Annotated in this window: 55 protein-coding genes, 1 tRNA gene and 1 pseudogene (1 of these 57 running past the window's edge); 25 read left to right on the plus strand and 32 right to left on the minus strand. The window is 68.7% G+C overall.

Features of this window, described 5'->3' with window-relative positions; genetic code table 11:
- The 4 genes from ACHZD8_RS16590 to ACHZD8_RS16605 all read right to left on the minus strand — a co-directional run.
- On the minus strand, nucleotides 1-635 hold a 635-nt coding region (locus ACHZD8_RS16590; protein WP_394771534.1), incomplete at its 3' end, for an SDR family NAD(P)-dependent oxidoreductase.
- Nucleotides 636-646: 11 nt separating this feature from the next.
- Nucleotides 647-2,008: an aldehyde dehydrogenase family protein gene (locus ACHZD8_RS16595; protein WP_394771535.1), complete on the minus strand. Its 1,362-nt coding sequence runs from the start codon at nucleotides 2,006-2,008 to the stop codon at nucleotides 647-649.
- Nucleotides 2,005-2,733: a gamma-glutamyl-gamma-aminobutyrate hydrolase family protein gene (locus tag ACHZD8_RS16600; RefSeq protein ID WP_394771536.1), complete on the minus strand. Its 729-nt coding sequence runs from the start codon at nucleotides 2,731-2,733 to the stop codon at nucleotides 2,005-2,007. The genes ACHZD8_RS16595 and ACHZD8_RS16600 overlap by 4 nt, the downstream gene beginning before the upstream one ends.
- Nucleotides 2,720-4,087 (minus strand): glutamine synthetase family protein, encoded by a 1,368-nt coding sequence (locus ACHZD8_RS16605; protein WP_394771537.1) that lies wholly within the window; start codon nucleotides 4,085-4,087, stop codon nucleotides 2,720-2,722. Before ACHZD8_RS16605 ends, ACHZD8_RS16600 begins: the two co-directional genes overlap by 14 nt.
- A 214-nt stretch (nucleotides 4,088-4,301) precedes the next feature.
- Between ACHZD8_RS16605 and ACHZD8_RS16610 the strand changes: the two genes are divergently transcribed.
- Together ACHZD8_RS16610 and ACHZD8_RS16615 are read left to right on the plus strand one after the other, a co-directional pair.
- Nucleotides 4,302-5,822, plus strand: a complete 1,521-nt coding sequence (locus ACHZD8_RS16610; protein ID WP_394771538.1) for an amino acid permease — start codon at nucleotides 4,302-4,304, stop codon at nucleotides 5,820-5,822.
- Nucleotides 5,823-5,959: 137 nt separating this feature from the next.
- Nucleotides 5,960-6,484, plus strand: a complete 525-nt coding sequence (locus ACHZD8_RS16615; RefSeq protein WP_394771539.1) for a hypothetical protein — start codon at nucleotides 5,960-5,962, stop codon at nucleotides 6,482-6,484.
- Nucleotides 6,485-6,803: 319 nt separating this feature from the next.
- Here ACHZD8_RS16615 and ACHZD8_RS16620 read toward each other — a convergent pair whose 3' ends face one another.
- Both ACHZD8_RS16620 and ppsA read right to left on the minus strand, forming a co-directional pair.
- Nucleotides 6,804-7,715: a class II fructose-bisphosphate aldolase gene (locus tag ACHZD8_RS16620; RefSeq protein WP_394771540.1), complete on the minus strand. Its 912-nt coding sequence runs from the start codon at nucleotides 7,713-7,715 to the stop codon at nucleotides 6,804-6,806.
- Between the two features lie 44 nt (nucleotides 7,716-7,759).
- Nucleotides 7,760-10,174: a phosphoenolpyruvate synthase gene (gene ppsA / locus ACHZD8_RS16625; RefSeq protein ID WP_394771541.1), complete on the minus strand. Its 2,415-nt coding sequence runs from the start codon at nucleotides 10,172-10,174 to the stop codon at nucleotides 7,760-7,762.
- A gap of 161 nt (nucleotides 10,175-10,335) precedes the next feature.
- On the opposite strand from ppsA, the gene ACHZD8_RS16630 reads away from it, so the two are divergent.
- The 6 genes from ACHZD8_RS16630 to ACHZD8_RS16655 all read left to right on the plus strand — a co-directional run bounded on the left by ACHZD8_RS16630 (nucleotide 10,336) and on the right by ACHZD8_RS16655 (nucleotide 15,366).
- Nucleotides 10,336-10,713, plus strand: coding sequence for a hypothetical protein (locus ACHZD8_RS16630; protein WP_394771542.1), 378 nt, complete (start codon nucleotides 10,336-10,338; stop codon nucleotides 10,711-10,713).
- 103 nt (nucleotides 10,714-10,816) lie between these two features.
- Nucleotides 10,817-11,833: a hypothetical protein gene (locus ACHZD8_RS16635; protein ID WP_394771543.1), complete on the plus strand. Its 1,017-nt coding sequence runs from the start codon at nucleotides 10,817-10,819 to the stop codon at nucleotides 11,831-11,833.
- A gap of 45 nt (nucleotides 11,834-11,878) precedes the next feature.
- Nucleotides 11,879-12,811: an ABC transporter ATP-binding protein gene (locus ACHZD8_RS16640; protein ID WP_394771544.1), complete on the plus strand. Its 933-nt coding sequence runs from the start codon at nucleotides 11,879-11,881 to the stop codon at nucleotides 12,809-12,811.
- 1 nt (nucleotide 12,812) lies between these two features.
- Entirely contained in the window at nucleotides 12,813-13,556 is a 744-nt protein-coding gene (locus ACHZD8_RS16645) for an ABC transporter permease (RefSeq protein WP_394771545.1), read from the plus strand.
- Nucleotides 13,557-13,586: 30 nt separating this feature from the next.
- Nucleotides 13,587-14,753, plus strand: coding sequence for a sensor histidine kinase (locus ACHZD8_RS16650; protein WP_394771546.1), 1,167 nt, complete (start codon nucleotides 13,587-13,589; stop codon nucleotides 14,751-14,753).
- Nucleotides 14,746-15,366, plus strand: coding sequence for a response regulator (locus ACHZD8_RS16655; protein ID WP_394771547.1), 621 nt, complete (start codon nucleotides 14,746-14,748; stop codon nucleotides 15,364-15,366). The genes ACHZD8_RS16650 and ACHZD8_RS16655 overlap by 8 nt, the downstream gene beginning before the upstream one ends.
- A 16-nt stretch (nucleotides 15,367-15,382) precedes the next feature.
- On the opposite strand, the gene ACHZD8_RS16660 is transcribed toward ACHZD8_RS16655, so the two are convergent.
- On the minus strand, nucleotides 15,383-16,588 hold the full coding sequence (locus ACHZD8_RS16660; protein ID WP_394771548.1) for an FAD-dependent oxidoreductase: 1,206 nt from the start codon (nucleotides 16,586-16,588) through the stop codon (nucleotides 15,383-15,385).
- Between the two features lie 86 nt (nucleotides 16,589-16,674).
- Between ACHZD8_RS16660 and ACHZD8_RS16665 the strand changes: the two genes are divergently transcribed.
- Nucleotides 16,675-17,169, plus strand: coding sequence for a MarR family winged helix-turn-helix transcriptional regulator (locus tag ACHZD8_RS16665; protein WP_394771549.1), 495 nt, complete (start codon nucleotides 16,675-16,677; stop codon nucleotides 17,167-17,169).
- Here ACHZD8_RS16665 and ACHZD8_RS16670 read toward each other — a convergent pair.
- Nucleotides 17,166-18,185, minus strand: coding sequence for an LLM class flavin-dependent oxidoreductase (locus ACHZD8_RS16670; RefSeq protein ID WP_394771550.1), 1,020 nt, complete (start codon nucleotides 18,183-18,185; stop codon nucleotides 17,166-17,168). The two genes, ACHZD8_RS16665 and ACHZD8_RS16670, sit on opposite strands and share 4 nt — an antisense overlap.
- Before the next feature lie 167 nt (nucleotides 18,186-18,352).
- Between ACHZD8_RS16670 and ACHZD8_RS16675 the strand changes: the two genes are divergently transcribed.
- Nucleotides 18,353-18,649, plus strand: coding sequence for a hypothetical protein (locus ACHZD8_RS16675; RefSeq protein ID WP_394771551.1), 297 nt, complete (start codon nucleotides 18,353-18,355; stop codon nucleotides 18,647-18,649).
- Between the two features lie 140 nt (nucleotides 18,650-18,789).
- Here the strand turns inward: ACHZD8_RS16675 and ACHZD8_RS16680 are convergent, their stop codons facing one another.
- A complete protein-coding gene (locus ACHZD8_RS16680) occupies nucleotides 18,790-20,598 on the minus strand; it encodes an acyl-CoA dehydrogenase (RefSeq protein ID WP_394771552.1) in 1,809 nt (602 codons plus the stop codon).
- Nucleotides 20,599-20,789: 191 nt separating this feature from the next.
- Between ACHZD8_RS16680 and ACHZD8_RS16685 the strand changes: the two genes are divergently transcribed.
- From ACHZD8_RS16685 to ACHZD8_RS16695, 3 genes are read left to right on the plus strand one after another with little or no spacing between them, the layout of a single operon-like run.
- Complete coding sequence (locus tag ACHZD8_RS16685; protein WP_394771553.1) at nucleotides 20,790-21,560, plus strand: electron transfer flavoprotein subunit beta/FixA family protein; 771 nt, start codon at nucleotides 20,790-20,792, stop codon at nucleotides 21,558-21,560.
- Nucleotides 21,561-21,572: 12 nt separating this feature from the next.
- Nucleotides 21,573-22,550, plus strand: coding sequence for an electron transfer flavoprotein subunit alpha/FixB family protein (locus ACHZD8_RS16690; RefSeq protein ID WP_394771554.1), 978 nt, complete (start codon nucleotides 21,573-21,575; stop codon nucleotides 22,548-22,550).
- On the plus strand, nucleotides 22,547-23,476 hold the full coding sequence (locus ACHZD8_RS16695; protein WP_394771555.1) for a cytochrome b/b6 domain-containing protein: 930 nt from the start codon (nucleotides 22,547-22,549) through the stop codon (nucleotides 23,474-23,476). The genes ACHZD8_RS16690 and ACHZD8_RS16695 overlap by 4 nt, the downstream gene beginning before the upstream one ends.
- Before the next feature lie 9 nt (nucleotides 23,477-23,485).
- Here the strand turns inward: ACHZD8_RS16695 and ACHZD8_RS16700 are convergent, their stop codons facing one another.
- The 5 genes from ACHZD8_RS16700 to ACHZD8_RS16720 form a co-directional block, all read right to left on the minus strand.
- Nucleotides 23,486-24,262 (minus strand): enoyl-CoA hydratase, encoded by a 777-nt coding sequence (locus ACHZD8_RS16700; protein ID WP_394771556.1) that lies wholly within the window; start codon nucleotides 24,260-24,262, stop codon nucleotides 23,486-23,488.
- The gene (mmsB, locus tag ACHZD8_RS16705) at nucleotides 24,259-25,176 is read right to left on the minus strand and encodes a 3-hydroxyisobutyrate dehydrogenase (RefSeq protein ID WP_394771557.1); all 918 of its coding nucleotides are present in this window, start codon (nucleotides 25,174-25,176) and stop codon (nucleotides 24,259-24,261) included. Before mmsB ends, ACHZD8_RS16700 begins: the two co-directional genes overlap by 4 nt.
- Nucleotides 25,173-26,291, minus strand: coding sequence for an enoyl-CoA hydratase/isomerase family protein (locus tag ACHZD8_RS16710; protein ID WP_394771558.1), 1,119 nt, complete (start codon nucleotides 26,289-26,291; stop codon nucleotides 25,173-25,175). Before ACHZD8_RS16710 ends, mmsB begins: the two co-directional genes overlap by 4 nt.
- On the minus strand, nucleotides 26,288-27,430 hold the full coding sequence (locus ACHZD8_RS16715; RefSeq protein WP_394771560.1) for an acyl-CoA dehydrogenase family protein: 1,143 nt from the start codon (nucleotides 27,428-27,430) through the stop codon (nucleotides 26,288-26,290). The genes ACHZD8_RS16710 and ACHZD8_RS16715 overlap by 4 nt, the downstream gene beginning before the upstream one ends.
- A 102-nt stretch (nucleotides 27,431-27,532) precedes the next feature.
- On the minus strand, nucleotides 27,533-28,339 hold the full coding sequence (locus tag ACHZD8_RS16720) for an aminoglycoside phosphotransferase family protein (RefSeq protein WP_394771561.1): 807 nt from the start codon (nucleotides 28,337-28,339) through the stop codon (nucleotides 27,533-27,535).
- A gap of 47 nt (nucleotides 28,340-28,386) precedes the next feature.
- Here ACHZD8_RS16720 and ACHZD8_RS16725 point away from each other — a divergent pair, with 47 nt between their 5' ends.
- Nucleotides 28,387-28,797 (plus strand): DUF1801 domain-containing protein, encoded by a 411-nt coding sequence (locus ACHZD8_RS16725; protein ID WP_394771562.1) that lies wholly within the window; start codon nucleotides 28,387-28,389, stop codon nucleotides 28,795-28,797.
- 14 nt (nucleotides 28,798-28,811) lie between these two features.
- On the opposite strand, the gene ACHZD8_RS16730 is transcribed toward ACHZD8_RS16725, so the two are convergent.
- From ACHZD8_RS16730 to ACHZD8_RS16755, 6 genes are read right to left on the minus strand one after another with little or no spacing between them, the layout of a single operon-like run.
- Complete coding sequence (locus ACHZD8_RS16730; RefSeq protein ID WP_394771563.1) at nucleotides 28,812-29,312, minus strand: GNAT family N-acetyltransferase; 501 nt, start codon at nucleotides 29,310-29,312, stop codon at nucleotides 28,812-28,814.
- A 25-nt stretch (nucleotides 29,313-29,337) separates the two neighbouring features.
- Nucleotides 29,338-30,705, minus strand: coding sequence for an NtaA/DmoA family FMN-dependent monooxygenase (locus tag ACHZD8_RS16735; protein WP_394771564.1), 1,368 nt, complete (start codon nucleotides 30,703-30,705; stop codon nucleotides 29,338-29,340).
- 28 nt (nucleotides 30,706-30,733) lie between these two features.
- Nucleotides 30,734-32,428, minus strand: a complete 1,695-nt coding sequence (locus ACHZD8_RS16740; RefSeq protein WP_394771565.1) for a dipeptide ABC transporter ATP-binding protein — start codon at nucleotides 32,426-32,428, stop codon at nucleotides 30,734-30,736.
- Nucleotides 32,425-33,279: an ABC transporter permease gene (locus ACHZD8_RS16745; RefSeq protein ID WP_394771566.1), complete on the minus strand. Its 855-nt coding sequence runs from the start codon at nucleotides 33,277-33,279 to the stop codon at nucleotides 32,425-32,427. Before ACHZD8_RS16745 ends, ACHZD8_RS16740 begins: the two co-directional genes overlap by 4 nt.
- Nucleotides 33,276-34,256: an ABC transporter permease gene (locus ACHZD8_RS16750; protein ID WP_394771567.1), complete on the minus strand. Its 981-nt coding sequence runs from the start codon at nucleotides 34,254-34,256 to the stop codon at nucleotides 33,276-33,278. The genes ACHZD8_RS16745 and ACHZD8_RS16750 overlap by 4 nt, the downstream gene beginning before the upstream one ends.
- Complete coding sequence (locus ACHZD8_RS16755; protein WP_394771568.1) at nucleotides 34,234-35,880, minus strand: ABC transporter substrate-binding protein; 1,647 nt, start codon at nucleotides 35,878-35,880, stop codon at nucleotides 34,234-34,236. The genes ACHZD8_RS16750 and ACHZD8_RS16755 overlap by 23 nt, the downstream gene beginning before the upstream one ends.
- A 173-nt stretch (nucleotides 35,881-36,053) precedes the next feature.
- Here ACHZD8_RS16755 and ACHZD8_RS16760 point away from each other — a divergent pair, with 173 nt between their 5' ends.
- Nucleotides 36,054-37,421: an NtaA/DmoA family FMN-dependent monooxygenase gene (locus tag ACHZD8_RS16760; RefSeq protein WP_394771569.1), complete on the plus strand. Its 1,368-nt coding sequence runs from the start codon at nucleotides 36,054-36,056 to the stop codon at nucleotides 37,419-37,421.
- Nucleotides 37,422-37,460: 39 nt separating this feature from the next.
- On the opposite strand, the gene ACHZD8_RS16765 is transcribed toward ACHZD8_RS16760, so the two are convergent.
- Nucleotides 37,461-37,895, minus strand: a complete 435-nt coding sequence (locus ACHZD8_RS16765) for a GNAT family N-acetyltransferase (RefSeq protein WP_394771571.1) — start codon at nucleotides 37,893-37,895, stop codon at nucleotides 37,461-37,463.
- Nucleotides 37,783-38,850 (minus strand): LacI family DNA-binding transcriptional regulator, encoded by a 1,068-nt coding sequence (locus ACHZD8_RS16770; RefSeq protein WP_394771572.1) that lies wholly within the window; start codon nucleotides 38,848-38,850, stop codon nucleotides 37,783-37,785. Before ACHZD8_RS16770 ends, ACHZD8_RS16765 begins: the two co-directional genes overlap by 113 nt.
- Nucleotides 38,851-38,881: 31 nt before the next feature.
- On the opposite strand from ACHZD8_RS16770, the gene ACHZD8_RS16775 reads away from it, so the two are divergent.
- A complete protein-coding gene (locus ACHZD8_RS16775) occupies nucleotides 38,882-40,084 on the plus strand; it encodes an MFS transporter (RefSeq protein ID WP_394771573.1) in 1,203 nt (400 codons plus the stop codon).
- 57 nt (nucleotides 40,085-40,141) lie between these two features.
- Here the strand turns inward: ACHZD8_RS16775 and ACHZD8_RS16780 are convergent, their stop codons facing one another.
- Nucleotides 40,142-41,479, minus strand: a complete 1,338-nt coding sequence (locus ACHZD8_RS16780) for an alpha/beta hydrolase (RefSeq protein WP_394771574.1) — start codon at nucleotides 41,477-41,479, stop codon at nucleotides 40,142-40,144.
- A 61-nt stretch (nucleotides 41,480-41,540) separates the two neighbouring features.
- Here ACHZD8_RS16780 and ACHZD8_RS16785 point away from each other — a divergent pair, with 61 nt between their 5' ends.
- From ACHZD8_RS16785 to ACHZD8_RS16795, 3 genes are read left to right on the plus strand one after another with little or no spacing between them, the layout of a single operon-like run.
- Nucleotides 41,541-42,125 (plus strand): TetR/AcrR family transcriptional regulator, encoded by a 585-nt coding sequence (locus ACHZD8_RS16785; protein ID WP_394771575.1) that lies wholly within the window; start codon nucleotides 41,541-41,543, stop codon nucleotides 42,123-42,125.
- 46 nt (nucleotides 42,126-42,171) lie between these two features.
- Entirely contained in the window at nucleotides 42,172-42,858 is a 687-nt protein-coding gene (locus tag ACHZD8_RS16790) for a HEAT repeat domain-containing protein (RefSeq protein WP_394771576.1), read from the plus strand.
- Entirely contained in the window at nucleotides 42,839-43,849 is a 1,011-nt protein-coding gene (locus tag ACHZD8_RS16795; protein WP_394771577.1) for a MerR family transcriptional regulator, read from the plus strand. Before ACHZD8_RS16790 ends, ACHZD8_RS16795 begins: the two co-directional genes overlap by 20 nt.
- Nucleotides 43,850-43,922: 73 nt before the next feature.
- Here the strand turns inward: ACHZD8_RS16795 and ACHZD8_RS16800 are convergent, their stop codons facing one another.
- From ACHZD8_RS16800 to ACHZD8_RS16820, 5 genes and pseudogenes are all read right to left on the minus strand, one after another.
- Nucleotides 43,923-44,702, minus strand: a complete 780-nt coding sequence (locus ACHZD8_RS16800; RefSeq protein ID WP_394771579.1) for an ABC transporter permease — start codon at nucleotides 44,700-44,702, stop codon at nucleotides 43,923-43,925.
- On the minus strand, nucleotides 44,699-45,694 hold the full coding sequence (locus ACHZD8_RS16805) for an ATP-binding cassette domain-containing protein (protein WP_394771580.1): 996 nt from the start codon (nucleotides 45,692-45,694) through the stop codon (nucleotides 44,699-44,701). The genes ACHZD8_RS16800 and ACHZD8_RS16805 overlap by 4 nt, the downstream gene beginning before the upstream one ends.
- Before the next feature lie 184 nt (nucleotides 45,695-45,878).
- Nucleotides 45,879-46,550: a PadR family transcriptional regulator gene (locus ACHZD8_RS16810; protein ID WP_394771591.1), complete on the minus strand. Its 672-nt coding sequence runs from the start codon at nucleotides 46,548-46,550 to the stop codon at nucleotides 45,879-45,881.
- Nucleotides 46,551-46,638: 88 nt separating this feature from the next.
- Nucleotides 46,639-47,498: pseudogene (locus ACHZD8_RS16815) on the minus strand (multicopper oxidase family protein).
- Nucleotides 47,464-47,539, minus strand: a tRNA-Lys gene (locus tag ACHZD8_RS16820). The pseudogene ACHZD8_RS16815 and the gene ACHZD8_RS16820 overlap by 35 nt, the downstream one beginning before the upstream one ends.
- A 167-nt stretch (nucleotides 47,540-47,706) precedes the next feature.
- Here ACHZD8_RS16820 and bcp point away from each other — a divergent pair.
- Entirely contained in the window at nucleotides 47,707-48,183 is a 477-nt protein-coding gene (gene bcp, locus ACHZD8_RS16825) for a thioredoxin-dependent thiol peroxidase (RefSeq protein ID WP_394771581.1), read from the plus strand.
- Here the strand turns inward: bcp and ACHZD8_RS16830 are convergent.
- Nucleotides 48,180-48,590, minus strand: a complete 411-nt coding sequence (locus tag ACHZD8_RS16830) for a hypothetical protein (RefSeq protein WP_394771582.1) — start codon at nucleotides 48,588-48,590, stop codon at nucleotides 48,180-48,182. The two genes, bcp and ACHZD8_RS16830, sit on opposite strands and share 4 nt — an antisense overlap.
- Before the next feature lie 186 nt (nucleotides 48,591-48,776).
- Between ACHZD8_RS16830 and ACHZD8_RS16835 the strand changes: the two genes are divergently transcribed.
- Entirely contained in the window at nucleotides 48,777-49,025 is a 249-nt protein-coding gene (locus ACHZD8_RS16835; protein WP_147784762.1) for a WhiB family transcriptional regulator, read from the plus strand.
- Nucleotides 49,026-49,094: 69 nt separating this feature from the next.
- Here ACHZD8_RS16835 and ACHZD8_RS16840 read toward each other — a convergent pair whose 3' ends face one another.
- Nucleotides 49,095-50,588: a sensor histidine kinase gene (locus tag ACHZD8_RS16840; RefSeq protein ID WP_394771583.1), complete on the minus strand. Its 1,494-nt coding sequence runs from the start codon at nucleotides 50,586-50,588 to the stop codon at nucleotides 49,095-49,097.
- A gap of 86 nt (nucleotides 50,589-50,674) precedes the next feature.
- Between ACHZD8_RS16840 and ACHZD8_RS16845 the strand changes: the two genes are divergently transcribed.
- From ACHZD8_RS16845 to ACHZD8_RS16855, 3 genes are all read left to right on the plus strand, one after another.
- Nucleotides 50,675-51,139: a hypothetical protein gene (locus ACHZD8_RS16845; RefSeq protein WP_394771584.1), complete on the plus strand. Its 465-nt coding sequence runs from the start codon at nucleotides 50,675-50,677 to the stop codon at nucleotides 51,137-51,139.
- Complete coding sequence (locus ACHZD8_RS16850; RefSeq protein ID WP_394771585.1) at nucleotides 51,136-52,761, plus strand: DUF5671 domain-containing protein; 1,626 nt, start codon at nucleotides 51,136-51,138, stop codon at nucleotides 52,759-52,761. The genes ACHZD8_RS16845 and ACHZD8_RS16850 overlap by 4 nt, the downstream gene beginning before the upstream one ends.
- Nucleotides 52,762-52,879: 118 nt before the next feature.
- Nucleotides 52,880-53,422 carry a hypothetical protein gene (locus ACHZD8_RS16855; protein WP_394771586.1) on the plus strand — a complete coding sequence of 181 codons (543 nt, stop codon included), beginning with the start codon at nucleotides 52,880-52,882 and terminating at the stop codon, nucleotides 53,420-53,422.
- Nucleotides 53,423-53,431: 9 nt separating this feature from the next.
- Here ACHZD8_RS16855 and ACHZD8_RS16860 read toward each other — a convergent pair whose 3' ends face one another.
- Both ACHZD8_RS16860 and ACHZD8_RS16865 read right to left on the minus strand, forming a co-directional pair.
- The gene (locus tag ACHZD8_RS16860; protein ID WP_394771587.1) at nucleotides 53,432-54,667 is read right to left on the minus strand and encodes a CpaE family protein; all 1,236 of its coding nucleotides are present in this window, start codon (nucleotides 54,665-54,667) and stop codon (nucleotides 53,432-53,434) included.
- Nucleotides 54,668-54,670: 3 nt separating this feature from the next.
- On the minus strand, nucleotides 54,671-55,318 hold the full coding sequence (locus tag ACHZD8_RS16865) for a hypothetical protein (protein ID WP_394771588.1): 648 nt from the start codon (nucleotides 55,316-55,318) through the stop codon (nucleotides 54,671-54,673).
- A gap of 120 nt (nucleotides 55,319-55,438) precedes the next feature.
- On the opposite strand from ACHZD8_RS16865, the gene ACHZD8_RS16870 reads away from it, so the two are divergent.
- Nucleotides 55,439-55,589 carry the 5' end (the start) of a helix-turn-helix domain-containing protein gene (locus ACHZD8_RS16870; protein WP_394771589.1) on the plus strand. 164 nt of this gene lie beyond the right edge of the window, so only the first 151 of its 315 coding nucleotides appear in the window; the start codon lies at nucleotides 55,439-55,441; its stop codon lies beyond the right edge, outside the window.

Consider the following 55,589-nt stretch of genomic DNA (forward strand, 5'->3'; position numbering starts at 1 on the left):
CGGGCCGCGCGCTCCGGGTCCTTCGCGAACAGCTCGCGCAGCAGCGGGGTGTTGACCGGGCCGGGCGAGAGGGCGTTGACGCGGATGCCCTCGCGGGCGAACTGCACGCCGAGCTCGCGGCTCATCGCGAGCACGCCGCCCTTCGAGGCGGTGTACGAGATCTGGCTCGTCGCCGAGCCGAGCACCGCGACGAAGGACGCGGTATTGATGATGGAGCCGGACTGCTGGGCCACCATGTAGCGCAGCGCCGCCCGGCAGCACAGGTAGACCGACTTGAGGTTGACGTCCTGCACACGCTGCCAGGCCGGGAGCTCCGTGGTCTCGATCGAGTCGTCGTCCGGCGGCGAGATGCCGGCGTTGTTGAACGCGATATCGACCGAGCCGTAGGTCTCGTTGGCGAGGGCGAACAGGCGGTCGACCTGCTGCTCGTCCGTCACATCCACCTGCACGAAGAGGCCATCCACCTCGGCCGCCGCGGCGGCCCCCGTCTCCGGATTGAAGTCGCCGATCACGACCGTCGCCCCCTCGGCCGCGAATCGGCGTGCGGTCGCGAGGCCGATGCCGCTCGCTCCGCCCGTGACGACGGCGACCTTGCCCGCGAGCCGCTGGGTGAGGTCGATCTTCGGTACTGCCATGGCGATTTCTCCTAGTCGGTGCTGATGAAGACGTTCTTGGTCTCGGTGAACGCCGCCGCGGCATCCGGCCCGAGCTCGCGCCCGAGACCGCTCTGCTTGAAGCCGCCGAACGGGGTCGAGTAGCGCACCGAGGAGTGCGAGTTGACCGAGAGGTTGCCGCTCTCGATGCCTCGGGACACCCGGAGGGCCCGGCCCACATCGCGGGTCCAGATCGAGCCGGAGAGACCGTACTCGCTCGCGTTGGCCAGGGCGATGGCGTCGGCCTCGCCGTCGAAGGGCAGCACGGTGACGACGGGTCCGAAAATCTCCTCGGTCACGGCCCGGTCGGTGCGGGATCCCGGCAGCAGCACCGTGGGCGGGAACCAGAAGCCTGCGCCCTCCGGCGCGCTCCCGCGGAAGGCGACACGGGACTCGTCTGTCACGTACGACCGCACCTTCTCCCGGTGGGCGGCCGAGACGAGCGGCCCCATTTCAGTGGCCTCGTCGGTCGGCGAGCCGACCAGTACCCCCTTCACCGCCGGCTCGAGCAGCTCCAGGAAGCGATCGAGCACGCTGCGCTCCACGAGGATGCGGCTGCGGGCGCAGCAGTCCTGGCCGGCGTTCTCGAAGACCGCGTACGGCGCGGTGGCCGCCGCCCGCTCGAGGTCGGAATCCGCGAAGATCACGTTCGCCGACTTGCCGCCCAGCTCGAGAGTCACGGCCTTGACCTGGTCGGCGCAGCCGGCCATCACCCACTTTCCGATGGCGGTCGACCCGGTGAAGACCACCTTGCGCACGTCCGGGTGGGTCACGAAGCGGTCGCCGACCACGTCCCCGCGGCCCGGCAGAACCTGGAAGAGGGCGGGCGGGAGGCCGGCCTGGACCGCAAGTTCGCCGAGCCGGATGGCGGTGAGCGGGGTCCACTCGGCCGGCTTCAGCACGACCGCGTTCCCGGCGGCGAGCGCGGGGGCGAAGCCCCAGCTCGCGATGGTCATCGGAAAGTTCCACGGCACTATTACGCCGACGACACCGAGGGGTTCGAGGAAGGTCATGTCGATGCCGCCGGCCACCGGGATGGTCTTGCCGATCATCCGTTCCGGCGCCGCGGCGTAGTAGTCGAGCACGTCGCGCACGTGGCCAGCCTCCCAGCGCGCCTGGGAGATCGGATGCCCGGAGTTCGCGACCTCGAGACCGGCCAGGGTCTCGATATCGTCGCCGACCGCGGCGGCGAAGCGTCGCAGCGCCCCGGCCCGCTCGGCCGGGGCGAGGGCCGCCCAGAGTCGCTGGGCGGCGACCGCGTGGGCGATCGCCTCATCCACGCGGTCGAGCGTGGAGTGCTCGACGGTCCGCAGCACCCGCTCGTCCGCCGGGTTGATGATGCTGGTGACGGTCACTTCTTCGCCTCCCGCGCGGCATCCACGAGCCCGGCGAAGAGCCGCAGGTCGTCCTGGTTCTGCTCAGGATGCCACTGCACGGCCACCCCGAACGGCATCCCGCTCACCTCCACGGCCTGCACCACGCCGTCATCGCTTCGCGCGGTGACGACCAGGCCGTCGCCGAGCCGGTCGATCGCCTGGTGGTGGTAGACCTCCACGTGCAGGGGCTCCGCCCCGATGAGGGTCGCCACCGCGCTGCCCGGCTCAGCCTCGATCGGCACCCGGTTGAAGGTGCCGCCGCCGAGCTGGTACCTGGAGCTGCCGATCACCTCGGGCAGGTGCTGGTGCAGGGTGCCGCCGAGCGCCACGTTGAGCATCTGCGCGCCGCGGCAGATGCCGAGGAAGGGAAGTCCACGCTCGATTGCCGCGGTGAGCAGCGCATCCTCCCAGGCGTCGCGGTCGGTGCGGGGCTCGTCGGTCGCCTCGTGCCGATCCTGGCCGTAGCGACCGGGATCCACGTCCTTACCGCCCGTGACGATGAGCCCGTCCAGGGAGTCGAGAACCCGGTTGGCGATCTCCTTGCTCACCGGCTGCGGCGGCAGCAGCACCGCGATGCCGCCGGCACGCGTGACCGAGTCGAAGTACACCTTGGGCAGGAAGGCCGCCGGCACGTCCCAGACGCCGGTCTGCGCCTGCTCGAGGTAGGTGGTGAGGCCGATCACCACTGGGTCAGAACCGCTCAAAGCCGCGCACCCTCTCCCAGTCGGTGACCGCGGCGTCGTAGGCCGCGATCTCGATGCGCGCGTTGTTGAGGTAGTGCTCGACGACGTCGTCGCCGAAGGCGGCCCGCGCGATCTCCGAGCTGCCGAACAGCTCGGCCGCCTCGCGAAGCGTCGCGGGCACCCGCGGGGCGTCGCTGCCGTACGCGTTGCCCTCGAACATCGGCTCGAGCTCCAGCTCGTTCTCGATGCCGTACAGTCCGCCGGCGATGAGGGCCGAGACCGCGAGGTACTGGTTGACGTCGCCGCCCGGCACCCGGTTCTCCACGCGCAGCCCGAGCCCGTGCCCCACGACCCGCAGGCTGCAGGTGCGGTTGTCGAGTCCCCAGGCCACCGCGGTCGGCGCGAAGCTGCCGTCGACGTAGCGCTTGTACGAGTTGATGTTGGGGGCGAAGAAGAGGGTGAGTTCACGCATGGTCTTCAGCTGGCCGGCCAGGAAGTGCCGGAACATCTTCGACATCCCGAGCTCGTCGTCCTTGTCGGCGAACACGGGGTCGCCGTCGACGCCGCGGAAGGAGATGTGGATGTGGCAGCTGTTGCCCTCGCGCTCGTTGAACTTGGCCATGAAGGTGATCGCCTTGCCGTGCTTGTCCGCGATCTCCTTCGACCCGTTCTTGTAGATCGAGTGGTTGTCGCAGGTGGTGAGGGCGTCTTCGTAGCGGAAGGCGATCTCCTGCTGGCCGAGGTTGCACTCGCCCTTCACTCCCTCGCAGTACATGCCGGCCCCCTCCATCGACACGCGGATGTCGCGCAGCAGCGGCTCCATCCGCGTCGAGGCGAGCAGCGCGTAGTCGATGTTGTAGTCGCTCGCCGGCGTCAGGTCCCGGTAGCCCTTGGCCCAGGCGTCGCGGTAGCTGTCGTCGAAGACGATGAACTCCAGCTCGGTGCCCACGTACGGCACGAGCCCCTTCTCGGCGAGGCGCGCCATCTGGCGCTTGAGGATCTCCCGCGGCGCCGGGGCGACCGGGGTCTCGTCGAGCCAGGTGAGGTCGGCCATCGCGAGGGCGGTGCCCGGCAGCCAGGGCACCAGCCGAAGCGTGGAGAGATCCGGGATCATGGCCATGTCGCCGTACCCCTTCTCCCACGAGGAGATGCGGTACCCGTCGACGGTGTTCATCTCCACGTCGACGGCGAGGAGGTAGTTGCAGCACTCGGCACCGTGCTGGCTGACCTCCTCCTTGAAGAGCCTGGCGGAGGTGCGTTTGCCGACCAGCCGCCCCTGCATGTCGGTGAACGCGACGATCACGGTGTCGATCTCCTGCCGGTCGATGAGTCCGTTGAGCTCGTTGGTGGTGAGCATTCCGGAGCGTTTTGTCATGCGCGTTCTCCTCGGTCGGTGAGAGTCCTGCCGACCATTACACCACGCGATTTCGTCGCACGGGTGAGCAATCGTGTGAGCAGACGTAACAAGATATTTACACCCAAAGGTAGACATGGGGTACCAATACGCCAGTACGCTCGGAGCACTCTGATCCACCTCGCGCGCAATGGAGCGCGCGAACAACTCGTTCGACCCATGGGAGAGAAAACGAATGACAGATCACGGCAACACGAGCGTTTCCGGGGTGACGTACACGAGGGCGGAGGATGGCTACTTCGAGAAGCGCACTCTCAAGCGGTCGGCGGGCGTCTGGGGGCTATGGGGTCTCGGCATCGCCGCGGTCATCTCCGGTGACTTCTCCGGCTGGAATCTCGGGCTGGCCACGTCGGGCTGGGGCGGCATGGTGATCGCCTTCATCATCGTCGTCATCATGTACTTCGCGATGCTGTTCAGCATCGGCGAGATGTCGGCGGCGATGCCGCACACCGGTGGGGCGTATTCGTTCGCCCGGGCCGCGATGGGCCCGTGGGGAGGCTTCGTCACCGGACTGGCCGAGACTATCGAATACGTCGCGACGACGGCCGTGATCGTCTACTTCTCGGCCGGCTACGCGAACGGCATCACCGCCACGTTCGGCCTCGAGCTGCCGACCTGGGTGTGGTGGATCATCCTCTACATCGTCTTCATCGCCCTGAACACGGCGGGCGCGTCGATCTCCTTCAAGTTCGCCGTCGTGGTCTCGATCCTCTCGATCGCGATCCTCGCCGTGTTCGCGGTGGCCGCGCTCGTGTCCGGCGCCTTCAGCGTTGAGCACCTCTTCGACGTGAAGCCGGATGCCGGCCAGAGCGCGTTCCTCCCCCACGGGGCCTTCCCCATCCTTCTGGTGTTGCCGTTCGCGATGTGGTTCTTCCTGGGTATCGAAGAGCTGCCTCTGGCGGCGGAGGAGGCGCACAATCCGGCCAAGGACATCCCGAAGGCCGGCATCGTGGGCATGATCACCCTGGTGATCTGCGGTGCGGTGGTGCTGCTGCTCAACCCGGGGGTCAACGGGTCGGCGAAGCTCTCCGCGTCCGGCGAGCCGCTGCTCGACGGCTTCCGCGCGATCCTCCCCGACGGCCTGGCGGCGATCCTGTCGGCCTTCGCCCTCATCGGCCTGCTCGCCTCGCTGCAGGGGATCATGTTCGCCTACGGTCGAAACATGTACTCGCTCTCCCGTGCGGGCTACTACCCGAAGGTGCTGTCCCTCACCGGCAAGCGCCAGACGCCGTGGCTCGCGCTCATCGTCGGCGCGGTCATCGGCTTCATCGCCATGATCATCGTGGACCTCACCGGCGGGGCAACGGGATCCGGCGGAGCGATCGTGCTCAACATCGCGGTCTGGGGCGCCGTGCTCTCCTACCTCCTGCAGATGATCTCGTTCGTGGTGCTGCGCCGCAAGTTCCCCATGGCGCACCGGCCATACCGGAGCCCGGTCGGCGTGGCAGGGGCCGTGGTCGCCGGCGTGATCGCCGCGGCGACCTTCATCGGCTTCCTGCTCAACCCACCGTTCCTCCCGGCCATCGCGGCCATCGCGGTCGTCTACGTCGTGATGCTCGCCCTCTTCGCGCTCTTCGGGCGCAAGCAGCTCGTGCTCTCGCCGGAGGAGGAGTACGCGTTGAGCGGCGGCCTGCACGGTGACCCGCAGGAGGAGGGCTACGACGCCATGGAGACCGAGGTCTTCGGTACAAAGTAGGCCAACACCACCACGGCGGGGCTCGGATCAGTTTCGAGCCCCGCCGTTGTTTGTCTGGCGTGTCATCAGGGGCGCGGGTGCGACGGTCGGCGATAATGAGCACACCATCGTCCCTCGTGGTGGAAGGTTCGAGAAGCATGCCCAAGACAGTCAGGCCCAACAGCAGCGTGAGTCCCGCCGATTACGAAGAGCTCCAGGAGCTCGTCTTCGAGCTCGTGCGCGAGCGCGTGCTCGCGGCCGTCGGCGTGGGCGGAATGTGGAGCATCGACTTTCGCAAGGCCGGTGACACGGACGCGTTCTTCGGCGTGACGGTCGCCGAACGCATCGCCAGGGACGTCGCCGCCCAGATCGCCCCGCAGTCGGCCGAGGCCGCCGAGAGCGCTCCTGTCCTCGGCTCCTACTACGTGGCCCCCGCGGTCTCGCCGTCCGTCGCCTCCACCGTCTCTGCCGCAACCGAGCAGAGCACCAGCGAGGTCGCACTCTCGAACGACGAGCCAGCCCCCGTCACCGGGAGCGTCGAGCGTGTCGTCTGGGTCGCCGAACCGTCCCAGGTGGCCTGGGTTGCCGAGTTCGCCGAGGCACGCACGAACGATAGAGAGGCCGCCGCGACCGCCGAGACGGAAGCCGCAGCCGAACGCGCTCACCGCAGGCTCGTCGCGTAGTTCCCCGGCCACAGCCGCACCAGGCCGCCGTACCGGTCATCGTCGCGGCTTGCGCTTAACCGTAGATCGCCGCCGCTCCGATGGAGCGGCGGCGATCGAGTCGGTCTCTATTTTCCCGAATTGAGACACGCCTGGACCGCCGTGCGACACAACGCCCCCGCGTTTCCGCTTGGCGACCAGGAGAAGATGAGGTAATCCCCGTCATCTGTTTAGAAAATTACCAGACGTTACTGAGCAATTCTTGCCCCACTACGGGGTTAGACGGGTGGTACCAGTGTTACTGGAGTGACGAGTGTGGTGCGAGTTCAACGCGCACGGCTCAGCGAACGGCCTTGCCCGCACTTCCGAGGGCCACGATCTTCTCCTCCACCACCGCCTGAACGGCCTCGCAGACGGCCGGCATGAGCCTCGGCACCGAGTACTCGGAGGGGTTCTCGGCGAGCACCCGCTCGAGTGTCGTTCGAAAGGCGAACCGCAGGTCGCTGTTCACATTGACCTTGCTCACCCCGATGCGCGCCGCCTCCTCGAAGTAGTGCAACGGTGTGCCGCTGCCGCCGTGCAGGCTGATCTGGCAGTCGATGGCCGAGCGGATACTGGCGAGAAGGTCGAGGTCGAGGATCTTCGGCGCGGGGTACCGTCCATGGAGGTTACCGACCGCGGCGGCGAAGGTGTCGATGCCGGTCGCGTCGACGAACGAACGCGCCGCCTGCGGCGTGCTGAAGGTCTTCTTGATCTCCTCATAGTCGAAGTCCTCGGCGTGCACGGTGCTCGAGCCGGCGAAGTAGTGCGGTTCGCTCTCGACCTGGGCGCCGGTGAACAGCGCGTAGGCCACGACCTCCCTCGTGCCCGCGATTATCTCCTCGAGCGAGGCGTCGTGGTCGGCCTGCGAGATGTCCAGGTGAATGAACTCGTAGCCCGCGTCGATCGCCCGCGTGCAGCCGGCCACCGTCGGGCAGTGGTCCAGGTTGAGATACATCTCGATGCCGAACTCGTCCCGGTAGTTGTCCACGAGATCGCGGATGTTCGCCAGCCCCATCGAGGCCACCTCGCCGTCGCTCGCCTCCACCAGAACCGGCGCGGTGAGCTTCTGCGCGGCGTGTGCCACGGCGATGAGCGTCTCCTGGTTGTCGATGTTGAACGCGCCGACCGCGAAGTGTTCCCGGCGGCTTCGCGCCATGAGCGCGCGCGCCCGGGCGTTGTTCTCGCGCATCCGACCGATCGTCTGCTCCATCGTCACTCCACGGCTCTCACGACGGCACGCTCACCGCGACGCGATCACACCCGCGCCGGCACGACGGGCCGCACGACCTCGAGTCGCCTCTCGGCCTCCGCGATGCGACCGACGGTCTTGAGAAAACTGTCCGGATTCAGCGAGATCGAGTCGATTCCCTCGCTCACCAGAAAGGCGGCGAAGTCCGGGTAGTTGCTGGGGGCCTGTCCGCAAATGCCGATCTTGATCCCGGCCGCGTGCGCCTTGTGGATCGCCTCGCTGATCATCCGCTCGACGGCCTCATCGCGCTCGTCGAAGAGCGCGGCGAGTTCCTCGGAGTCGCGATCGACGCCGAGCACGAGCTGGGTGAGGTCGTTCGACCCGATCGAGAAGCCGTCGAACTTGGCGGCGAACACCTCGCCGAGGATCACGTTGGAGGGGATCTCGCACATCATGTACACCTGCAGCCCGTTCTCACCGCGCACCAGGCCGTTCTCGGCCATCACCGCGAGCACCCGGTCCGCCTCGGCGGGGGTTCGGCAGAACGGAACCATCACGATCACGTTGGTGAACCCGATGTGCTCCCGCACCCTCTTGAGCGCCCGGCACTCGAGGGCGAAACCCTCTCGGTAGCGCTCGTCGTAGTAGCGCGAGGCGCCACGGAATCCGAGCATGGGGTTCTCCTCCAGGTGCTCGAACGCCGAACCGCCGACGAGGTGCGCGTACTCGTTGGTCTTGAAGTCGCTGAGGCGCACGATCACCGGGTTCGGGTAGTACGGCGCGGTCAGCTTGGCGATGCCGAGGGCGAGGGACTGAACGAAGTACTCCTTCGGGTCGCGGTATCCCCGGGTGAGCTCGGCGATCCTGCGCCGGTCGCCCTCGTCGGTCACCCGCTCGGGATGAACGAGCGCCATCGGGTGCACGGCGATCAGGTTGTTGATGATGAACTCCATGCGGGCGAGGCCGACCCCGTCGGCGGGCAGGCGCCACCACTGGAAGGCCGCCGCCGGGCTCGCGATGTTCACCATCACGGCAGTACGGGTCTTCGGCAATGACCCGAGGTCCACCTCTTCGGCCTCGAAGGCGAGCGTTCCGTCGTAGACGTGGCCTTGGTCGCCCTCCGCGCAGGAGAGCGTGATGGTCTGCCCGTCCCTGATCGCGTCGGTGGCGTTTCCGGTGCCGACGACGGCGGGCACTCCGAGCTCCCGGCTGATGATGGCGGCGTGGCTCGTGGGTCCACCGTGGTCGGTGACGATCCCGGCGGCCCGCATCATGATGGGCACCCAGTCTGGATCGGTCATCTCGGTGACGAGGATCGCGCCATCCTGGAAGCTCTCGATGTCGGCGGGGTTGCGGATGACACACGCGGGCGCCGAGGCGATCGAATCGCCGATCGCGGCGCCGGACACGATCACGGTGCCCGTCTCGGTGAGGCGGTGGATGGTGAACCGGGTGCCGCTCCGGCGGGACTGCACGGTCTCCGGGCGGGCCTGCACCATGAAGAGCTCCCCGGTGACACCGTCCTTGGCCCACTCCATGTCCATGGGGTGCCCGTAGTGCGCCTCGACGAGGGCCGCCCAGCGGCCGAGTCGCACGATCTCCTCGTCCTTCAGCACGAAGGACTGCCGTTCGCGTGCCTTCGTGTCCACCATGCGAGTGCGTGCGCTGCCTCCCTCGGCGTAGATCATCTTGCGTTCCTTGGGCCCCATGGTCTTCTCGATGATCGGCGAGCATGCCGGGTCGTCGAGGAGCGGCTTGAAGACGAGGTATTTGTCGGGGTTGACCGTCCCCTGCACCACGGTCTCGCCGAGTCCCCAGGTGGCGCTGATCACGGCGGCCTCCGGGAATCCCGTCTCGGTATCGATCGAGAACATCACGCCGGAACCGCCGACATCCGAGCGCACCATGCGCTGGATGCCGATCGACAGCGCCACCTCGAGGTGGTCGAACTCCTTGACCTCGCGGTAGCTGATAGCCCGGTCGGTGAAGAGTGAGGCGTAGCAGCGCCGGCACGCATCCAGAAGCTCCCGTTCGCCGGTCACGTTGAGAAAGGTCTCCTGCTGCCCGGCGAAGCTCGCGTCAGGCAGGTCTTCGGCGGTGGCGCTGCTGCGCACGGCCACCGAGAGCGGGCCGCGGCCGGCGCCCTTCGAGAGCGCGGCATAGAAGGTACGGATGGTCGCGGCGATCTGATCGGGGAACTCGCCGGCCAGGAAGAGCTCGCGAATCGCCTCGCCGGTGACCCGCAGGGTCGCCTCCCCGGAGTGGTAGCGGTCGAGGGCGGCGCGGATGGCCGGCTCGAGTCCGTTCGACGTCACGAACGCCCGATACGCGGCCGACGTCGTCGCGAATCCGTCCGGCACCCGTACTCCCTTGCTCCCCAGGCTGCGTACCATCTCCCCCAGGGAGGCATTCTTGCCTCCGACCTGGGGAATGTCCGCCATTCCGATCTCGTCGAACCGCACCACGTAACGCTCGTCCATGCTCTTCTCCAGGCTCGTTGGGCACCTCGTTGGGCGCCACGCTACTCCGCGCCCGCCGCCCTGCCTTGGGGCTTTCGGCTCTATTGGGCGAGCGCCGCCTGGCCTTCTATTGAGGGGTCGGCCCGACCGATCCCGGCCGGCGATCGAGAGCGAGGATTACCGTGACCACGAGCGAGAAGTCGAGTCAGCTGCTCATCACCGAGGCGCTTCTGGCGGCCGCCAGCGACGTCGCCGATTCCGTGGCGCAGATCCCGCGGCCCTCGGACTCCTACGCCATCCTGGGCGATCTGGCCCGGGTGCAGGAGTCGCTCACTCTGGCCTACGAACGGCTCGCGGACTGGCACGGGCAGGTGGTCGAGGGGGTGCATCACGCCGGTGATGGCGGCGATGATCCGGACAACCCGGGGTGGGTCGACGCCGAACGCTCGCTCCGACGGGCCGCCGACAGCAGCACGGCCGCCGCCGATGCCCTCCGCCACGCACACAGCGCGAACGGCGTCGCCCGCTGGTTCGACGAGATCAGGGCCGACGAGCCCTGACATTTGTCACGACGATGTCGTGACGGGGATCGTGGTCGGCCGAGGTCGCCGAGGGGCAGCCTCGAGGTGGGCAATTCGCTCACCGACCCATCGGAATGATTCCATGCGCAGACTCCTGCCACCCCTCGCCCTCGTGTTGATCGCCCCCCTGGTGGCCGAACTGCTCGCCGGTTCGACCCCGCTCGCCCAGCCGGTCGTGCTCGGCACCCTGCTGGCCGTGTACCTCCCGCTCTACGGCGCGGGTGCGCTGCTCATCCGCGAACTCGTGGTGCGTTCGGGCCGGGGATGGCCGAGCGTGCTCCTGCTCGGCGTTGCCTACGGCCTCGTGGAAGAGGGCTTCGCCTCACAGAGCCTGTTCAATCCCGTCCTCTACAACGCGGCGGACTGGGGCGTCCGCCTGCTGGGGGTGAACGGGGTCTTCACGGAGTCCGTGCTGCTGGTGCACGCGATCTGGAGCGCGGCGGTGCCGATCGCCCTCGTGAACGTGCTGTTCCCCTCCCGCCGGTCCACTCCGTACCTCGGGCGGGTCGGCCTCGCCGTCACTGCGGCGTTCTATCTGCTCGGTGTCGCCATGCTCGTCTTCGTCGCCCGTACCTATTTCTCCGCCGGCTACGTGGCCCCGCCGGCGCTCCCCCTTATCGCGCTCCTCGCGGCCGCCATTCTCGGCGTGGTCGCACTCCGGCTGGTGCCGCGCTCGCGGCCGCTCACCGTCGATCCACGCCCGGCGCCGCACCCGGTCGTCGTGTTCCTCCTCGTGGCCGGGTGCACGTTCGCGTGGCAGCTCACCCAGTTCCTCTGGGCCATCGCGCCAGCCTTCGGCGAATGGCCGCTCTCGGCGACGCCGCTGGTGGCCGCCATCGCCTTCGGCGGCGTTGTCGGCTGGCTCCTGTCCCGCTGGTCGCGCTCCGCGGGCTGGGGCGACCGCCACCTCCTCGCCGCTGCCGGCGCGGCGATCGTGGCCCACACCGTGATCGGAGTGCTCGTCGCCCCCGAGCAGCCGGATCGGATCGCACTGGTCGCGCTGGGGATCGCCGTCGCTGCCGCCCTGGCCTGGCTCGGCCGGGGCGTCGCCACGCGCAGTCGACAGTCCGCCATGACAGATGTCACGGTCACACCGTGATCGCCGTCAGGGGCGCCCGGCGCTCCCCTCGCGCAGACTGAGCCCGTGCCCGCTCCCGCCGTCGAACTCTCCGGCCTCCACAAGTCCTTCGGCTCCGTCTCCGCCGTCGCCGGGGTCGACCTGACGATCCCGGTGGGCGAGGTGCTGGCGCTGCTGGGCCCGAATGGCGCCGGCAAGTCCACCACCATCGATCTCACCCTCGGACTCTCCCGCCCGACCTCGGGTTCGGTGAGCGTCTTCGGCGAGGCCCCGCGTGGCGCGATCGTCGACGGCCGGGTGGGCGCCATGCTGCAGGGCGCCGCCCTCCTCCCCACGATGACCGTCGCACAGAGCGTGGCCCTCATCGCGAGTGTGCATCGCGACCCGCTCTCGCTCGAGGATGCCCTCGCCCGCGCCGGCGTCAGCGACATCGGCGGGCAGCGCGTCAACAAGCTCTCCGGCGGACAGCTGCAGCGGGCGCGGTTCGCTGTTGCCATCGTCTCGAACCCGTCGCTGCTCATCCTCGACGAGCCGACCGCCGCGATGGATGTGGAGGGCCGCCGCGACTTCTGGCAGTCGATGCGCGAGTTCACCGATCACGGCCGCACGGTGATCTTCGCCACCCACTACCTCGACGAGGCGGACACCTACGCCGACCGCATAGTGATCCTCAAGACCGGCCGCGTGGTCGCCGACGGCACCCCCGCCGAGGTGAAGGCCGTCGTGTCTGGCCGCACCATCCGGTTCGCGCTCGACGACTCCGCGGCGAGCGAGGCCCTGGCCGCCGTTCGGCTAATGCCGGGCGTGCGCACCGCCGAGAGGCGAGGCCTGCGGTTCACCGTCGTGAGCGGCGACCCGGATGCCACCCTGCGCCGCATCCTCGTCGCCCTTCCGTCGGCGCGGGGCATCGAGGTTGTCTCCCACACCATGGACGACGCCTTCCTCGAGCTCACCTCGGATGCCCGCGAGCTCGCCGTGCCCACCCCCACAGGAGCCTGATATGCCCTTTCGCTATGTAGCGCTCGAGTCCCTTCGCCAGCTGCGCAACCTGCCCTCCCTCGTGTTCACCTTCGCGATTCCAGTCGTGATGCTGCTCATCTTCGGCTCGGCCTACGGCTCCTCCGGCCAGAGGGACCCGTCGACGGGTCTCCCCTGGCTCGTGGTGACGACCGTGCAGATGGCGGCCTATGGCGGAATGATGGCCGCCCTGTCCCAGGCGTTCTCGATCACCACCGAGCGCTCGACCGGCTGGAATCGCCAGTTGCGCATCACGCCGCTGTCCGGTGCCGGCTATGTCGCTTCGAAGGTGCTCGCCGCGCTCCTGATGGCCCTCACGACCATCGTGCTGCTCTTCGCCGTGTCGGCCATCGTGTTCGGGGCGCGGCTCGACCTCGCACACTCGGCCACGGCGATCGTGGGAATCTGGGTCGGCGTGCTCCCCTTCACGCTCATTGCGCTGGCAATCGGCCAGTTCGCGAAACCGGAGTTCGCCCAGCCGCTGTTCACCTTCGTGTTCCTTGCCATGGCCGTTCTCGGCGGACTCTGGATACCGCTGCAGGTCATGCCGGAATGGGTGGCGACCGTGGCGCAGGCCGTGCCGTCGTTCTGGCTCAACCGACTCGGCCAGATGGGAGCGAAGGGCGGGGGCGACATCCTCTCCCCCGTTCTCGTGCTCGCCGACTGGACCGTCGTTCTGGCCGTCGCGATCGCCTGGCGGTACAAGCGGGATGCCGCCCGGGCCTGATCCGGTCGCCTGATGATTACAGTGGACAGGGTGGCCAACGATCTGATCGAGCGCGCGGGGTCCGAAGCGCCGGCGTCGAGCCCCGCACCGGGACTGCGCAGCCGGCTCACCTCTCGCGGCGCGTGCATCTGGCACATCGGCGGCGGCACCGGCCTGCTCTGGCAGGGCATCCTCGTCGTCACCGTGATCCTCGAGCCGACTCCGCCGCAGCAGAAGGCGTTCGGGCTGGGCATCATGGCGGTGCTCTACCTGGCCTTCCTGCTGCTCGGGCCGCTCATCGCGCCCGAGAGCGTGCGGGTGAAGGTGCTCGCCGTGCTCGGATTCTGGGCCGCCTCCGCCACGCTGTTTCCCCTCATCGGTCCGGACGCCGAATGGGTCTGGATGCTCGTGGTCGCGCTGGCTGCATACAGCGCGATCCCGCTGCGCTTCACCCTGCCGATCACCGGTGCGGTGATCCTCGCCCAGCTCGCCATCGGCCTCTCGACCGGGTTCAGCGGGGGCGGCTCGTTCGCCCCGCTCATCACCTCGGTCGTCGCCGCGACGATGATCGCCGGAGGCATTCTCACCAGGTCCAACCGCAACCTCCACCTCGCCAACGACGAGATCGCGCGCCTGGCCGTGGTCGACGAACGCGCCCGGTTCAGCCGGGACCTGCACGACATCCTGGGCCACTCCCTCACCGTGGTCACCGTCAAGTCCGAGCTCGCCAAACGGCTCGTGGCGATCGACCCGCAGAAGGCGGTCACCGAGATCGCCGACATCGAGCGTCTCGCCCGCACCGCCCTGGCCGACCTGCGGCTCGCCGTGACGAACTACCGGGAGGCGGACCTCGAGTCGGAGCTCGCCTCCGCGCGCATCGCCCTCGACGCCGCCGAGATCAACGCGACCCTGCCGGAGTGCGTCGACGCCGTCGACCCACGCCTCAACACGGTGTTCGCCTGGGTGCTGCGTGAGGGCGTGACCAATGTGATCCGGCACTCCGGCGCAGACGCCTGCTGGGTCACGGTGGACCGGGACCACCTCAGCGTGCACGACAACGGACTCGGCCCGTCCGGCCCCCGTGACACCATCGAGACGATCGCCGGCAATGGGCTCCGCGGACTCCGCGAGCGTGCCGCGGCCGCCGGGGTCGCCTTGCGCGTTCAGGAGAGCCGGTACGGCGGCTTCGCCCTCACCGTTCGGCGGAACGGTGTCTGACCCGTTGCGCATCCTCATCGCGGACGACCAGGCCCTCGTGCGCGGCGCCCTCGCCTCACTGCTCTCCCTGGAACCCGACTTCGAGGTGGTCGCCGAGGTCGGCCGGGGCGACGAGGTGCTCCCGGCCGTTCTCGCGTCCGGAGCGACAGTCGCGCTGCTCGACCTGGAGATGCCGGGCCTGGACGGCCTCGCCGCGGCCAGGCTGCTCCGGGACTCCGGAAGCGGATGCCGTTCCCTCATCGTGACGACGTTCGGCCGGCCGGGCTACCTCCGGCGCGCGATGGAGTCCGGGGCCTCGGGATTCGTCGTCAAGGACACCCCGTCCGAGCAGCTCGCCCATGCCGTGCGCCGGGTCGCCGCCGGCTTCCGGGTTATCGACCCCGCCCTCGCCGCCGAGTCGCTGATCACCGGCAGTTCGCCGCTGAGTGCGCGGGAGACCGACGTGCTGCTGAGCCTGCGCAGCGAGGGCAGCATCTCGGATGTCGCCATCGCCCTCCGCCTCTCCGAGGGCACGGTGCGCAACCACCTGTCGTCGGCGATCGGCAAGACCTCCGCGCGCAATGCGAGCGAGGCCGTGCGGATCGCCGCCGACAACGGCTGGCTGATCAGCTGACCGCCCGATCAGCCGATCAGCCGGTCGGCCGCCGGGCGGCCGGGTCCTCCCACTGGATCGTGTGGTTGTAGAGCCAGTTGTTCCTCGTGTCGTTCGCGGCCCGGCGCAGGAACATCGGCATCATGGCATCGCGGATGGCGACGCCGAGGCGGCTCTTCGTCACACGCTTCTGGGCATTGATGGCCCTGGCGTACTTCACCACGGCCTCCGCGCGCGGCTGCCTCAGTCGTTGGTATTCGGCGAACGCCCGGTCGTATGGCGCGTCGCGCAGGCAGTTCGCGAGCGTGACCGCGTCTTCGAGGGCGAGGGACGCGCCCTGCCCGGCGCTCGGCGACGTGGCGTGCACCGCATCGCCGAGCGCGACCACGCGCCCCCAGCTCCACCGGGGCACGTGGGTGAGGTCGTAGATCGGGTACGCGCGGATCTCGCCCTCCGCCCGCTCGAGGATCTGCGGCACCGGGAACGGGTCGTCGGAATGCAGCTCGCGCAGCCGCGCCAGCCATTCGTCGCTCGAGACGCCCCGCATCGATCCCCTCGCCGGCTCCGGGGCGGTGATGTTGGCGAACCAGTACACGGTGCCGTCGGTGCGCACGAGGTAGCCGAAGAATGAGCGGGCGCCGAACACGAAGTGCTGGGTCTCCGGAGTCGGCGCGAGACCCTCCACCCGGGCGAATCCGCCGAGACCGACGAGACCGCTGTACTTGGGGGCCGGCGCGGCCGGATCGATCCACAGCCTGGTGGGGGATCCGACGCCGTCGCAGCCGATGAGGATGTCGCCCTCGGCCACCCGGCCGTCGGCGAACGTGGCGCGCACGCTCGTCGCGGTCTCCTCGATGCCGACGAGCCGCGCTCCGAAGATGAGAGGGATCCCGGCGGCGGTCGCGCCGTCGCGCAGCACCTCGTGCAGACGGTCGCGCTTCACGATGACGCTGCCGCGGGCCGGATCGCCGGCCGGGCCGTTGGGCACCGCGCCGAGCCTCTTGCCCGTTCGACTCCACATCACCATGTTCGGCGCACGGTGGCCGTCTTCCAGCAACCGCTGCCTCAGCCCGAGCGATTCGAGCACGGCGAGCCCGTTCGTCGCCACGTTGAGAAAGAGGCCACCGTAGTTCTGCGCGGCCGGCTGGGCATCGAAGATCTCCACGTCCCATCCGGAAGCATGGAGGAATTGGGCGACGGCCGGACCGGCGACGCCGCTCCCGATGATCAGTGCGCGTGGCATGTCGATTCTCCCCTGGGACCGCGATAAAATTGGTATTCGAGACTCTCGGATGTAGAGTCTCTCGTAATTAGAGAGAATAGGCACTCGTGTCCGATTTGTCAACGCGTCAGGCGTCCATCCACCGGATGGCCGAGGTGATGCGCGAGTTCATGGCCCGGGCCGTGCTGTTCCAGGATGCGGTGGCGCGCTCGGCCGGCCTGAACGGCACGGACATGCAGTGCGTGAGCCTGCTCATGAGCGGCGGTCCCGCGACCCCGGGCGAGCTGGCCGAGCGCACGGGGCTCACCGCGGGCGGCGCGATCACCGCGGCCATCGATCGCCTCGAGCGTGCGGGCTACGTCTCCCGGCGGCGCGATCCAGACGACCGTCGCCGCGTCATCGTCACCGCCGACGTCGACAGGGTGATGGAGCAGGTCGGTCCGATCTACGGCCGGGTGGGAGCCCGGTGGGCCGAGTACCTCGACACCCTCAGCGACGAGCAGATCGACTTCGCCAACGAGCTGTTCGCCCGCGCGGCCGAGGTCAACCGCGAGGAGATCGAGCTCCTTCGAGACGCGGCGCGGCCCGATGGAACGGCCTAAAGAAGCCTCGCCAGCGAAGCCAACTCGACGAGTGGGTCGCCGCCGGCCGGGATGAGCACGACGCTCGTGGCCCCCGCCTCGTGCAGTTCGTCGACGCGCCTGCGGGCGGATTCCGGGGTTCCGACGATCGCGAGCTGGTCGATCCACTCGTCCGGCATCGCCGCCGCGAACTCCGCGCGCGAGGCGCTGGCCGCTCGGAGGGCGATGAATTCGTCGGCGAACGGCAGCGGAAGTATGTGCGGCAGCCAGTCCGGTTCGCCGATCCACTCGAGGGCGGGTCGGGCCAGGAGCCGTGCGGCACCGGCGTCGTCGCGCACCGCCGCCACGTTGTACGCCACCACCTGGTGCTCCACCGGGAGGTTCTCCAGCTCGACGAAGCCCCGGCCATCGGGCGCGTCCCTGCCCACGCCGATTGCCGCCAGCGCGGCGGCCAGGTATTGGGGCGTCACCGGCTCCGCGAGGATCGTGCCGTCCGCGTGGCGTCCGGACACGGCGAGGGACTTCACCCCGCGCACCCCGGCCAGCACGGGGGGAATCCGTTCGAGCCTTGCGTTCAGCTCCACGTCATCCGCGCTCACGTAGTGGCCGGACACCATCACGCTCCCGCCGCGCAGCAACGCCCTGGTCACGTCGAGGTGCTCGGCGAGCAGGTTAAGGATGCTTGCCGGCCACGCGCCGACCTGCCTCATCCACACCGGCATGCCGTGCCCGATGCCGATGGAGACCCGCCCGGGAAAGAGTTCGGCGAGGGTCGCCGACTCGATCGCGGTGAACGACACGTTGCGCACGGCGGCCGGCAGGATGCCGATGCCCACCTGGATGCGCGTCGTGGCGGCGAGCGCCACGGCCGCCTGGCTGAACCCGCCGCGGTAGAAGCAGTCCTCGACAACCCAGAGATCATCGAACCCCGCATCGTCGGCGGCGCGGGCGAATTGAATGAAGTCTCGCGGCGCGATATCGCGCGGCAACATGACTCCGATGCGCCGCTGGCTGGTGGGTTCGATGAGTTCGGTCACGGCCCGATGTTATGCCGCCCGGCTCGTTAACACGATGTTTACTCGGAGCGTCTGTTCCCGGCAACCTTGTCGTGCCTATTCTGTGAGCATCTCTAGCATTGCGGCCTCGAGGGGAACGACATGACGATTTCGGTCCGGAGCACTTCCGTCTACGAGGTCGTGGTGTCGTGGATGTCCTCGCCCGCCTGAGGGGTCGGCCGCCGGTCCCCCGTCGGCCGGGCATCCACTCGTCGGCATCCCCGGTTGAGACTCCCCCGCGCGCCGAGGGGCTCGTGGTGATCAGGTGCGTCGGCCGCGAGTTCCTCACCAGAATCAGCATGGCGACGATCTTCCTTCGTCGTTCCGGGGAGGTGATCGCCTCGGATGGCTCGGAACTCGTGCCGCTGCTGCACGAGGGCGGCATCGAGCTCCTGGCGGTGACCAGGTCCATGCCGATCACGGTCGTGGAGGCCCCGGAGGGTTAGGCGGCGCGCCCTTTCCCGTGGTTCACGCTCGCGGAGGGAGTCCTGCCGCCCGCCCGCCCGCGCGCACAACTCCCGCCGCGAGGGGAAAGCCCGGGCATTCACCCAGATTGATGGCAGCGTCTCGCGCGACTCACTGCCCGCTAGTTCAGCGGCGCGTTCTGCCGAAGCCGCGCCGAGTCGGCCAGCGCGGCGGCATCCAGCGCGAAGAGGTCGCGAGAGCCGGCCGTCGCGGCCCCGAACAGCCCGCCCGACTGCGGCAGCAGCTGCTCGGCGTAGAACCGGGCGAGCACCAGCTGGGTCTCGGCGAGTTCCGCGTCATCGATGCCGCGCGCGGCGAGCGCCGAACGCGCGAGCAGCCAGGCCCCGGTGCAGAGCCCCCACATCCGCAGGTACGGCGTGGACCCGGAGAGCACGGCGTTCGGATCCGCGCGGCCGGTGCGGAGCATCCAGTGGGTCGCGGCCTCGAGCGTGTCGAACTGGCGGCCGAGCTCGAGTCGGATCGAGTCGAACTCGTCCCCCGCCTCGGCGAGCTCCGCCTCGACCTCGCGCATGGTCGCCAGGAACTCGGTGACGGATGCACCGTCACGAACCCCGAGCTTGCGGCCCACGAGGTCGGCGGCCTGGATGCCGTTGGTGCCCTCGTAGATCGGGGTGATGCGCACATCCCGGTAGTGCTGGGACGCGCCGGTCTCCTCGATGTAACCCATGCCACCGTAGACCTGGAGCGCCAGGGAGGTGAGCTCAACGCCGAGGTCGGTGCCGAACGACTTGCAGATCGGGGTGAGCAGCCCCACGATCTCGTTCGCCCGCGCGCGGCTCTTCTCGTCCGGGTCATGGGTGCTGCGGTCCATGTGCACCGCGTTCAAGAGCATGAGACGGCGAAGCGCCGCCAGGTAGGCCTTCTGGGTGAGCAGCATCCGGCGCACGTCCGGGTGGTCGATGATCGCCGAGTTGGCACCGGTCGCCCCGATGGCCAGTCCCTGACGGCGCTCCTGGGCGAAGTCGAGCGCCTGCTGGTACGCGCGTTCGCCGATGGCGAGGCCCTGGGTGCCCACCGAGAGCCGGGCGCTGTTCATCATCACGAACATGATCCGCATGCCGAGGTTTTCCTCGCCGATGAGGTATCCCGTCGCATCCTCGTAGGAGAGCACGCAGGTGGGAGCGCCGTGGATGCCGAGCTTGTGTTCGATCGAGAGGCAGTTGACGGCGTTGTGCTCGCCGAGCGACCCGTCGTCGTTGACGTGGAACTTGGGAACGATGAAGCAGGAGATCCCCTTGGTGCCGGCCGGCGCGTTGGGCGTGCGGGCGAGAACGAGGTGCACGATCTGCTCGGCCATGTCGTGCTCGCCGTAGGTGATGTAGATCTTCTGGCCGGTGATGCCGTAGGTGCCGTCGGCGCGGGGCACGGCGTGCGTGGTGAGGGCACCGACATCCGATCCGGCCTGCGGCTCGGTGAGGTTCATCGTGCCCGTCCACTCGCCGCTGATCATCTTGGGCAGGTAGCGGAGCTTCTGGGCCTCGTCGCCGTGGTGCAGCAGCGCGTCGATGGCACCCTGAGTGAGCAGCGGACACAGCGCGAAGGCCATGTTCGAGGAGGCGAGCATCTCCTGGATGGCCAGGCCGACCGACCACGGGAATCCTCCGCCGTCGAACTCCTCCGGGAACGGCACGGAGCCCCATCCGGCGTCAACGTACTGACGGTAGGCGGCCTTGAACGACGCGGGGGTCGTGACCGAGCCATCCGGCTCGCGTCGCGCGCCCTCCACGTCGCCGGGCTGGTTGGTCGGCGCGACGACGTTCGCCATGAAGTCGCCGCACTGCTCGAGCAGCTCGACCACGGTGTCGAGGTCGGCATGCTCGTAGCCCGGCAACCGGGCGACATCGGGATACCCGACGACATGTTCGAGGACGAAGGCAAGATCGGAGACTGGAGGTCGGTAATTGCTCACGTTCGTCAGAGTACCTCCGACACCGTACGGAGCCAAAGGACGTTGTACCTAGTCTCACGTGTAGCGTTGCGGCAGCCTCGAACCACACTCGGATATCGACTACGGGGCACCGATTCGGCCCGAACGCGACTACTACTGAAAGAATGAGAGTCGCTGTGCGCGGCCCCCGGCAAAGGAGCAGGAGACTAATCGTGAAGATCGTCGTGTTGGTGAAGCAGGTGCCTGACACCTGGGGCGAGCGCAGGCTCAACCTCGACACGGGCTGGCTCGACCGCGGCGGAAGCGAGGCCGTGATCGACGAGATCGACGAGCGCGCCCTCGAGGCGGCACTCGCCTATCAGGACTCCAACGACGCGGAGGTCGTCGCCCTCACGATGGGGCCGGACTCGGCCAAGGACATGCTGCGCAAGTCCCTCGCGATGGGCGCCGATTCCGCGGTGCACATCCTCGACGGCCGTCTGGCGGGAGCCGATCTCGCCTGGACCGCGAGGGTCATCGCCGCGGCTCTGACGAAGCTGGGCTACGACCTCGTGATCGCGGGCAACGAGTCGACCGACGGTCGCGGCGGCGTGTTGCCGGCCCTGGTCGCCGAACACCTGGGCGTGCCGCTGGCCAGCTACCTGGACTCGGTGGCCATCACCCCCGACTCGATCGCCGGAGAGCGGTCGACCGAGCTGGGGACGATGTCCGTGCGAGCGCCCCTCCCCGCCGTGATCTCCGTGACGGAGCGCACGGCCGAGGCACGGTTCCCCAACTTCAAGGGCATCCTGCGCGCCAAGAAGAAGCCCGTCACGGTGTGGTCGCTCGACGACCTGGGGGCGGATGCCGCGGCATCCCCCGTGCGTTCCGTCGTTCTCGCCACGAGTGAACGGCCCGCCCGCTCCGCCGGCACACAGATCGTCGACGACGGCACCGCCGGCGTCGAGCTCGCCGAATTCCTCGCCGCCCGGCACCTGATCTAGGAAGGCACCCCCATGTCGAATGTTCTGGTCTTGATCGAGACCGCGCCCGACGGCTCCGTCGGCGCGAGCGCCGCCATGCTGCTGGGAGCGGCATCCCGCCTCGGCACTCCCGTCGCGGTGGTCGCCGCCGCGCCGGGTTCGGCCACCACGCTGGCCGAGAGCCTCGGCTCGCTCGGCGCCGGGCGGGTGTACGTCGCGGAGACCGACAGCCTGTCGTCGCTGCTCCTCACCCCCCAGGTCGAGGCACTCGCGGCGGCGTTCACCGCCCTCGAGCCCTCGGCGATCCTGGTCGCCAATTCGATCGACGGACGCGAGACCGGTGCCCGCGTCGCGGTGCGGGTCGGCGCCGGACTGCTCGTGGACGCCGTGGACGTGCGCGCGGACGCCGACCGCATCGTCGCCACCCACTCCGTCTTCGGCGGCTCGTACACCGTCGAGTCGACGGTCGAGGGCGGTCCGGTCGTCATCACCGTGCGGCAGGGCGCGATGGAGGCCCGCGCGGAGGCGAAGCAGGCCACCGTCGACACCGTCGCGCTCGACGTCGACGGACGCGGCTCGACCGTGATCGAGTCGATGCGTCCGCTGCCCCCCGCCTCCGACCGCCCGGATCTTCGCGGGGCGGCGACAGTGGTCTCCGGCGGGCGAGGCCTGCAGTCCAAGGAGAAGTTCGTGCTCGTGGAGCAGCTGGCCGATGCCCTGGGCGCGGCGGTGGGTGCCTCGCGCGCCGCCGTGGACGCCGGCTACGTGCCCCAGACCTCCCAGGTGGGCCAGACCGGCGTGACCGTCTCGCCCCAGCTCTACGTCGCGCTCGGAATCTCGGGAGCGATCCAGCACCGGGCGGGAATGCAGACGGCGAAGACGATCGTCGCCATCAACACCGACGCCGACGCCCCTATCTTCGAGATCGCGGACTTCGGTATCGTCGGTGACGTGTTCACCGTCGTCCCGCAGCTCATCGACGCCATCGGCAAACGAAGCGGCACCAGTTGACGACCGCCGGTGGCCGGCTCTCCGCGTTTGCCAAGAGCCGGTGGTTCAAGCTCGTCTGGATAGTCCCCGCCGTGCTCGTGGCCCTGTTCCTGCTCGTGCTCGCGGCGCGGGGCATCCGCGCACTGCCGGCGGTCCAGTCGTTCATGACCGACTTCCCCGGGGCCACAACGCTTCCGGCCGGCGCGCCGGTGGGCTTCCCCGCCTGGCTCGCCTGGCAGCACGGGCTCAACGCCTTCTTCATCCTGTTCATCATCCGCTCCGGCTGGCAGGTGCGCACCGTCAAGCGCCCCACCATGTTCTGGAAGCGCAACAACTCGGGAATCATCCGCACCAAGAATCCGCCGACCAAGATCAGCCTGAACCTCTGGCTTCACCTCAGCTTCGACACCCTCTGGGTGCTCAACGGCCTGCTGTTCTACGTGCTGATCTTCTCCACCGGGCAGTGGCTGCGCATCGTGCCGGTGAGCTGGAGCGTGTTCCCCAACGCCGTGTCGGCCGCGATCCAGTACGCCTCGTTCGACTGGCCGGTGGAGAGCGGCTGGGTCAACTACAACGCGCTGCAGCTGATCACCTACTTCGTGGTCGTGTTCATCGCCGCCCCGCTCGCCCTCCTCACCGGACTGCGGATGTCGCCGGCCTGGAAGTCGAAGCGGCTGAGCGCGGCCTACCCCATCGGGGTGGCGCGGGCCGTGCACTACCCGGTGATGCTCTTCTTCGTGGCGTTCATCATCGTGCACGTGATTCTCGTCTTCGCGACGGGCATCCTGCGCAACCTGAACCACATGTACGCGGTGCGCAACGACGAGAGCTGGTTGGGCTTCGGCATCTTCGCGGGCACGGTCGTGCTGATGACCGTGGCCTGGTTCGCGGCGCAACCGGTGGTGCTGCGCTCCATCGCCTCGCTCACGGGCTCGGTCACGCGGTAGGAGCGCCGGTCAGCGGTGCCGGAAGACGGGCTGCCGCTTCTCGAGGAACGCCGCCATGCCCTCCTTCTGGTCGTCGAGGGCGAAGGCGGAATGGAAGCTGCGCCGTTCAAATCGCACGCCCTCGGCGAGGGAACTCTCGAACGCCCGGTTCACCGCCTCCTTGGCCGCGATCAGCACCGGCAAGGACTTCTCGGACATCGCCCTGGCCACGTCCATTGTCTCCTCGAGGAGGCGATCGGCCGGGATCACCCGCGCGACCACTCCCCAGCTCTCCGCCTCCGCCGCGCCGATCGACCGGCCGGTGAGGATGAGGTCCATCGCCTTCGCCTTGCCGATCGCCCTCGTCAGCCGCTGCGATCCGCCGATGCCGGGGATCACGCCGAGATTGATCTCCGGCTGCCCGAAGCTCGCGGTGTCGGCGGCGAACACGATGTCGCAGAGCATCGCCAGTTCGCAGCCGCCGCCGAGCGCGTAGCCGGCCACCGCCGCGATGATCGGCTTGCGCACCGCCGCGAACCGATCCCAGGCCGCGAACCAGTCGGCGAGATAGACATCCTGGTAGGACTGGGACGCCATCTCGCGGATGTCCGCCCCGGCCGCGAAGGCCCGCTCGGACCCGGTGATGACGATCACGCCCACGGTGGGATCGCGGTCGAAGGACTCCGCGGCGCGCACGACCTCGTTCATGAGCGCCTCGTTGAGCGCGTTGAGCGCCTTGGGGCGGTTCAGGGTGATGAGGGCCACGCGCCCGGTGACCTCGACGAGGATGTTCTCGTAGTCGCTCATGCCGCCGCTCCCTCTGACCGCGCGCGGATCACGGTGATGATGGCCGAGAAATCGAGCCCCGCCCCGCCCTCGTCGGCGAACTTTCGATAGATGTCCGCGGCGAGCGAGCCAACCTCGGCCTCCACCCCGGTCGAGTGCAGCGCCTCGACGGCGAGCCCGAGATCCTTGGCCATCAGCGCCCCCGCGAATCCGGGCTGGTAGTCCCGGTTCGCCGGACTGGCGGGCACCGGGCCGGGAACCGGGCAGTTGGTGGTGAGGGCCCAGCACTGCCCGGAGGCGGCCGACGCGACGTCGAACAGGGCCTGGTGGGTGAGACCCAGCTTCTCGCCGAGCACGAACGCCTCGCTCACCGCGATCATCGAGACGCCGAGGATGAGGTTGTTGCAGATCTTCGCGGCCTGCCCGGAACCCGCTTCACCGCAGAGCACGACGCGGCCGCCCATCGTCTCGAGGATCCCGCGCGCGGACTCGAAGTCGGCGGGCGACGCCCCCACCATGAAGGTGAGGGTGCCCGCGATCGCTCCGATCACGCCGCCGGAGACGGGGGCGTCGATGTTGCGGTGACCCGCCTCGGCGGCGAGGTCGTGGGCCGCGCGGGCGTCGTCGACGGCGATCGTCGACGATTCGATGAAGAGGGTTCCGGCCCCGGCCGCGGCGAGGAGCCCCCCGCCTGGTCCGCCGCCCCGGTAGGCTTCGAGCACGTGCGTACCGCTCGGAAGCATCGTGATCACCACGTCGGCGGTCGCCACGGCCTCGGCCGCCGTCGCGGCGATGGCCACCCCGTGAGTGGCGGCGGCCTCGAGGGCGGCGGGCACCAGGTCGAACCCGGTGACGTGATGGCCGGCGGCCACGAGGTTGGCGGCCATCGGCTCGCCCATGTTCCCCAGGCCGATGAAGGCGATTGAAGCGGTCATGCGTGTTCCTTTCCGGTGCGTCGGGTAGTCGACGCGGTGGCGTGTGATGCGGGCGCACCGAGCACGAGGTCTCCCTCGGCGGGCTCGGTGAAGTAGGCGGCGACCGCCGACGGAGTGACGCCGGCAAGGTTCGCCGGCCGCCAGTGCGGGGTGCGGTCCTTGTCCACCACCTGGGCGCGGATCCCCTCGGCGAGGTCGTGGGAACGGAGCGCGTGCACGGAGGCGCGGAACTCCTGCACGAGCGTCGCCGCGAGGTCGGGCTGCCGGCGGGCGGCGCGCAGGGAGGCGAGGGTCACCGCGAGAGCGGTCGGGGACTTCGAGGCGATGGTGGCGGCGGCCTCCCGGGCCGCCTGCACCGGCGAGGCGAGCAGCCGCCGCAGGATCTCCTCGACGTCGTCCGCCGAGTACGCCTCGTCGATCCATTCGCGGCCGGCGAGCAGGGCCGATGCCGCGGGGACGACGGAGGCGGCGTCGATCGCGGACCGCGCGTCGACGTGCTCGAGGGCCTCCACGAGCTCCGGGAGTCGATCGGCCGGCACGAGGTGATCGGCGAGCCCGATCGCGATCGCGTCGGCGGCTCCCACCGACCCCGCAGTGAGTGCGAGATGGGTGCCGGTCTCCCCCGGGGCGTGGGAGAGCAGCCAGGTGCCCCCGACATCCGGGGTGAAGCCGATCGAGGTCTCGGGGAGCCCCACCGACGACCGCTCGGTGACCACCCGGAACCGGCCGTGCGCCGACAGCCCGATGCCGCCGCCCAGCACGATGCCGTCCATGATCGCCACATACGGCTTGGCGTACTGGGCGATGGTCAGGTTGAGGCGATACTCGTCGCGCCAGAACTGCACAGACTCCGATCCTCCGCCGAGCGCATCCCGATAGATGGAGACGATGTCGCCGCCCGCGCAGAGGCCACGCTCACCGCGTCCGGTGAGAAGAACGGTGTCCACGCCATCGTCCTGGGCCCACTCGTCGAGCACACGCTGGAGGGTTATCACCATGTCGTGGTTGAGGGCATTGATCGCGCGCGGCCGGTTGAGGATGAGGTGCCCGAGCCTGCCGCGCCTCTCGATGAGCACCGGCGGCTCGGCCGCCAGCGTCGCATCGTCGGGGCTCACGGGGCGTCCTCCACGATCGCCCGTCCGACGATCAGCCGCATGATCTCGTTCGTCCCCTCGAGGATCTGGTGCACGCGGAGGTCCCGCACCACCTTCTCGATGCCGTAGTCGGCGAGATAGCCGTAGCCACCGTGCAGCTGCAGCGCGGTGTTCGCGGCGGTGAAGCTCACGTCGGTGACGAAGCGCTTGGCCATGGCACACAGGCTCACGGCATCCGGGTCTCCCCGGTCGAGCGAACTCGCGGCGTGGCGCAGCAGGGTGCGCGCCGCCTCGAGCTCGGTGGCCATGTCGGCGAGCTGGAACAGCAGCGCCTGCTGGTCGATGAGCGGCCCGCCGAAGGCGGTGCGGGTGCGCAGGTGATCGACGGTGCGCTCGAGCGCCCATTGGGCGCCGCCCAGGGAGCAGGCGGCCATGTTGAGGCGACCGCCGTCGAGCCCCTTCATCGCGATGACGAACCCGCCCCCCTCCTCGCCGAGGCGGTGGTCCACCGGCACCCGAACGTTCTCGAGGATCACCTGGCGGGTGGGTTGGGCGTTCCAGCCCATCTTCCGCTCGTTCTGGCCGAACGACAGCCCGGGGGTGCCGGCGGGCACCACGAACGCGGTGATTCCATGCGGGCCGGGCTCGCCGGTGCGCGCCATCACCAGGTAGACGCTCGACGCACCGGCACCGGAGATGAACTGCTTCACGCCGTTGAGCACGTAGTGGTCGCCGTCGCGGACGGCGGTCGTGCGCAGCGCCGCGGCGTCGGATCCGGCATCCGGCTCGGTGAGGCAGTAGCTGCCGAGCTGCTCCATCGTGGCCAGCGGCGGGATCCAGCGCCGGCGCTGCTCGTCCGTGCCGAACTGGTCGATCATCCAGACCACCATGTTGTGGATGGAGATGTAGGCGGCGATGGTCGTGTCGCCTCTCGCCAGCTCCTCGAAGATGAGGGCCGCGTCGCTGCGGGTCAGGCCGGACCCGCCGACATCCTCGTGCGCATAGATCGCGCCGAGCCCGAGGTCGCCCGCCTGGCGCAGCACGTCCACCGGAAAGAACTTGGCCTGGTCCCACTCCACGGCGTGCGGGGCGAGCTGCCGGTTCGCGAAGTCCCGAACGGCGTCGACCAGGTCCTGCTGCTCTTCGTCGAGAATGAACATGTCAGCTGCAATCTCCGCATCCTTGCGGTCACCCGTGCGACGACTCCACCTTTTTCACCCTAGTTGGCATTGCCGTGATTTACGAGGATGCCCCAGCTGCGGCTACCCGAACTCCGCCAGGATCGCCTGTGCGGTCCACGGTGTTCCGCCGCTCTCCATTGTCCAGCTCGCGGAGAGGGCACACCAGGCGGTGATCCAGGATCGCAGCGTCTGCTGATCGATCCCGGAGTGTTCACTCACGATCGCGAGCCGCCGGGGAAAGTTCGCGATGGCCGTCGCGGTGTCCGGATTGCAGAAGATGTTGGCGTAGTCGAAGGCGCGGTCACCGATGAGCCCCTTCGGATCGATGGCGAGCCACTGCCCGGCGAAGTCGAGCACGTTGGCGTGGTGAATGTCGCCGTGCAGCACGACCTCCTCGCCGGTCGCCTCGAGCAGATCCCGCGCGATGGCGGCCGCCCGCTCGATGGCGGGGCCCCGGGGGATCGCGGGCGCCCGAGTCGCGGGGTCGATCAGGCCGCGAAACCATTGCGCGAGGGGAATCACGTCGTGCGGCGGTGCCTTCGTCCGGGACACGGCGTGCAGGGCGGACACCGACTGGCAGAGGATGATGGTGGCCTCGTCGTCGAGGCCGTCCAGGCTCATCCGCGCGAGGTCGCGATCGCCGGTGGCCAGGTCCATGAGCACCGCGCGGTCGTCGACCTCATGCACCGCGACCGCCGCCCGATCCCACCAGCCCAGAACGAGTCCGGCCCGCGCCTCCTCCTCCACCCTGGCAACCTTGAGCATCACGCGCCTGTCGCGCCAGAGGCCAGGAACCAGCCAGCTCGACGGGGTCGACATCGCCTCACCGTCGGGGTGCACGTCCCACCGCTTCAGGTAGGCGGGCACGCTCCCGGCACTCCAGTTCATACCCGTCACGCTATCGGCCGCACGACGATGAGGTGCAGAATGAGCCGGTGACCACGGTGAATCCGATCGAGTGGGCATCCGACCCGCGCGTCGACGCCTACATCGAGCGGCTGCCGGAGTGGCAGCGGCTCATCTGCCAGGAGGTGCGGACGCTCGTGCACGACGCGGATCCGGAGGTCGAGGAGACCATCAAGCGCACGACCCAGCCGTACTTCGTGCTTCACGGGAACGTGTGCGCGCTGCTGGCGGCCAGGGACCACGTGAACGTGTTCCTCTACGACGGCGGCATGGTGCCGGATCCCCACGGGATCATCACCGCCGGGCACGACAACAAGACGGCCCGCACCGTGTCCTATCGACGGGGCGACCCGATCAACGCGCCCGCCCTGACCGAGATGTTCCGGCGCATCATCGCGAACAACCGAGCGGGCGGCTGGCGGAAGCTGCAACGGGGCTGACTCGCTCGGGGCCGTCAGAGTTCGGAACCGTACACCGAGCGCACCGCGATCGATCCGCCGTGATCGTCTTCCTCGAACTGCAGGCCGATCTTCTCGGCCACCCGTCGGGACGGGACGTTGTCGGGGTGGATGATCGCCACCAGGTGCGGTGCCTTCAGAACGTCGCGGGCGAAGTCGCGGCACGCGGCCGCCGCCTCGGTGGCGTAGCCGAGGCCCTGCGATTCCGGCCGCACGTGGTAGCCCACCTCGAGTTCCGGGCGCCCGTTCACGGCCTGCCAGGTCAGACCGCAGTCGCCCACGAACTGACCAGACCTGGTCTCGATGATCCACAGGCCGAAGCCGTGTTTCTCGTAGTTGGACGTGTTCCAGTCGATCCAGGCCTGGGCCTCCCCGACGCTCTTGGGTCGCGGGTAATACGCCATCACCCCAGGGTCACCGAGCAGGCCGGCCATCTCGTCGAGGTCGTCATCGGTCATTTTTCGGAAGGTGAGCCGGTCTGACTGGGGGAATTCCACGCTCCGAGCCTACGAGATGCGCTCGCTAGCCTGTCGTGTTGGCGAACGCGCCACGGTAGCGCGCTGCCGGGTGACGCTCGTTGAGCGTGTCGGTGCCAAAGAGCTTCTTGCGCAGCGTGCCCTCCGAATACTCGGTCTGGGCCAGCCCCCGCGCCCTCAACACGGGAAGCACCCTGTCGGCGAATTCGGCGAATGAGCCCGGGAGCACCCAATTGATGACGTTGATGCCGTCCACCCCCGCGTCTTGCCAGTCCTGGATCCGGTCCGCGATCTGCTCCGGCGTTCCGACGATGCGCGTGCTGCGCGATCGAGTGATCGCGAGGTCCCTCACTATGGGCTCCCGGTCGGTGATGTGCTTGGCCACCGACTCGAGGAATCCCTTCGCGCTGTTGCTGTCGACATCCCTGATCGGGGTCTCCGGGTCGTAGACGCGACCGGTCTTGTCCACGATGGCCGAGTGGGCGAGGTACCCGTCCACGCTCACGTATTTCTCGTACTCTTCCGCCTTCGCCAGCGCCTCCTCTTCCGTGTCACCGATGACGAAGCTCAGCCCCTGGAAGAACTTGATGTCGTCGGGGTTGCGGCCGAACTCGACGGCCAGCTGACGGGTCTGCGTGATCTGTTCGCGGGCGATCGCCGGCGTCGGCGCGATGATGAAGACGGCCTCGGCGTTGCGCGCGGCGAACCTGCGCCCTGACTCGGACGAGCCAGCCTGATAGAGCACGGGCGTGCGCTGGGGCGAGGGCGCCGGAAGGTGCGGGCCCTCGACGGAATAGCGCTCACCGACGTGGAAGATCTTGTGGATCTTCGAGGGATCGGAGAAGGAACCGCCCTCCCTGTCCTTCAGCAGGGCGCCGTCGTCCCAGGACCCCTCCCAGAGCTTGAACGTGACGTCGACATATTCCTCGGCCCAGCGATACCGTTCGGCGTGGTCGGTGAGGCGCGGCAGGCCGAAGTTGCGCGCTCCGTTGTCCTGCACGCCGGTCACGATGTTCCAGGCGACCCGCCCATTCGAGATGTGGTCGAGGGTCGACACCTGGCGGGCGAAGTTGAACGGATGATTCTGCGCGACGTTCGACGTGAGCGCGAGGCCGATGTTCGTGGTGCTCACCGCCAGCGCACCGAGCAGCACGATGGGATCGTTGCTGGGAATCTGAAGTCCCTCGCGCACATACACGTCGAAGTCGGCGTCCGAGTCTCCGTAGAGTCCGCTGACGTCGGCGAAGAACATGCCGTCGAACTTGGCTTCTTCCAGCAGTCGGGCGAGCGCGATCCAGGTGGTCACGTCGTTGAACTCCACCTGGCCGGCGTCGGGGCGTCGCCATTGCCCATGGTGGATGTGGCTTGCCGTGTTCATGACGAACGCGTTGAAGTGCAGGGGCCGTGTGGTCATCTGTGTGTCTCTTTTCCGGGTGAGGTGGTCAGTCGTCCAGCGTGGGCACGGAGCTGACGAGCTGCCGCGTGTATGGATGCCGGGGGTGGTTGAAGATCTGGTCGGGGGTTCCCCGCTCGACGACCGCGCCATCCTTCATCACGAGCACGTGGTCGCTCATGTGGCTGATGACCCCGAGGTCGTGGGAGATGAACAGGTAGCTCAGTTCAAGCTGCCGTTGGAGCTCGACGAGAAGGTCGAGGATCTGCGCCTGGATCGAGACATCGAGCGCCGAGACGGCCTCGTCGAGCACGATGACCGAGGGCGACGGCGCGAGCGCCCGCGCGATGGCGATGCGCTGGCGCTGACCGCCGGACAACTGCAGGGGGAAGCGGCGGAGCACATCCTCGGGGAGTCCGACCAGGCCAGCCAGCTCGCGCACCCGCACTCGGCGCGCCGGCCGATCTCCGTCGAGCTCGGCAGGCAGGCTGTCGAGCAGGATGCGCTCGGCATTCCAGCGCGGATCGAAGGAACTCAGCGGGTCTTGGTAGACGACCGAGATCCGCCCCCGCAGGGCACGGCGTCGCGGCTCGGCGATCGTCGTCCAGTTCCGGCCGAGCAACGTCACCGAACCGCCATCCGGCCGCGTCAGGGCAAGGGCGAGCCTCGCGGTCGTGCTCTTGCCCGACCCCGATTCCCCCACGATGCCGAGGGTCTTCCCCTTGTCGAGGGTGAAGGACACATCGTCGACGGCGACGTCGACGCGGCCATCGGGCGTCGGGAACCGCTTGACGAGGTTCTTCGCCTCGAGCACCGGGCCGTCGTAGTCGGCGAATTCCTCGGCGACCCTGGGCGGATGAGGGGTCGCGACGATCTCGACCGGCGCGCCGAGAGGCCTCCCGCGAGTGTGCTCGCTCGGAACGGCGTCGATCAGGCTCCGCGTGTACTCGTGCCGCGGATCGTGCAGAACCTGATGCGCCGCGCCGGCCTCCAGCACGTGCCCGCCCCTCATCACGAGGATGTGGTCGGCAAGCTGGGCCACCACAGACAGGTCGTGGCTGATCAGGATGACCGAGACCCCGCGCGACTTCATGTCGGCGATGAGCGAGAGCACCTGCGCCTGCACGGTGGCATCGAGGGCGGTCGTGGGCTCGTCGGCGATGATGATCTCCGGGTCGAGGGCGAGAGCCGAGGCGATCAGCGCGCGCTGCCTCAGGCCGCCGGACAGCTCGTCGGGTCGCTGTCTGGCACGATTCTGCGGGTTCGGCACGCCGACGGAGTCGAGCAGGTCGATGACCTTCCTCTTCCGCTCCGCACGGTTTCCCCAGTGGTGAAGCCGGAGCGCTTCATCGATCTCCCGGCCGACGGGACGCAGCGGGTCGAGTGAAACCAGCGCATCCTGCAGGATGAAGCCGATGCGGCGCCCACGGATCGAGCGCCACTGCCGCGCGGTCGCGCCGATCAGGCTCTCGCCATCGAGGCTGATCTCGTCGGCCGTCACGGTGGAGCGACCGCCGGTGAGGCCGACGATCGTCCTCGCGGTGACACTCTTGCCCGATCCGGACTCTCCGACGATGGCTATGCACTCCCCCGGCTCCAGCTCGAAGGACAGGTCGTTGACCACGCGGTGCTCCCTGCCGCCGCGGCGGAAACTCACGGTGAGGTTCGACACGCGCAGTCGCCCCTCGCGCGGGTGAGGACTCGCGACACGCTCCGCGCGCGTCGACTCCACGATTCCGGTCATTTTTCGCCCCTCTCGAGTGCCTTCTGGATGTACGTGCCGAGCGTCGTGGCCGCGAGCGCGAGCGAGACGATCACGAGCCCCGGGATCACGGTGAGCCACCACGCCTGCGAGATGTAGGCACGACCGCTGTCGAGAAGGGCTCCCCACTCGGGCGAGGGTGGCGCGACACCGAGACCCAGAAATGACAGGCTCGAGGCCCAGACGATGGACTGGCCCACCGACAGGGCGATGATCGCGACCAGGGGGCGGAGGGCATTGGGGATGATGTGCTGCCGCAGAATGCGGCCTCGGCTGTGCCCGAGCGAGATGGCCGCCTCGACGTAGCCGGAGTTCTTCGCCGACAGGATCTGGCCACGGATGATGCGGGCGTACCCGGGCGCGGTCCCGACGCCCACCGCGACGATCTGGGTGAGGATCGAGGGGCCGAGGATGGCAACGAGGAGGAGCGCGAGCAGCAGCGTGGGGAAGGAGAACAGCACCTCGATGACGCGGTTGACGACCCCGGCGGCGAATCGGTTCGACAGCGCGGCCATCGACCCGAGCAGCACCGCGAGCGACAGGCTCACCCCGGTCGCGCCCAGGCCGATCAGCAGCGACTGGCCGGTGCCGTAGACGACGCGGCTGTACAGGTCCCGACCCGATTCGTCGGTGCCGAACCAGTAGGTGAGGGACGGCGGGTGCAGCGACTCCTCGAGGTGAAGGGCGAACGGACCGTGCGTGGCGATCAGCCCGGGAAACGCCACGGCGATCGCAAAGAGCAGAACCGTCACGACGGAGGCGATGAGCCCGAGCGGTATCGCCCTGACGCGTCGGGGCGAGAGCATTCCGGTGCGGTCGAGGAGGGATGTCATGAGGTCTTCAATCTCGGGTCGATGAGCACGTAGGCGATGTCGACGAGCAGGTTCGCGATGACGTAGAGCGTCGCGATGAGCACGACGATTCCGGTCACCACCGGGAGGTCCTGCGAGTTGACCGCGGTCACGAGAACCTGGCCGATGCCGGACCGGGAGAACACCGTCTCGACGACGACCGCGCCGGACAGCGTCGCGCCGAGCCCCCATCCCGACAGCGTGACGGCCGGGAGCACCGAGTGCCTCAGCACGTGGCGAAGGCGCACCTCGAAGTCCCCCATCCCCCGCATCCGGGCGGAGATCACGAACGGCTGCTCGAGGGAGTTTTCGAACTCCGCCCGCGTCGCCTGGCCCATGAATCCCGCGAGCGGGATCGCCAGGGTAAGCGCGGGCAGCAGCAGCCCGGCGATGCTGTTGCCGCTGATCACGGGGAACCACCCCAGTCCGAGCGCGAAGACGAGCAGGAGGATGATGCCGAGCCAGTACTGCGGGAGCCCCGCGGCCGTGGTGTCGACCACCGACCCGATCGCACTGACCCGGGCGGACCGACCGGCGGTCAGCGTCACCCAGAGGATCATGATCACCCACGACAGCGCGATGGCCGTCAGGGAGAGCATGATCGTCGGCCCCATCTGCTCGGCGATGATCTGTGCCACCGGCCGATACTGCTGGTAGGAGACGCCGAGATTGCCGGTGACGAGCCCCCGGATGTAGTCGAAGTACTGCGCGATCAGCGGGTGATTCAGCCCATACTCCGCGTTGATCTGCGCGAGCTCGGCGGCGGTGCGGCGGATCGCCTGGCCCGCGCGGATGTTGAGGATGACCGTGGCGCGGTCGCCGGGGAGCGACGCCTGCGCCACGAAGGCCGCGGTCGCCGCGCCGAGCAACACGACGAGAGCGTTGACGAGCTTGCCTCCCGCGAGGCGTGCGAGGCGAAGGGCCGCGGGGCGGACACTACTTGACGAAGTACGCGTCATCGAACACCGGCCCTCCCTGCGCGTTTTCCTGCCACACGCCCTTCAGCCTCGGCGACACCGCCAGTGTGCTCAGGCGGTCGTACACGCCGATCGCCAGGGCGTGGTCTGCGATGTACTTCTGCGCCTGCGCGTAGAGCGCGTTCTGCTTCGAGACGTCCGACTCCGAGTTCGCGGCCAGGATGATCTTCTCCAGCTCGGGCTGGTTCACGAACGCCGCGTTGTTGTAGTTCGGTGCGGTCGCCGTGCTCTGCCTCCAGTTGACGTAGAGGATTCCGGAGGTCACGGCCGTCCAGTACCCCACCGACAGGTCCTTCTCCGTCGGCTTGGAGTACGCGCCCGCGAACAGCTCGCTCTGGGGAACCGGCACCAGCGTGACCTTGAAGCCCACGCCCTTCGCCTGCTCCTGGATGCCCTGCAGGATGGCGGCGCCATCCGCGTTGATGATCGAGCCGGCGCCGTAGGGCAGCACGACCTCGAGCGTCGTGCCGTCCTTGGTGCGGTAGCCGTCCTTGTCGCGCCCCGTCCATCCCGCGGCGTCGAGCAACGACTTCGCCTTCGCCGGGTCGGAGGAGTACTCGTCTGCCGCGGCGGTGTTGTAGCCGGGGGTGGTCCTGCTGACGCCGCCGTTGCCCTCGAACGGGATCACTCCGCGTCCGATGGTCTTCACGATCGCCTCGCGGTCGAGGCTGTACGCGAACGCCTTGCGCACGTTCTCGTCGTCGAACGGCGCGCGGCTCAGATTGAAGGTGAGCTGCTGCGGGCGACCGGGCGTGACGTACCGCTCGAGCTGGAATCCCCCGCTCTTCAGCGTCGACCACTCGATGGACGGAACGTCGTAGATCGCGTCGACCTGGCCGGACTTGAGGGCCGCGGCGCGGGTGGTCGCGTCGGGCACGAACTTCCAGTCGATCGCGTTCACATACGGTGCGCCGGTGTGCCGCGCGTTCGCCGGAGCCGACGTGTAGTTCGTGTTGCGGGTGAGCAGGATGTTCTGGCCGCGGTTCCACTTCGTGACGATGAACGCTCCGGATCCGATCGGGGCCTCGCAGTTCTGCGCGGCGGTGCGCGTGGTGAGCGCATGCTGCGACTGGATGCCGAAATAGCCCTGCGTGAGAGTATCCGCGAGACGCGGATAGGGGGCGGTCAGGGTGATCTGGAGCGTCTGCGCGTCCACGGCCCGCGCCGACGAGTAGTACCCGGCGAGCCAGACCTGGGCGGTGCTGTTGCCGCCCTTGAGCCAGTAGTCGAAGTTGTAGGCGACGGCCGCGGCATCCACCGGGGTGCCGTCGGTGAACTTCACGCCCTTTTTCAGGGTGAAGCGCCAGGTGAGTCCGTCGGCGGACGTCGACCAGGAGTCGGCGAGCCAGGGGACGACCTTGTGGTTGCTGTCGAGCGAGACCAGGTTGTCGAGAACCTGGTACGACAGGTAGGCCTGCTCGATCCATCCGCCGAAGACGCACGACGGTTCCTGCTGGTGGGCGTACTGAATGGTTCCGCCATTGACCTTCGTCGCTCCGGCGGTGCCGGCGGGGGCCGCGGATCCGGCGCCGCATCCCGTCAGCGCAATGGCGGCGCCAAGCGCGAGCGCGAGCGCGGGGAGAAGTGCGGAGATCTTCGTGGGCATGGTGTTGTGACTCCTCGAGTGATGCCGTGGGCTGAAGGCACCACCGAAACAGGAATCGCAACCCGGTGCGTCCAATGCGACGCCGCAGGGACACAATTCGTAGGCGGGAGTAATGAAGTGGCGAAATCCGAACTTCCGTGGCAATGGTTGAGCACTACCCCAAAGGAGCACCGGTGACCGCACCCAAGAAACTGATCCTCAATCTCTTCGAGATGAATTGCGCCAGTCACATCACCCACGGTCTGTGGCGCCTCCCCGGCAACAATCGGCATCGCTTCAACGAGATCGGGTACTGGACCGAGCTCGCCCAACTGGCGGAGGCTGGCGGATTCGACGCGATCTTCCTCGCGGACGTGATCGGCGCCTACGACGTGTTCGGCGACAGCGCGGCGGCGGCCCTCGAGGAGGGGCTGCAGATTCCGAACAACGATCCGATGCTGGTGGTGCCCGCCATGGCAGCCGTCACGAAGAATCTGGGGTTCGGCGTGACCTTCTCCACAAGCTACGAGCCGCCGTTCGCGTTCGCCCGCCGAATGAGCACCCTCGATCACCTCACCGACGGACGGGTCGGCTGGAACGTCGTCACCTCCTACCTGCCGAACGCGGCCCGCAACTTCGGACTGGACGACCAGATTCCCCACGACACTCGATACGACATCGCCGAGGAATACCTCGAGGTGCTCTACAAACTCTGGGAGGGTTCCTGGGAAGACGACGCGGTCGTCATCGACCGCGAGAACAACGTGTACGCCGACCCGGCCAAGGTGCACCGCATCGACCACGTCGGAGCACACTTCACGGTCGCCGGACCGCACCTGTCCCAGCCGTCTCGACAGAGGACTCCCGTGATGTTCCTCGCCACGGCGTCGTCCGCCGGCATCGCCCGCGCCGCAAGGCATGCCGAGGTGGTGTTCACCAGCGGCAGCCAGGTGCGCCGCGTCGCCGCCGAGACCCGGGCGGCCGCCGCCGAGAACGGCCGCCGCCACTCGGATGTCGCGTTCCTCGTCCAGGCCGGTGTCATCACCGCGCGCACCCAGGCCGAGGTTGATGAGAAGCTCGCGCTGTACAAGCAACACGCGAGCGCGCGCGGACGGCTCGTTCACGCGAGCGTTCCCTTCGACGCGCTCGCCCATCCGCTCGACAGGACGATCGGCGAGGCGCTCGCGATCGACGGAAAGAGCGAGCACCCGGCGGCGGCCGCGCTGCCACGGGACAAGACCATCGCCGAGTTCCTGGCCCTGATCGACGACACCTGGTCGGGTCCGTTCTTCAGCGCGGGGACGCCCGAGAACGTTGCCGATGACATCGAGCGCTGGCTTGACGAGGAGGGCATCGACGGGATCAACCTGCGGCAGTACCACAGCTTCGACACGCTGAAGGACTTCGTCGAGCTGATCGTGCCGGTGCTCCGTCGACGCGGGCGACTCCGGCAGGACTACGTCCACGGGCAGAGTCTCCGCGACAGGCTGTTCGGCGAGGGGGATCGACTACCGGATCGCCATGTCGCACGGAGCTACCGGCCCGTCGCCGTGACGGAGTAGGCGGGATGTTGAGCGTCTCAGGGGAGCTTCGGGCGTGCGTCAGCCGCCCTGGTGTGATGCGTCTCTCTCGAGGATGACCTCGAGTCCGTCCTCGTCGTCCCATTGCTCGCCGACCTCTCGAAACCCGTACTGATCGATCAGCGCCCGGGAGGCGGTGTTGTCCGGGCTGACGGTCGCGCGCACGACGCTGACGCGACTGTCGGCCCTCGCTGTGGCGAGGAGGATCTCCAGGGCGGAGCGGGCATAGCCGCGTCGACGATGGGCCGGATCGATTCTGTAGTCACGACGGGTATCGGCACCACGAGGAGTTGCAGCCGGGTCGTCGCGGGCGGCGCTGACTCCCAGGGCCGGCCGGTAACCGTCATCCGCCCATCCTCGCAGGAGAACTCCTGGTCGACGTTCGGACCACCACCGACCACTCGGCGGCGTCGGTGTCGGCCCGGTCCCCGAGCGCCAGTCCGGCGGCCGAGGCACCCTGGGCTCGCAGGTCTTGGGCCACGGAGCTCAGATTATTCGCTGCGGCCGCCGTCGAATCGTCCCACCCGCTGACGGAGAGCGCATCGGGGATCGCGAGCCGAGCGGATGCCGCTGCCTTCAGCACGCCGATGGCCTGTTCATCGCTCATCGCGGCGATCGCGTCCACCGGGTGATCGAGCGTGAGCATCCGTTCGGCGAGTGACCGGGCTTCGCCCTCGTCGTTGGTTGCGGTGGCACCCACGAGCACGTCCTTCCAGTCGAGCCCCAGTGTCTCGATGGCGTCCCGGTACCCGAGCAGGCGCTGTCGCGTCACCGGGAATCGCACGGTGTCGGGGTCGATGCCGGGGGCGAGCACCGTCTTCCGCTCGGCGTCCAGGGGAAAGCTGAGGACGGCGGGACGACGGGCGCCGGCGAAGGTCTCCAGGCCCATGGCACGGGCGGCTGCGCGATTGTCGATGCTCACGACCGCGGAGCCCGCTCGAGCGGGCCCACCGTGGATGACCGCGGGTCGACCGGTGGCGGAGACCGCATCGAGTACGGGGCTGTCGTCGGTCGTCGTCCAGACGATGAACGCATCGACGGCGGCCTCGGCCACTCTGCGGCTGTCATCGTCGGCTCCGGTAGTGGGCACGATCAGCATTCCATGGCCGCGATCTGCGCATACCTCCGCGATGCCCGCCAGGAAGGCCACCGCCTGCGGATTGTCGAACGCGTAGGTGAGGTGCTCGCCGAGGATCACCCCCAGCGTGCGGGTGTTCCCATAGCGCAGGGATCGTGCGGCGGGGTCGGGTCCCGCGTATCCCAACTCGGCGGCCGCCCGAAGCACCCTCTCGCGGCTCTCGGCCGACACCCGATCCGCTCGGTTGTAGGTGTAGGAGACAGTCATCACCGACACTCCGGCTCGCGCGGCGACCTGGCTCATGGTGGCACGGCGGCGCGGGGGCGATTGCATACCCCCAGCGTACCTGTGTAGCGTTACACAGATGCCATCCGAAACGCTGCCCGTCCGAAAGCTGGTGTCGGCCGCCTACCTTGCCGCCGCCACCTTCGGCTCCTTCTGGGGGGCATGGGGTGCGAGCGTCCCCCGCCTGCGGTTCCAGGCGGGGGTCGACGATGGGCAACTGGGCGTCGCCCTCCTCTTCGTCGGCCTCGGCGCCCTGCCCGCCATGCTGGCCACCGGCCGCGCGCTGGACCGGTGGGGTCTTCGGTTCGCTGCTGCAGCGATTGTCGCGCTCGGTGTGGCCGGATTCGGGGTCGCGATGACGGCGCACGGGTTCGTCGTGCTCTGTGTCGGGCTGGGCATCGTCGGGCTGGCCAGCGGGGCGACCGATGTCGCCATGAATTCGATCGCCGGCCGTGCCGAGCAGGCCTCGGGGCATCCGATCATCATCCGATCGGGGGGAGTGTTCTCCAGCTTCGTGGTCGTATCAAGCATTGCAACGGGGCTCTCCTCCTGGATCGGTGCACCCCTCGTCACCCCCTTCCTCGCCGTGGCCGTCTTGTCCGTTGCCGCAAGCGCAAGCGTTCTGCACTCCCTCTCGGCGCGGCTCCCCGTGCACCGGACGAAGCACGGGCCGCCGTCGGCCCACCTCGGCGTACGCCTCCGTTACACCTCGCTCCTGCTTGTCGGCGTGCTGGGTGCGCTGGCGTTCGCGAGCGAGAACGCCCACCAGAGCTGGGGTGCGGTCTTCCTGGAGGACGAACTCGGCGCCGGCCCCGGCATCAGTTCCCTCGGGCCGGCCGTCTTCGCCGCCGTGGTCGCCATCACCCGGTTCTCACTGGGGCGCATTGGGCAGGGCTCCGAGACCCCGATCCTGCTCCTCGGATCGGTGGCCGCCGCAGGGGGCGCGCTCGTCATCGCGCTGTCCCCCACCATCCCGATCGCGATCCTCGGTCTCGTCCTGGCCGCGGCCGGCACGGCGGCTCTGTACCCCACGATGCTCAGCCTCGTCTCCCGAAGAGTGGACGAGGCCCATCGCGGCAGGGCGACAGCTCTCGTGACCACGATCTCCTACGTCGGATTCCTCCTCGGACCGGTCTACGTCGGACTCTGGGCGCACGGGACGGGCCTGCGTGGAGCCCTCGTCGCCGTCGCCGCGCTCGGAGTGGTGTTGTCGGTTCTGTCGATACCGCTCCTGCGCCTGGCCGGGTACGGCGGCTCTCGGGGAGCGGTTATCGAGAGCTAGGCCACTGCATCCGGACTCGTCGCGAATGCCGAGCGGGTCGCCCCTCCTCGTCAGCCGTCATCGTCGTTCCTTCGCGAAACGGGGGAGGTCCGCCCTCGTGGGGTAGTTCGGCAACGGGGCCGGGCGGCCGTCGAGAAAGGCGGTGATCACCGCGTATGCACGTTCGTTGTTGTCGTCGAGACCGTTCCAGAGGTGATGCCCCACGCCCGGCAGGTATTGGACTCGGCGCAGGGCCGGGTCATCGTGGATGATCGTCGTCTCCCAGGCGCGCACCTGGGATGAACACTCCGCCATCATGAGCATGGCGGGTGTCGTCGATCGGCCCAGGTGCGCCGCCAGTGACGGGGACCGGCGAATCGAGTCCTGCACGCGAGTGGAGGCGGCCACGTTGAAGGTGAAGTTATCCGCATCGTCTTCCACGGGTAGGCGGTCAGCGTCCCTGGCGCAGTACGCGCTGGCGGTATCGCTGCCGAGGTCCGCCGCGGTGAACGCGTTCAGCGCCTCGGGCTGCGCCACCAGTTGGCTGTCCGGGCGGAGAAGGCCGAGACGCAGGAGTCCGAATGCCGCGGCGTAGCGAGGATAGGCAGTCGAGCGGGGGCCCGACAGGCCAGGGGCGATCCCGGCGGCGTTCGGCTCTCCCTTCCGGCCGGTCAGGGCCGCGGTGGGGCCGTCCATCGGGCCGGGCTCGGCGATGATGGCCCGGTGCAGATTGGGTTCGGTCGCGGGATCCGCAAGGGCGCGAGTGAGAAGCGATCCGCCAGCGGAGAATCCGAGGACGTCCACCGGGCCGCGGTCGAGGTGTCGGATGACCGCGTTCAGGTCGGCCAGTTCGCGATCAATCGAATAGGAGTCGATGGCGAGAAGGTCGCTTCGACCCGCGCCGGCCTGTTCGTAGGCGTAGACGTCGTACCCGCGGTGGGCCAGACCGGCGAGGAAGCGATGGTCGAGCATCGAAATGCTGCGGATCGGCCCGCCATGCAGGTAGAGCAGCGGAACAGGGCGACGGGCGGACTCGGCGGGCGGCGGGTAGTGGTAGACGGCGACGCGACTGCCGGTCGAGAGCTCCCACCGCTCGGTGGCAACGCCCTGGAGCGCCCGCGGCGGCTCGTGACCTGCGGGCACCGTCGGGAGGCACACGAGCGCGGTGAGCAGCGCGACGAGGCCGAGCGGCGCCCAGCGCCAGCGGGAGCGCCGACGCCCGGTGCCGCGGTACCGGGCGAGAAGACCGCCGCCGAGCCCAATCGCGAGGGTCACCGCCCAGGCCACCCAGCCGCGGCCCGCTCCCTGGCTGGCGATGAGCGCGACGAGGAAGACCGTGACGAGAAGGAGGACGGCGACGACGGATCGGAGAATTGCCCCCGCGATCGCCGACGCTGGGAGTGAACCAGTGCGCATGTTCCCCATCGTACAGGTTTCAGAACACCGTTCTGAAAAGATGTCGGATATCGTGGCCCCTGTGCCACGCCCCGTGACGAACGATGCCACCGTGCGTCAACGCCTGGTCGACGCGACGGTGCGACTGCTGTCCACTCATCGTCCGGCCCAGCTCAGCGTGCGCCAGATCGCCGGCGAGGCCGCGGCCTCGACCACCGCGATCTACGCCCTGTTCGGCGACAAGGACGGTCTGCTGGGCGCCGCCCGGGATGTCGCGATCGAGAGCCTCTACGGGAGCCTGTCGAACACTCCCCCGACCTCGAACCCACCCGACGACCTGCGGCTGTTGGCCACGACGTACCTCGACTGGGCGGCTGCCCACCCCCACCTGTACGGCGTGCTGTTCCAGGGCATTCAAACCTTCGATCCCGGCGGAGCCCTCGGCGAGCGCGATCCGGCCGCCCCGCTCATGGCTGCCGTCGAACGCGGCATCGACCGAGGAGACCTGGAAGGGCCTCCCGGCGCGATCGCGGCCAGCCTATGGGTGGCGCTCCACGGTATCGCCACCCTCGTGCGTGACGGAGCCATGACGAATGCCGTGGCGAGGATCTGTGCCGAGACGACCATCGACGCGCTCCTGAGCGGATGGTCCCCCCGGGCCTCTTGACCTTGACGCGGTGAGAAGGTGTTAGCTGAACCCAGGAGGTGTTCCCATGAGCACAGCACATCGAACCGAAGCCCACACGCGGTTGCGCGAGGCCTTGGTTGCCGCGCCCCCGTCGGCGCGGCTGCAGGCCGCGCTCTCTGCCGGAACCTACCCGGACCCCGACTACGTCGAGGCGCTCGTCGAGCGTTGCGCGATCGAGCCGGACTTCTACGTGCGCGACATGCTCACCTGGTCGCTGACCCGGCATCCCGCGTCCATCACGGTCCCCCGGCTGATCGAGGAGACGAGGTCGGCGAACGGCCAGGCACGCAGTCAGGCCCTTCACACGCTGTCGAAGATCGGCGACCCGCGCGGGTGGACCGCCATCACCCCCGAGCTGCTGCACGATTCCGACGAGGAGGTGGCCCGCAGCGCCTGGCGTGCCGCCGTCGCACTCGTGCCGGAGGGCGGCGAGGCGGAGCTCGCCCGCGTGCTTTCGATGCGATTGGGGCGCGGTGATCGTGATGTTCAGCTGAGCCTCAGCCGCTCGCTGGTGGACCTCGGGGAGGCGGCACTGCCGGTTTTGGCCGACGCCGCCCGTCGCGGGGATGAGCACGTACAGGCGCACGCGATCGCGACGGAGCGTCTCATCGACGACCCCGACGAAGGCTTCGACACCGCGATCTTCGAGGCGAAGCGCTACGTCGCGCTGAAGAATGCACCGACCATCCCCGATGGTCTTGCTGATCGGTGAGGTGTCGCAACGTGCGGGCATCAGCGCCCGCATGTTGCGACACTACGATTCCGCGGGGATAGTGACGCCGACGGGGCGGACGACGGGCGGGTACCGGGAGTACTCGCCCGCCGACATCCGACGCCTCTTCTTCGTGGAGAGTCTGCGGTCGCTCGGTATGTCGCTGCGCGACGTGCGACGCGCGTTGGACGATCCGCATTTCAGCCCGTCGGCTCTCGTGGGAGAACTCATCGCCAACACGCAGGAACGGATCACTCGTGACGAGGAACTGCTTCGGCGGCTGCGACAGGTGGATGCCAGCGAGCCCGCCGAGTGGACGGACGTGCTGCGCATCGTCTCCCTGACCCGCGGACTGGACTCGGAGGATCCATCGAGGCGTCAGCAGAGCGCCCTCTCCGCGATCGACGAGGCGACCTCGCCCGTGCGGCTTCTCGCCGAGGCCCTGCTTGTGGAGGAGGACCCGAACGTGGCCGGCGCGCTCCGCTGGGCGCTGCGGCGATCCCACGAGGGCGCGCTGGCCGTGCTGGCACCCGCGCTCGACTCGCCGGAGGCAGCGAAACGACAGCGAGCCGTCGCCGCCGTCGCGGAGCTCGAGACCGATGAGGCCGCCGCCCTTCTCACCGAAGCGCTGGCCCACACCGATCCTGTGGTCCGCGGGCACGCCGCTCTCACCCTGGGTGCCCGCGGCGATGCCAGCGCGGTCCCCGTGCTCATCGGCATGGTGTCCGCCGGCGACCACGACGTCGAAGCCGCCGAAAGGCTCGGCACGATCGCGAGCGAGAATGCTCTCGCCGACCAGATCGCGAACCTGCTTGTGGAGCAGCTCGACCGTCGCGAGACCGCCCCGGATGCCCGGCTCCGACTCGTGCAGGCACTCGCCGAACTGCCCGGCCCGATTTCACACCGCGCGCTCGAAAGGCTCACCGAAGACGCCGACCCGCGCATCGCCATGACGGCGCTATTCCTCCTGAGAACCGTCGACGATGGTTAGCCTCCACGGTGGTCGCCCGAGCGAGACCCCGCCCGGGCGACCACCGTGGCCCACGACTCCGTGACTCCGTGACTCAGGCCGAACGCTGGTAGCTGCGGAACGCCAGCGTCGCCAGCCAGGTCGTCACCACCGCAAGCACCGCCAACAGGCCGAGGCTGGCCCAGACGGCGGCCCAATCCGGAGCGGCCCGCAGCGCCTGACGCCCAGCGATCACCGACCACTCGAACGGATTGAACCGCGCGACATTCCGCACCCATTCCGGTGAGAGAGAGGTGTCCATGATCGCCGAACTGAGGAACATCAGCGGAAACGAGATCAGTTGCGAGATGCCGATCAACGCGGTCTGCTGCCTGGCGAGCAGCGCGATCGCGTTCGAAAAGGCCGCAAAGACAAACGTGAGCAGCACCGCGGCGAGAAGCAGGATCAGGATGCCGCCCGGCCCACCCGCGAAACGCGCGCCACCGAGCCAGGCCACCCCGAGCACGACGAGGGTCTGCAGAACGGTGAGCACCGCCTGGTAGAGCATCGACGAGACGATGAGTCCGCCCCGGCTCGTCGGCGAGGCGAGGAATCGATCCATCACCCCTCGATCCATGTCCTGGATGTAGCTCGTTCCGGCCCAGGCCGCCCCGAACAGCGCCATCATCATGACGATGCCGGGCGTGAGGAACTCGAGGTAGTTCGATCCCCCGCTGAATCCGGGGATGGCGACCACCGACTTGAAGAGCTGCCCGAACAGCAGCAGCCAGATTATCGGCTGGATCAGGTTCATCACCAGGAAGCCGGGCACTCGCAGGAACGCCCTCAACTGGCGGGCCGTGAGAACGGCGGTGTGGGTGAGTGCGTTGCTCATGCTGCGATCCTCGAATTCGTGGTGAAGGCGTGTCCCGTGTGCTTCAGGTAGACGTCGTCGAGGCTCGGCCTCGCGACCGTGGCAGACGCGACCCTCAGCACCGCGTCGTCAAACGCGGTCAGCACCTGTGGCAGGGCTATCGCGCCGACGTCGGCCCGGGCGTGCAGGGTGCGTCCGTCCACGACCACCTCACTCAGGCCGTCGACTCGAGCCATCACGCGCAGCGCCTCGGCCAGATCGGTCGTCGGCGCGAGCTCCACGATCACGGCGTCGCCGTGCAGGGCGTTCTTCAGCTCCTCCGGCGTGCCCTCGGTGACCACCCGCCCGTGGTCGACGATCGCGAGCCGACTGGCGAGTCGGTCTGCCTCGTCGAGGTAATGCGTGGTGAGGAGCACGGTCATCTGCTCCACCCGCGCCATGGTCTCAAGCTCGGCCCACATCTGGGTGCGAGCCTCCGGATCGAGCCCGGTGGTCGGCTCGTCGAGGAAGAGCACCTGGGGCCGGTGCATGAGCCCGATCGCCACGTCCAGCTTGCGCGCCATTCCCCCCGAGTATGTCTTCACCTGCCGACCGGCCGCGTCGCCGAGAGCGAAGCGACCGAGCAGCTCCTGCGCCCGGGCCTTCGCATCCCTGCCGCTCATCCCCTGCAGCCGGCCCGCCAGCACGAGGTTCTCGATGCCGGTGTCCATCGGGTCGGACACCTGCTTCTGCGCGACGAAGCCGATGGCCCGTCGCACCCGCTCCGGATGCCGCGCAACGTCGAACCCGGCGACGGTGGCGACTCCGGAGTCCGCTCGCGACAGCGTCGCGAGGATCTTCACGGTCGTCGACTTGCCGGCGCCATTGGGGCCGAGCAGCCCGAAGATGGTTCCGCTCTCCACCGCGAAGCTCAGTCCATCGAGAGCGTGCACGCGCGGCTTGCCTCGAGCGCCCGGATAAGTCTTGGTCAGTTCGCTGGCTTCCAACGCCGGCGAGGTGTTCGTGTGTGCCATGGTGGCTCCTTCGTAAAGGGAGTCTCCCGATCACGGGCATGCCCGCGGACCCAATCTGCGCAGCGGTAAACTGGCAGTGGGCCTTGAGGCAGCTGTTGACGCAGATCCCGCGTGCGGGAGACTCAGGGTTTCGGTGGCTCGGATGTTCCAGCATCCGGGCCACCATCTTGTGGTGTTGTCAGGTCTACGCGGTGCTCGACACCTCCCCGTCCACGATCTCGCCGAGGCGCCTGAGCACGTCGGCCTTGCTGTGCCCCTCGGCGAGCAGCCGATGCATCTGGGCCCAGGTCTGTTGGCCACCGAGCGTTCCGGCGTCGATACTGTCGGCGTATCCCGCGATCACCTCGCGCTCGGTCCTGAGCATCGCCAGCTTGAAGGTGAACTCGATCATGAAGAGCTCGGGCAGGCGCTGGAGCAGGGCGGCCTGGGTCGACCTTTCGCGCTCGGCGATGTCCCGGTCGAGGCTGGCCAGCCGCGCGCGGAGGAGGTGCGACACCTCGGCCGGCGGCAGCAGCGGCAGGAGCGAGAGTCCGGTTTCGATGGCGGGGTACTCCTTGGCCGGCGCCTCGAGCAGTTCGCGCAGCCATTCGGTGGTTTCGCGGTCGCCCGCCTCGGTGATCGCGTAGACGATGCGTTCCGGCCGCTTTCCCTCGCGCTCGACCCTGTCGACGACGATGAATCCGTTCTTCTCGAGGGCCTTGATCACCGCATAGAGCGAACCAAAATTCAGGCGGATGCTGTCTTCCTTGTTTCGCTCCCGCAGCGTGGTGGTGATCTCGTACGGGTACATCGGGCGTTCCCACAGGCACGCCAGCACAGCAAGCGCCAAGGGATTCGACACAGCACGCACGACCATCACCTCCAATTACTCTGTTCAGAGTACTTTGCTCAGGGTATACTACTGACTAGACGATGTCGACGGGGACGCTTCGGCCGGTCCGTGCTCAGCCGTGGTGGCCGCCCTCGGCCGGAGCCACGTTCTGACCCGGCTCAACGACAACGAACTGGCCCATCATCCCCACGTCTTCGTGCCAGAGCATGTGGCAGTGATACATGTACGGCACGGTGGGGTCGCTGTGCTCGCCGAAACGCATGATGAGGCGGATCTTCGTCTGAGGCGGCAGGTAGACGGTGTCCTTCCATCCCGCCAGTTCCGGCGCCGGTGCCCGCCCATGTCGAGGATCTGGAACTGGAACTGGACATAGTGGATGTGGAAGTTGTGCGGCGTGCCGTGGCCGTTCCTGACCTCCCACACCTCCGACGTCTCCACGGTCACGACGGTATCAATGCGCTTCATGTCCATCTGTTTTCCATTGATCTGGAACGAGCTCAGTTCGAACTGCCGCGTGGCCGCGGTCGACGCCACGGCGAGTCGCTCGATGGAAGCCAGGCGGGCGGAAATCGCGGGCCACGGGCCGAGTTTGGCCGCGGCTCGAAACTGGAGAATGTCGAGTTCGTCGTGGGCGCCGGATTCGAGCCCGTGCCGACTCGACAGCCCGAGGTGCTGCGGGAATGACCGCAGTGTGATGGCCTCCCCGGGAGTGGCGTCCAGGATGATCTCCTCGCGTTCGCCGGGCGTTAGTTGGATGCGGGTCATGCGCACCGGAGCGGAAAGCAGGCCGCCGTCACTGGCGATCATCGTGAACTCGCGCCCGTCCGAGAATCCGAACGCGTAGCTGCGGGCGGTCGAGGCGTTCAGCAGCCTCAGCCGGGTGCGTTCGGTCGTGTGGTCGAACACCGGCGCGACCGTGCCGTTCACGAGTATGGTGTGGTGCACCCCCCCGGACTTGAACCGGGAACCCACTGATTAAGAGTCAGTTGCTCTGCCAATTGAGCTAGAGGTGCGTGCGGCCCGCACGCTAAGGGGCGAGCCGAAGGTCAACATTAGCATTGCCTGGGCCGGCCCCGCCAACCGAGGCCCCGGCGTGCCGCCGGAACCGGGTCGGGCTCGTGATCTGCGCGCGGATCCGTAGAATTGTGAGCACCCCACCCGGCTCTCTCGAGGAGAATCAATGTCGACATCCGTCAAGCTCGAAGCGGGCGACACCGCCCCGGCGTTCACCCTCAACGACCAGGATGGCGCGCCCGTCTCCCTCGCGGACTACGCGGGCAAGAAAGTGATCGTGTACTTCTACCCGGCGGCGAGCACGCCCGGCTGCACGACGGAGGCCTGCGACTTTCGGGACAACATCAACTCGCTCAAGTCGGCCGGCTACCAGGTGCTCGGGGTGTCGAAGGATGAGGCGCCGGCGCTCAAGAAGTTCCAGTCCGAGCAGGGCCTCAACTTCCCCCTGCTGAGCGACCCCGACCTCGCCGTGCACAACGCCTACGGCGCGTACGGCGAGAAGTCGCTGTACGGCAAGATCGTCACCGGAACGCTGCGGTCCACCTTCGTCGTGGACGAGACCGGTGATGTCCAGCTCCCGCTGTACAACGTGAAGGCGACCGGCCACGTGGCGTCGCTGCGCAAGAAGCTCGGGCTCGACTAACCCTGTTCCGTGCGACGCGTCGCGGCGATCACCGACGGCGTGAAGAGCAGCACGAGCACGAGCACGGCCGGCAGGATGAGCCACCAGCCGATGTCGGCGCGGGAGAAGTAACCACCCTGGAAGCTGCCGATGGCCACGGCGATCTGCAGCACCTGCCAGACGACGGCGCCCCCGCGGATCCACGACCTGCCGAGCAGCGTGTGCACCGCCATCACCCCGAGCCAGACCGCGGCCAGGGCGGTGAGAACGAGGATCGCGACCGCGCTGGCGACCGAGTCCGCACGCGCGGTGTGCAACTCGACCACGAGGTAGACGGTCGCCGCCACCAGGAGCGCGCACTCGAGCAGGATCACCACGGCGAGCAGTACCAAAAGGGGCGGCCTGCGCAACATTCTGGGTTCGCTCACAGCTTCATTCCCCATCCGACTATTGATTTGCTACAACCAATATGAGATTCTATGTGAGGTTGATTTGCACTCACAGGGCCGTGGGGCGCATCCCAAATTCTCATCTCATCCCCTCGAATCTTGGGTCTCAGGACCTTCGCATTGGGCTGTCTTGCCCTGTGTACGCAACAAAAGGAGCACCCCACGATGGATTGGCGCGACAAAGCCGCTTGTCTCACGGCAGACCCCGAACTCTTCTTCCCGGTGGGAAACACCGGCCCGGCGGTCGACCAAATCGACAAGGCCAAGGCGGTCTGCGCACGATGCAGCGTCACGGAAATGTGTCTCCAGTACGCCCTTGAGACCAGCCAGGACTCCGGAGTCTGGGGCGGCCTCAGCGAAGACGAGCGTCGCGCGCTCAAGCGTCGCGCCGCCCGCGCCCGCCGCGCCTCCTAGAACTCACCCGACCGCGCCGCGCTTCCTCGAAGCGTGGCGCGTTCGCATGCGCCGACCGACTGGTGCCGGCTAGCTCTTGGTAAGCCAGGCGAGCGGGATCTCGATCGTGACCTCGGTTCCGCTGCCCACCATGGTGTGCCAGTCGATCGTGCCCCCGAGCTCGCCCTGGATGAGGGTACGCACGATCTGGGTTCCGAGGCCCGAGCCGACCTTGCCCTCGGGCAGGCCTGTGCCGTCATCCCGCACCTGAACGCTCAGCGTCTCGGCGGTGCGTTCCGCGATGATCTCCACGTTGCCCTCTCGACCGGCGAGGCCGTGTTCGACCGCGTTCGTCACGAGTTCGGTGAGGGCGAGCGAGAGCGGCGTCGCATACTCGCTCGGCAGTACCCCGAAGCTCCCGGTGAAGGTGGGGTGGGCCTTGGTGTTGTGAGTGGAGGCGACCTCGGCGATGAGCTTGAGCACGCGGTCGAAGACCACGTCGAAGTCCACGTTCTGGTTGAGGCCCTCGCTCAGGGTGTCGTGCACCACCGCGATCGCCGCGACCCGGCGCATCGCCTGGTTGAGCGACTCGCGGGCCTCGTCCGAGTGCGACCGGCGGGCCTGGATCCTCAGCAGGGAGGCCACCGTCTGCAGGTTGTTCTTCACCCGGTGGTGGATCTCCCGGATGGTCGCGTCCTTGGTGATCAGTTCGCGTTCCTGGTGGCGCAGCTCGGTCACATCGCGGCAGAGCACGATCGCCCCGATGCGCTCGCCCCGATCCCGGATCGGTATGGCACGCAACGACACCGTGACGCCCCTGGCCTCGATGTCCGTGCGCCACGGCGCGCGCCCGGTCACGACGAGCGGCAGCGACTCGTCGATGATGAGACGGCCCTTGAGCAGCGAGGTGGTCACCTCGGCGAGGGACTCGCCCTCGAGCTCGCCGCCGAATCCCATGCGGTTGAACGCCGACAGTCCGTTCGGGCTCGCGAACGTGACCGTACCGTCAACGTCGAGCCGCAGCAGGCCGTCGTTCGCCCGGGGAGCGCCCCGGCGGGGACCGGTCGGTGCACCGAGATCGGGAAAGTCGCCGGCGCAGATCATCGCGAACAGATCGTTGGCGCACTCGTTGAAGGTGAGCTCCTGGCGGCTCGGCGTGCGCGCCTCGCTCAGGTTGGTGTGGCGGCTGATCACGGCGATCGGATGCTTCGTGGTCTCGGTTCCCGTCGCCGCGAGCCTGCGCAACACCGGCACCGCGCGCACCCTGGTCGGCGTCTCCTCGTACCAGTCCGGACTCGCCGAGTCCACGATCTGGGCCGACTCGAAGGCGTCGGTCACCTGGCTCTTCCACTCCGGCTTGATCTGCTGGCCCACGAAGTCGCGATAGAACAGCGTCGCCGAACTGGACGGGCGCGCGTGCGCCACCGCCACGAAACTGCCCTCGTGCGTCGGCACCCAGAGCACGATGTCGGCGAATGCGAGGTCGGCGAGCAGCTGCCAGTCGCCGACGAGAAGGTGCAGCCATTCGACGTCGGCTTCGTCGGAGCGTCCCTGGGCGAGCACGAGGTCAGAGAGGGTCGACACGCTGAATAGCCTACGGCGGAATGCCTGAGGCTCCGTCGTGCCGTCCGTCCATTGCGCAATCGGCCACACTCGGTGAGGCTGAGCGCATGGAGCCTTCCCCACCGAGACCCGATCGCGCCCTCGTCGTCGTGCTTGCCGTCGTCGCCGTCATCGTGGTCATCGCCCTCGTGGTCGTCTTCACGCGAGGCGCGCCGAAACTTCTCGACGCGTCGAGCCCCGAGGGCGTGGTTCAGCGGTACTCGAACGCCGTCATCGACGGCGACGAGAAGAAGGCCGCCGGATACCTCGTGCCGGCCACCCGGGACGGCTGCGTGAGGTTCGACTCGCCTCTCACCGACAACATCCGGGTGACGCTCGTGTCCACCAAGGTGCGCGCCGACTCGGCCGACGTCAGGGTGTCCATCGCCCAATCCTTCGACAACGGCCCGTTCGGCTCCTCCGAGTCGGACTACGAGGACGTGTTCTCGCTGGTGAGGCAGGGCGGAGACTGGCTCATCGAATCCGCGCCGTCCATCCTCACGGTCTGCAGCCCCACGGGGTCGAACAAGTGACCGCGCAGCCCGCGGGGGCGGTCGGCCCGCAGCAGTCGGTGCGCCGGGTGATCGTGTTCGTGCTGCTCTTCGCCATGGTCGCCATCACCGCGAGCGGGGTGAGCGGCCTGCTCGGGAGACTCTTCGACACCGCCAACTACCGGCTGGCGTCCAACGACGTCGCCGGCCTCGCCCTCTCGCTCGCGTTCAGCCTCGTCTCCGGCCCGCTCGCCGCGGTGCTCTGGTGGCTGCTCTGGCGCCGGATGGCCGTGGCCACCGAGCGGTCGTCGCTCTCCTGGGGCCTCTACCTGGCCGGCATGTCCACGGTGGCACTCATCACCTTTACGGCGGCTCTGCTCCAGACCCTCAGCGCGCTCGTGCGAGGCAGTTGGCAGCCGTACGCCCTCGGCACCGCGATCGCCTGGGGCGCGGTCTGGGTGTGGCATCGCTGGATGTCCGCCCGCGCCACCAAGTCACCGACGAGGCTCGAGGGCGTGGCCCCGGTGCTGGGGGCGTTCTACGGCCTCGTGATCGGGGTCGGCGGCGCCGTCACGGCCCTCGGCGCGCTGCTCGACGCCGTGGTGCGTGGCTTCGACTCCGCCGTCGAGGTCGGCAACCCGTGGTGGCGACCCGCCCTGCAGGCGCTCGTCTGGGCGGCGGGAGGCGCCGTCGTCTGGTGGTGGCACTGGATGCGGGACGACGCGCGCTCGCGGCGCACCGGACTCGGCCCGGTGGTGCTCGTGATCGTCAACGGGTTCGGAGCCGTGGTGCTGACCCTCGGTGGCATCGCCACGGCCCTCTTCCTGCTCCTGCGGGTGGCCTTCGATCGCACCGAACCGGTGGCCGCCATCCTCGACCGTTTCGGCACCGCCGTCGCCGCGGCATCCGTTGGCGCGCTCGTCTGGGCGTACTATCGCCGCCGAGTCGCCGCCGCGTCCGAGCCGACTCGCGCCGCCAACCGGCTCGTGACGTCCGGCGTCGCCCTCGCGGCGGCGGCATCCGGATTCGGGGTGATCGTCAACTCGATTCTCGCGGCGATCGGCACGCCGCTCACCGAGTCCGGCGCCCGCAGCCTCCTGCTCGGCGGCATCAGCGCCCTGGTCGTCGGCGCTCCGCTCTGGTGGGTCGTCTGGCGCCCCGCCTCCCGGGTGAGCGCGGCCGAAAGCGCATCGACGGGTCGTCGGGTCTACCTGGTGGCCGTCTTCGGGGCGAGCGCCGTGGTCGCCCTCATCACGCTCCTGGTGATCGGCTTCCGCATCTTCGAGTTCACCCTCGACAGCGTCACCGGGCAGAGCCTCCTCGACCGGGTGCGCGCGCCGCTCGGACTGCTCCTGGCGACCGGGCTCGCCGCCGGCTACCACTTCACCGTCTGGCGGCTCGACCGGGCGGCGGCCCCGGCGGTGCAGCGCTCGGCGCGCACGATCGGCCGGGTGATCCTGGTCGGCGGCCCGGATGCGGAGCCCCTCCGGCAGGTGATCGAGCACGACACCGGCGCCGCGGTCTCACTCTGGGTGCGGACCGACCCCTCCCCCGCACCCACGGCAGAGCGGGTGACCGCGGCCCTGGCCGGCGTGAGCGGCACGCGCGTGCTCCTCGTCGCCGGACCCGACGGGCGGCTCGAGGTCATCCCTCTGCAGGGCTGAGCGAGGTCCGCGAGACGGGGCGCGACGCGCAGTATCGCGGAAACCTCGCCTCCACGGGGCGCCGCGGGGCAGAATGGGGCTCCACGGGCTGTGTCGCGCCCGCCCCGAGGAGGATGTCATGGCATCGAAGCCCGAGAAGAAATCCGAGTCAGACAAGAAGTCGAAAGCCGACAAGCTGTCGAAGCCCGACAAGCGGGGCGAGAAGAAGGGCGGCACGCCCGAAGCCCCGAGCAGCACGAAGTCGAAGGCGGCGCTGGCTCGCGAGAACGAGCACGCCAAGATCCAGCGTGCAAAGGACAAGGAGCGAGCCAAGAAGCTCGCCAAGGAAGCCGCGAAGGCGAAGAAGGCAAAACCGCACAAGAAGTCCAAGCCAGGCAAGAAGGCCGCGGACAGGACGCCCGACAAGGCCGCCTCGGCGAAGAAGGCTGCCGTCGTCAAGAAGGGCGCCTCGGCGAAGAAGGCCTCCGCGCCGACCCCTGCTCGCAAGAAGAGCGTGGTGCCGCCCCGCCCGCGCAAGCCGCGCGCGGTGAAGACACCCACCGGGGAGCCGTCGCCGGGGTGGACCATGGTGGCCCTTCGTGCGCGAGCCCGCGAGTCCGGCAGACGAGGCTGGTCACGGCTGAGGAAGGCCGACCTGCTGAGCTGGCTCGGGGCGCGCTGAGCGCACCGGTCAGCCGGCGGCCGGCCGACGACGGTCGGATCCGCGGCCGAACCGGCGCCTGGCCGGCTCCGGCGTCGGAAGCACGCGGTCCCGGGCGAGCTGGCGGATGGCGACCCGCGCCGCCGACTTCGGCGCGACATCGCACAGGGTGCGGCCGCTGAGCACCGCCGTGTCCAGCGCCGCGCGGTCGTACGGCACGAGCGCGGGGTCCGAGATCCCGCCGAATCGTTGCAGCGTCTGACGCACCTGGGACGACGCGCCCGGTCCGATCGCGCTCGCGCGGATCTTGTTCATCACCACCACGACCCGGTCGGTCTCGATCGTCTCCACCAGGTCGACGTGGGCCCGCAGGAATCGGGAGAGGCCCACCGGATCGCCGGAGCCGATCGCCACCACCTGGTCGGCCTCGCGAAGAGCCGCGATCGTGGCGGCGTTTCGGCGAGGGGCGAAGAGGTCGCTGCTGATCTCCTCGTCGTTCTCGAGGCTCGACCCCGTGTCGACCACGGTGAAATCCACCCACTCGCGGCAGGCACCGATCGTGCCGACCACACGTTCGGCCGACAGCTCGGGCCAGCGGCTGGGGCGCCCGATGCCGGTGAGCACCCAGAAGCTTCCACGCGGCGAGAGGTAGCGTTGGCCGATCCGCTCGAGTTCGCGCTGGGTAAGGCTGTCGGCCCCGGCAAGGCGGCACGCCGCGGCGAAGCCGGGCGCCTCGTCGAGGAGCCCGAGCGCCGGCGCCACCGAGCCGCTGTGAGTGTCGACGTCGGCAAGCGCCACCGTGTGTCCCTCGGCGGCGATCTCCGCGGCGAGGGCGATCGCGACTGTGGTGCGCCCCGGCGAACCGGCCGGCCCCCAGACCGCGACCACCTGCCCGCGACGCTGGGCGACCGCGGCCGCTCCGCCGCCCGGCCTGGCGCCGAGCATCACGTCCTCGATCTCCTGCCAGGCGGCCGACGCCGCCACGACCTCGCTCAGGTCCAGAGTCGCGGCGTTGCGACGTTCGTCGTCGGCTGCTGCCATCGCGACGATCCGCACTCCCGCGGCATCCGACTCGGTGAGCAGCCTGCGGTTGAGGTACCGGGGCGCTGCCGCAACGATGGCGACCGCGGCCGTCGTTCCGTGCAACACCGACGCGAGCTCGTCGGCGCTGGAGCAGCGGGCGACCACCTCGTGGCCGTGCCGAATCAGCTCGCCGGCCAGCCTGTCCTCGAGCTCGAGGGGCAGCGCAAGCGCCACGCGGACCATCGGTCAGCCCCTGGCCGGGATGCCGGCCGGCACGAAGGAGATGGCGTCCTGATTGGCGATCGCCTCAAGCACCCTGGCTGTCTTCGATCTGGGCACCAGCAACTCGACCGAGCGTCCACCGCGGTCCGCCACCAGTCCGCTCGGTTCGATGACCCGCACCACGGTGGCGGAGGCGACCAGCACGGACGGGGGCCCGAAGGAGTTGTTGTCGGTGGCCGGCGCCGACCACAGGTCCACCACCGAGACCGCGGCGATCGATCTGGCGAGCTCTCCCCGCACGGTCACCACCACCGAGGCGACCCGAAGTCCGGAGGCCTTGCCCACGGAGGAGGCAGGCACGAGTTCCCCCGCCGCCACGGCGCGGGTGACCACGAATCCGGATCCCGGGATCTCCCCCGCCCCCAGGTACTTGGCGCGCAGGTCGCCGAGGCGCACGCTCTTCACGCCGAGGTCCCCCACGACGACCCTGTCCCCCGGCGTGAGGGCAGACCGCGCGGCATACACCTGCACGCTGCTGTCCGCGGTGGAGACGACGGCGACCACGCCGGCCACGGACCCCAGCACCAACACGATGCCGACCGCGAACCGCGGGTCGAACCAGAACGACCGCGGGGTGCGTTCCCGCGGTTGTGAGTTGCCTCTGGCGCGCATCCGCCACCTCCCGGCTCGTGATCGTGCAGTGCGTTTCTCCATCGTCACGGCGTTCGGCGGCGCCCGGGAAAGTTATCCACACCGCCGTCGGCCGGGCGGGCACGCCCCCATAATCGAGGCATGAACAGCGTGGATCTCCCGAACGGTCATGGCGGCGGCCTCGCGCGCTTCCTCACCCTCGCCGACACCGCGGAGATTCTCAATATCTCGGCGAGCCAGGCCTACGCGCTCGTTCGCTCGGGGGAGCTCCCGGCCATCAAGATCGGCGGCC

This window comes from Lacisediminihabitans sp. (genome assembly GCF_043726815.1).
Lineage (GTDB): Bacteria > Actinomycetota > Actinomycetes > Actinomycetales > Microbacteriaceae > Lacisediminihabitans.

Bases quoted from the DNA above. Each gene is read 5' to 3' on its own strand.
- ACHZD8_RS16740 (WP_394771565.1), bottom strand. From the start codon at position 32,428: ATGACCGGAATCGTGGAGTCGACGCGCGCGGAGCGTGTCGCGAGTCCT.
- ACHZD8_RS16755 (WP_394771568.1), bottom strand. From the start codon at position 35,880: ATGCCCACGAAGATCTCCGCACTTCTCCCCGCGCTCGCGCTCGCGCTT.
- ACHZD8_RS16735 (WP_394771564.1), bottom strand. From the start codon at position 30,705: ATGACCACACGGCCCCTGCACTTCAACGCGTTCGTCATGAACACGGCA.
- ACHZD8_RS16780 (WP_394771574.1), bottom strand. From the start codon at position 41,479: ATGCGCACTGGTTCACTCCCAGCGTCGGCGATCGCGGGGGCAATTCTC.
- ACHZD8_RS16620 (WP_394771540.1), bottom strand. From the start codon at position 7,715: ATGGAGCAGACGATCGGTCGGATGCGCGAGAACAACGCCCGGGCGCGC.
- ACHZD8_RS16610 (WP_394771538.1), top strand. From the start codon at position 4,302: ATGACAGATCACGGCAACACGAGCGTTTCCGGGGTGACGTACACGAGG.
- ACHZD8_RS16750 (WP_394771567.1), bottom strand. From the start codon at position 34,256: ATGACGCGTACTTCGTCAAGTAGTGTCCGCCCCGCGGCCCTTCGCCTC.
- ACHZD8_RS16810 (WP_394771591.1), bottom strand. From the start codon at position 46,550: ATGGTCGTGCGTGCTGTGTCGAATCCCTTGGCGCTTGCTGTGCTGGCG.
- ACHZD8_RS16770 (WP_394771572.1), bottom strand. From the start codon at position 38,850: ATGCAATCGCCCCCGCGCCGCCGTGCCACCATGAGCCAGGTCGCCGCG.
- ACHZD8_RS16660 (WP_394771548.1), bottom strand. From the start codon at position 16,588: ATGCCACGCGCACTGATCATCGGGAGCGGCGTCGCCGGTCCGGCCGTC.
- ACHZD8_RS16690 (WP_394771554.1), top strand. From the start codon at position 21,573: ATGTCGAATGTTCTGGTCTTGATCGAGACCGCGCCCGACGGCTCCGTC.
- ACHZD8_RS16615 (WP_394771539.1), top strand. From the start codon at position 5,960: ATGCCCAAGACAGTCAGGCCCAACAGCAGCGTGAGTCCCGCCGATTAC.
- mmsB (WP_394771557.1), bottom strand. From the start codon at position 25,176: ATGACCGCTTCAATCGCCTTCATCGGCCTGGGGAACATGGGCGAGCCG.
- ACHZD8_RS16835 (WP_147784762.1), top strand. From the start codon at position 48,777: ATGGATTGGCGCGACAAAGCCGCTTGTCTCACGGCAGACCCCGAACTC.
- ACHZD8_RS16635 (WP_394771543.1), top strand. From the start codon at position 10,817: ATGCGCAGACTCCTGCCACCCCTCGCCCTCGTGTTGATCGCCCCCCTG.
- ACHZD8_RS16800 (WP_394771579.1), bottom strand. From the start codon at position 44,702: ATGAGCAACGCACTCACCCACACCGCCGTTCTCACGGCCCGCCAGTTG.
- ACHZD8_RS16805 (WP_394771580.1), bottom strand. From the start codon at position 45,694: ATGGCACACACGAACACCTCGCCGGCGTTGGAAGCCAGCGAACTGACC.
- ACHZD8_RS16845 (WP_394771584.1), top strand. From the start codon at position 50,675: ATGGAGCCTTCCCCACCGAGACCCGATCGCGCCCTCGTCGTCGTGCTT.
- ACHZD8_RS16605 (WP_394771537.1), bottom strand. From the start codon at position 4,087: ATGACAAAACGCTCCGGAATGCTCACCACCAACGAGCTCAACGGACTC.
- ACHZD8_RS16775 (WP_394771573.1), top strand. From the start codon at position 38,882: ATGCCATCCGAAACGCTGCCCGTCCGAAAGCTGGTGTCGGCCGCCTAC.
- ACHZD8_RS16715 (WP_394771560.1), bottom strand. From the start codon at position 27,430: ATGTTCATTCTCGACGAAGAGCAGCAGGACCTGGTCGACGCCGTTCGG.
- ACHZD8_RS16855 (WP_394771586.1), top strand. From the start codon at position 52,880: ATGGCATCGAAGCCCGAGAAGAAATCCGAGTCAGACAAGAAGTCGAAA.
- ACHZD8_RS16700 (WP_394771556.1), bottom strand. From the start codon at position 24,262: ATGAGCGACTACGAGAACATCCTCGTCGAGGTCACCGGGCGCGTGGCC.
- ACHZD8_RS16865 (WP_394771588.1), bottom strand. From the start codon at position 55,318: ATGCGCGCCAGAGGCAACTCACAACCGCGGGAACGCACCCCGCGGTCG.
- ACHZD8_RS16795 (WP_394771577.1), top strand. From the start codon at position 42,839: ATGGTCTTGCTGATCGGTGAGGTGTCGCAACGTGCGGGCATCAGCGCC.
- bcp (WP_394771581.1), top strand. From the start codon at position 47,707: ATGTCGACATCCGTCAAGCTCGAAGCGGGCGACACCGCCCCGGCGTTC.
- ACHZD8_RS16645 (WP_394771545.1), top strand. From the start codon at position 12,813: ATGCCCTTTCGCTATGTAGCGCTCGAGTCCCTTCGCCAGCTGCGCAAC.
- ACHZD8_RS16860 (WP_394771587.1), bottom strand. From the start codon at position 54,667: ATGGTCCGCGTGGCGCTTGCGCTGCCCCTCGAGCTCGAGGACAGGCTG.
- ACHZD8_RS16745 (WP_394771566.1), bottom strand. From the start codon at position 33,279: ATGACATCCCTCCTCGACCGCACCGGAATGCTCTCGCCCCGACGCGTC.
- ppsA (WP_394771541.1), bottom strand. From the start codon at position 10,174: ATGGACGAGCGTTACGTGGTGCGGTTCGACGAGATCGGAATGGCGGAC.
- ACHZD8_RS16790 (WP_394771576.1), top strand. From the start codon at position 42,172: ATGAGCACAGCACATCGAACCGAAGCCCACACGCGGTTGCGCGAGGCC.
- ACHZD8_RS16720 (WP_394771561.1), bottom strand. From the start codon at position 28,339: ATGAACTGGAGTGCCGGGAGCGTGCCCGCCTACCTGAAGCGGTGGGAC.